Origin of the sequence: Winogradskya humida, assembly GCF_016862215.1 — a bacterium.
GTDB classification, from domain to species: domain Bacteria; phylum Actinomycetota; class Actinomycetes; order Mycobacteriales; family Micromonosporaceae; genus Actinoplanes; species Actinoplanes humidus.
Genome location: NZ_BOMN01000032.1, coordinates 1 through 57,671, shown reverse-complemented (window position 1 = coordinate 57,671; position 57,671 = coordinate 1). Strand labels below are relative to the sequence as shown.

48 protein-coding genes and 2 riboswitches (1 of these 50 running past the window's edge) are annotated in these 57,671 nt (G+C 68.4%); of the genes, 21 read left to right on the top strand and 27 right to left on the bottom strand.

Features of this window, described 5'->3' with window-relative positions; translation table 11 throughout:
• On the bottom strand, positions 1-494 hold the 5' portion of the coding sequence (locus Ahu01nite_RS14170; protein WP_203836959.1) for a DUF1996 domain-containing protein. It extends 448 nt beyond the left edge of the window; only the first 494 of its 942 coding nucleotides appear in the window; its start codon is at positions 492-494; the stop codon falls past the left edge of the window.
• Between the two features lie 53 nt (positions 495-547).
• Positions 548-2,098 carry a GGDEF domain-containing protein gene (locus Ahu01nite_RS14165; protein ID WP_239158836.1) on the bottom strand — a complete coding sequence of 517 codons (1,551 nt, stop codon included), beginning with the start codon at positions 2,096-2,098 and terminating at the stop codon, positions 548-550.
• A gap of 163 nt (positions 2,099-2,261) precedes the next feature.
• Between Ahu01nite_RS14165 and Ahu01nite_RS14160 the strand changes: the two genes are divergently transcribed.
• The 6 genes from Ahu01nite_RS14160 to Ahu01nite_RS14130 all read left to right on the top strand — a co-directional run bounded on the left by Ahu01nite_RS14160 (position 2,262) and on the right by Ahu01nite_RS14130 (position 9,714).
• The gene (locus tag Ahu01nite_RS14160) at positions 2,262-2,762 is read left to right on the top strand and encodes a hypothetical protein (RefSeq protein ID WP_203836958.1); all 501 of its coding nucleotides are present in this window, start codon (positions 2,262-2,264) and stop codon (positions 2,760-2,762) included.
• A gap of 71 nt (positions 2,763-2,833) precedes the next feature.
• Positions 2,834-3,304 carry a hypothetical protein gene (locus Ahu01nite_RS14155; protein ID WP_203836957.1) on the top strand — a complete coding sequence of 157 codons (471 nt, stop codon included), beginning with the start codon at positions 2,834-2,836 and terminating at the stop codon, positions 3,302-3,304.
• Positions 3,301-6,606, top strand: a complete 3,306-nt coding sequence (locus Ahu01nite_RS50355) for a LamG-like jellyroll fold domain-containing protein (protein ID WP_275411744.1) — start codon at positions 3,301-3,303, stop codon at positions 6,604-6,606. The genes Ahu01nite_RS14155 and Ahu01nite_RS50355 overlap by 4 nt, the downstream gene beginning before the upstream one ends.
• A 174-nt stretch (positions 6,607-6,780) precedes the next feature.
• Positions 6,781-7,731 carry an ABC-three component system protein gene (locus tag Ahu01nite_RS14135; RefSeq protein ID WP_203836956.1) on the top strand — a complete coding sequence of 317 codons (951 nt, stop codon included), beginning with the start codon at positions 6,781-6,783 and terminating at the stop codon, positions 7,729-7,731.
• Positions 7,728-7,997 (top strand): ABC-three component system middle component 6, encoded by a 270-nt coding sequence (locus Ahu01nite_RS51660; RefSeq protein WP_307794523.1) that lies wholly within the window; start codon positions 7,728-7,730, stop codon positions 7,995-7,997. The genes Ahu01nite_RS14135 and Ahu01nite_RS51660 overlap by 4 nt, the downstream gene beginning before the upstream one ends.
• On the top strand, positions 7,972-9,714 hold the full coding sequence (locus Ahu01nite_RS14130) for an ABC-three component system protein (RefSeq protein WP_203836955.1): 1,743 nt from the start codon (positions 7,972-7,974) through the stop codon (positions 9,712-9,714). Before Ahu01nite_RS51660 ends, Ahu01nite_RS14130 begins: the two co-directional genes overlap by 26 nt.
• A 237-nt stretch (positions 9,715-9,951) precedes the next feature.
• On the opposite strand, the gene Ahu01nite_RS14125 is transcribed toward Ahu01nite_RS14130, so the two are convergent.
• On the bottom strand, positions 9,952-10,527 hold the full coding sequence (locus tag Ahu01nite_RS14125; protein WP_203836954.1) for a hypothetical protein: 576 nt from the start codon (positions 10,525-10,527) through the stop codon (positions 9,952-9,954).
• 31 nt (positions 10,528-10,558) lie between these two features.
• A complete protein-coding gene (locus Ahu01nite_RS14120; RefSeq protein ID WP_203836953.1) occupies positions 10,559-10,897 on the bottom strand; it encodes a hypothetical protein in 339 nt (112 codons plus the stop codon).
• Between the two features lie 111 nt (positions 10,898-11,008).
• On the opposite strand from Ahu01nite_RS14120, the gene Ahu01nite_RS14115 reads away from it, so the two are divergent.
• Together Ahu01nite_RS14115 and Ahu01nite_RS14110 are read left to right on the top strand one after the other, a co-directional pair.
• Positions 11,009-12,448, top strand: a complete 1,440-nt coding sequence (locus Ahu01nite_RS14115) for a glycoside hydrolase family 76 protein (protein ID WP_203836952.1) — start codon at positions 11,009-11,011, stop codon at positions 12,446-12,448.
• 74 nt (positions 12,449-12,522) lie between these two features.
• Positions 12,523-15,195: a putative bifunctional diguanylate cyclase/phosphodiesterase gene (locus Ahu01nite_RS14110; protein ID WP_203836951.1), complete on the top strand. Its 2,673-nt coding sequence runs from the start codon at positions 12,523-12,525 to the stop codon at positions 15,193-15,195.
• On the opposite strand, the gene Ahu01nite_RS14105 is transcribed toward Ahu01nite_RS14110, so the two are convergent.
• Positions 15,161-15,778, bottom strand: coding sequence for a TetR/AcrR family transcriptional regulator (locus Ahu01nite_RS14105; RefSeq protein WP_239158835.1), 618 nt, complete (start codon positions 15,776-15,778; stop codon positions 15,161-15,163). The genes Ahu01nite_RS14110 and Ahu01nite_RS14105 overlap by 35 nt on opposite strands.
• 172 nt (positions 15,779-15,950) lie before the next feature.
• On the opposite strand from Ahu01nite_RS14105, the gene Ahu01nite_RS14100 reads away from it, so the two are divergent.
• Both Ahu01nite_RS14100 and Ahu01nite_RS14095 read left to right on the top strand, forming a co-directional pair.
• Entirely contained in the window at positions 15,951-16,853 is a 903-nt protein-coding gene (locus tag Ahu01nite_RS14100; RefSeq protein WP_203836950.1) for an ABC transporter permease, read from the top strand.
• Positions 16,846-17,610, top strand: coding sequence for an ABC transporter ATP-binding protein (locus Ahu01nite_RS14095; RefSeq protein ID WP_203836949.1), 765 nt, complete (start codon positions 16,846-16,848; stop codon positions 17,608-17,610). Before Ahu01nite_RS14100 ends, Ahu01nite_RS14095 begins: the two co-directional genes overlap by 8 nt.
• Before the next feature lie 55 nt (positions 17,611-17,665).
• Here the strand turns inward: Ahu01nite_RS14095 and Ahu01nite_RS14090 are convergent, their stop codons facing one another.
• On the bottom strand, positions 17,666-18,751 hold the full coding sequence (locus Ahu01nite_RS14090; protein ID WP_203836948.1) for a coiled-coil domain-containing protein: 1,086 nt from the start codon (positions 18,749-18,751) through the stop codon (positions 17,666-17,668).
• 3 nt (positions 18,752-18,754) lie between these two features.
• Positions 18,755-18,893, bottom strand: a riboswitch (cyclic di-AMP (ydaO/yuaA leader).
• 278 nt (positions 18,894-19,171) lie between these two features.
• Positions 19,172-19,310: riboswitch (cyclic di-AMP (ydaO/yuaA leader) on the top strand.
• Positions 19,311-19,315: 5 nt separating this feature from the next.
• On the opposite strand from Ahu01nite_RS14090, the gene Ahu01nite_RS14085 reads away from it, so the two are divergent.
• Positions 19,316-20,335, top strand: coding sequence for a coiled-coil domain-containing protein (locus Ahu01nite_RS14085; RefSeq protein WP_203836947.1), 1,020 nt, complete (start codon positions 19,316-19,318; stop codon positions 20,333-20,335).
• A 91-nt stretch (positions 20,336-20,426) separates the two neighbouring features.
• Positions 20,427-20,927 carry a GNAT family N-acetyltransferase gene (locus tag Ahu01nite_RS14080; protein ID WP_203836946.1) on the top strand — a complete coding sequence of 167 codons (501 nt, stop codon included), beginning with the start codon at positions 20,427-20,429 and terminating at the stop codon, positions 20,925-20,927.
• Between the two features lie 883 nt (positions 20,928-21,810).
• Here the strand turns inward: Ahu01nite_RS14080 and Ahu01nite_RS14075 are convergent.
• The 6 genes from Ahu01nite_RS14075 to Ahu01nite_RS14050 form a co-directional block, all read right to left on the bottom strand.
• Entirely contained in the window at positions 21,811-24,177 is a 2,367-nt protein-coding gene (locus Ahu01nite_RS14075; protein ID WP_203836945.1) for a glycoside hydrolase family 65 protein, read from the bottom strand.
• Positions 24,178-24,201: 24 nt separating this feature from the next.
• A complete protein-coding gene (locus Ahu01nite_RS14070; protein WP_203836944.1) occupies positions 24,202-24,942 on the bottom strand; it encodes an HAD family hydrolase in 741 nt (246 codons plus the stop codon).
• 120 nt (positions 24,943-25,062) lie between these two features.
• The gene (locus Ahu01nite_RS14065) at positions 25,063-25,428 is read right to left on the bottom strand and encodes an ATP-binding protein (RefSeq protein WP_239158834.1); all 366 of its coding nucleotides are present in this window, start codon (positions 25,426-25,428) and stop codon (positions 25,063-25,065) included.
• Between the two features lie 171 nt (positions 25,429-25,599).
• Positions 25,600-26,907: an ABC transporter ATP-binding protein gene (locus Ahu01nite_RS14060; RefSeq protein WP_203836942.1), complete on the bottom strand. Its 1,308-nt coding sequence runs from the start codon at positions 26,905-26,907 to the stop codon at positions 25,600-25,602.
• Between the two features lie 110 nt (positions 26,908-27,017).
• Entirely contained in the window at positions 27,018-29,192 is a 2,175-nt protein-coding gene (locus Ahu01nite_RS14055) for a bifunctional glycosyltransferase/CDP-glycerol:glycerophosphate glycerophosphotransferase (RefSeq protein WP_203836941.1), read from the bottom strand.
• A complete protein-coding gene (locus tag Ahu01nite_RS14050; RefSeq protein ID WP_203836940.1) occupies positions 29,189-31,135 on the bottom strand; it encodes a DUF5941 domain-containing protein in 1,947 nt (648 codons plus the stop codon). Before Ahu01nite_RS14050 ends, Ahu01nite_RS14055 begins: the two co-directional genes overlap by 4 nt.
• Positions 31,136-31,388: 253 nt before the next feature.
• Here Ahu01nite_RS14050 and Ahu01nite_RS14045 point away from each other — a divergent pair, with 253 nt between their 5' ends.
• Together Ahu01nite_RS14045 and Ahu01nite_RS14040 are read left to right on the top strand one after the other, a co-directional pair.
• Positions 31,389-31,571: a PspC domain-containing protein gene (locus Ahu01nite_RS14045; RefSeq protein WP_203836939.1), complete on the top strand. Its 183-nt coding sequence runs from the start codon at positions 31,389-31,391 to the stop codon at positions 31,569-31,571.
• A 128-nt stretch (positions 31,572-31,699) separates the two neighbouring features.
• On the top strand, positions 31,700-32,356 hold the full coding sequence (locus Ahu01nite_RS14040; protein WP_203836938.1) for a dihydrofolate reductase family protein: 657 nt from the start codon (positions 31,700-31,702) through the stop codon (positions 32,354-32,356).
• 5 nt (positions 32,357-32,361) lie between these two features.
• On the opposite strand, the gene Ahu01nite_RS14035 is transcribed toward Ahu01nite_RS14040, so the two are convergent.
• The 8 genes from Ahu01nite_RS14035 to pdxH all read right to left on the bottom strand — a co-directional run bounded on the left by Ahu01nite_RS14035 (position 32,362) and on the right by pdxH (position 41,708).
• The gene (locus Ahu01nite_RS14035; protein ID WP_438874781.1) at positions 32,362-34,740 is read right to left on the bottom strand and encodes an ATP-binding cassette domain-containing protein; all 2,379 of its coding nucleotides are present in this window, start codon (positions 34,738-34,740) and stop codon (positions 32,362-32,364) included.
• Positions 34,741-35,801: 1,061 nt separating this feature from the next.
• Positions 35,802-36,563: a DUF4230 domain-containing protein gene (locus Ahu01nite_RS14030; protein ID WP_203836937.1), complete on the bottom strand. Its 762-nt coding sequence runs from the start codon at positions 36,561-36,563 to the stop codon at positions 35,802-35,804.
• 61 nt (positions 36,564-36,624) lie between these two features.
• Positions 36,625-37,785, bottom strand: coding sequence for an acyl-CoA dehydrogenase family protein (locus Ahu01nite_RS14025; RefSeq protein WP_203836936.1), 1,161 nt, complete (start codon positions 37,783-37,785; stop codon positions 36,625-36,627).
• A gap of 18 nt (positions 37,786-37,803) precedes the next feature.
• Entirely contained in the window at positions 37,804-38,100 is a 297-nt protein-coding gene (locus Ahu01nite_RS14020) for a type II toxin-antitoxin system VapB family antitoxin (RefSeq protein WP_203836935.1), read from the bottom strand.
• Positions 38,101-38,230: 130 nt separating this feature from the next.
• Positions 38,231-38,836, bottom strand: a complete 606-nt coding sequence (locus Ahu01nite_RS14015) for a nitroreductase family protein (RefSeq protein WP_203836934.1) — start codon at positions 38,834-38,836, stop codon at positions 38,231-38,233.
• 4 nt (positions 38,837-38,840) lie between these two features.
• Positions 38,841-39,770 (bottom strand): aldose 1-epimerase family protein, encoded by a 930-nt coding sequence (locus tag Ahu01nite_RS14010; RefSeq protein WP_203836933.1) that lies wholly within the window; start codon positions 39,768-39,770, stop codon positions 38,841-38,843.
• A gap of 10 nt (positions 39,771-39,780) precedes the next feature.
• Complete coding sequence (locus Ahu01nite_RS14005) at positions 39,781-41,085, bottom strand: MFS transporter (RefSeq protein WP_203836932.1); 1,305 nt, start codon at positions 41,083-41,085, stop codon at positions 39,781-39,783.
• On the bottom strand, positions 41,082-41,708 hold the full coding sequence (gene pdxH / locus Ahu01nite_RS14000; protein ID WP_203836988.1) for a pyridoxamine 5'-phosphate oxidase: 627 nt from the start codon (positions 41,706-41,708) through the stop codon (positions 41,082-41,084). Before pdxH ends, Ahu01nite_RS14005 begins: the two co-directional genes overlap by 4 nt.
• 208 nt (positions 41,709-41,916) lie before the next feature.
• On the opposite strand from pdxH, the gene Ahu01nite_RS13995 reads away from it, so the two are divergent.
• The 4 genes from Ahu01nite_RS13995 (at position 41,917) to sepH (ending at position 46,898) form a co-directional block, all read left to right on the top strand.
• The gene (locus tag Ahu01nite_RS13995) at positions 41,917-43,041 is read left to right on the top strand and encodes a citrate synthase 2 (protein ID WP_203836931.1); all 1,125 of its coding nucleotides are present in this window, start codon (positions 41,917-41,919) and stop codon (positions 43,039-43,041) included.
• Between the two features lie 25 nt (positions 43,042-43,066).
• Positions 43,067-44,188: a phosphoserine transaminase gene (gene serC, locus Ahu01nite_RS13990; RefSeq protein WP_203836930.1), complete on the top strand. Its 1,122-nt coding sequence runs from the start codon at positions 43,067-43,069 to the stop codon at positions 44,186-44,188.
• A gap of 60 nt (positions 44,189-44,248) precedes the next feature.
• Entirely contained in the window at positions 44,249-45,517 is a 1,269-nt protein-coding gene (locus tag Ahu01nite_RS13985) for a pyridoxal phosphate-dependent aminotransferase (protein ID WP_203836929.1), read from the top strand.
• 295 nt (positions 45,518-45,812) lie between these two features.
• Entirely contained in the window at positions 45,813-46,898 is a 1,086-nt protein-coding gene (gene sepH, locus Ahu01nite_RS13980; protein ID WP_203836928.1) for a septation protein SepH, read from the top strand.
• On the opposite strand, the gene Ahu01nite_RS13975 is transcribed toward sepH, so the two are convergent.
• From Ahu01nite_RS13975 to Ahu01nite_RS13965, 3 genes are all read right to left on the bottom strand, one after another.
• Positions 46,895-47,470: a 2'-5' RNA ligase family protein gene (locus Ahu01nite_RS13975; RefSeq protein ID WP_203836927.1), complete on the bottom strand. Its 576-nt coding sequence runs from the start codon at positions 47,468-47,470 to the stop codon at positions 46,895-46,897. The two genes, sepH and Ahu01nite_RS13975, sit on opposite strands and share 4 nt — an antisense overlap.
• On the bottom strand, positions 47,471-47,989 hold the full coding sequence (locus Ahu01nite_RS13970; RefSeq protein WP_203836926.1) for a hypothetical protein: 519 nt from the start codon (positions 47,987-47,989) through the stop codon (positions 47,471-47,473).
• 82 nt (positions 47,990-48,071) lie between these two features.
• Complete coding sequence (locus Ahu01nite_RS13965; protein WP_203836925.1) at positions 48,072-49,259, bottom strand: CynX/NimT family MFS transporter; 1,188 nt, start codon at positions 49,257-49,259, stop codon at positions 48,072-48,074.
• Positions 49,260-49,281: 22 nt separating this feature from the next.
• Between Ahu01nite_RS13965 and Ahu01nite_RS13960 the strand changes: the two genes are divergently transcribed.
• Complete coding sequence (locus tag Ahu01nite_RS13960) at positions 49,282-49,950, top strand: FadR/GntR family transcriptional regulator (RefSeq protein WP_203836924.1); 669 nt, start codon at positions 49,282-49,284, stop codon at positions 49,948-49,950.
• Here the strand turns inward: Ahu01nite_RS13960 and Ahu01nite_RS13955 are convergent.
• The 3 genes from Ahu01nite_RS13955 to Ahu01nite_RS13945 form a co-directional block, all read right to left on the bottom strand.
• Complete coding sequence (locus Ahu01nite_RS13955; protein WP_239158833.1) at positions 49,933-51,339, bottom strand: MFS transporter; 1,407 nt, start codon at positions 51,337-51,339, stop codon at positions 49,933-49,935. The genes Ahu01nite_RS13960 and Ahu01nite_RS13955 overlap by 18 nt on opposite strands.
• Positions 51,340-51,404: 65 nt before the next feature.
• On the bottom strand, positions 51,405-51,848 hold the full coding sequence (locus Ahu01nite_RS13950) for a MarR family winged helix-turn-helix transcriptional regulator (protein ID WP_203836986.1): 444 nt from the start codon (positions 51,846-51,848) through the stop codon (positions 51,405-51,407).
• A gap of 102 nt (positions 51,849-51,950) precedes the next feature.
• Positions 51,951-53,426, bottom strand: a complete 1,476-nt coding sequence (locus Ahu01nite_RS13945; protein ID WP_203836923.1) for an NCS2 family permease — start codon at positions 53,424-53,426, stop codon at positions 51,951-51,953.
• 364 nt (positions 53,427-53,790) lie between these two features.
• On the opposite strand from Ahu01nite_RS13945, the gene Ahu01nite_RS13940 reads away from it, so the two are divergent.
• A complete protein-coding gene (locus tag Ahu01nite_RS13940; RefSeq protein WP_203836985.1) occupies positions 53,791-54,003 on the top strand; it encodes a DUF2530 domain-containing protein in 213 nt (70 codons plus the stop codon).
• A 397-nt stretch (positions 54,004-54,400) separates the two neighbouring features.
• Here the strand turns inward: Ahu01nite_RS13940 and Ahu01nite_RS13935 are convergent, their stop codons facing one another.
• On the bottom strand, positions 54,401-55,243 hold the full coding sequence (locus Ahu01nite_RS13935) for a DUF3027 domain-containing protein (RefSeq protein WP_203836984.1): 843 nt from the start codon (positions 55,241-55,243) through the stop codon (positions 54,401-54,403).
• A gap of 119 nt (positions 55,244-55,362) precedes the next feature.
• On the opposite strand from Ahu01nite_RS13935, the gene Ahu01nite_RS13930 reads away from it, so the two are divergent.
• Positions 55,363-57,399: an MFS transporter gene (locus Ahu01nite_RS13930; RefSeq protein ID WP_203836922.1), complete on the top strand. Its 2,037-nt coding sequence runs from the start codon at positions 55,363-55,365 to the stop codon at positions 57,397-57,399.
• Positions 57,400-57,671 lie beyond the last annotated feature (272 nt).

Sequence of the window (57,671 nt, the reverse complement as noted above, 5' to 3'; positions counted from 1 at the left end):
CGCGGCATCGGCAGCACCGGCCCCCGCGGGTTGGCGTAGTAGGTCAGCGTCACCGAAGCAGCGACCTGGATCGCGCCGCCGTGATCGCTCTCGCCCTCCCGGACCGTACGCAGCACCGGCCAGTAGTAGCTGGACTCGTCCCCGTTCGTGCAGGTCGTGGCCGCTCCGGCCAGACTGTCGACGGTCGACCCCACATCGACGGACCGGTTCCCGAGGTAGTCGTGCACGTGATGCGGCGACCCGGGCTTCCCCGGCGTGACGACAACGTTCGCCGTGCTGAGATGACCGATCTCGTTACGACCGCAGTCCCAGGTGAACGACGCCTCGACGGGCGCGGCAGCGACAGCGGCGCCGCTCGCCCCCGCGAAGTCGACGTAGTCGGCCCCGAGGCTCGGCGACGACACCCGGGCAGCACCGAAGACCACCCCGGCGAGCAGTAGCTCGATCGCCAGGGTCACCGCGACAGCCCGCCGCCGCCCCCACGCGTCCGCCATTCCCTCACAATACGCAAAGACGTCGATACGCTGTGTGCCGCGAAGGGCGCCGGTCAGACCGCTGTGGTGTTCCGGCCCGACCACTTGGCGGCGTAGAGCCGGCTGTCCGCCGCCTGGAAGAGCTGCTCCCCGGTCATGCCCGAGCTCCAGGTCGCGACGCCCACGCTGACCGTCATGTGCAGGTCGGTCAGGATGTCAGCGTCGGCGACCGCCATCCGGATCCGCTCGCCGACCTCCGAGCCCGCCTCGGCGCCCTCGCCAAGGAAGATCACGAACTCGTCGCCGGCGTATCGGACCGCCTCGTCACCCTGGCGGCAGTGCGCCCGCAGAATTGCCGCGACCTCGCGCAGGGCCAGGTCACCGACGCTGTGCGAGTGGATGTCGTTGACCGCCTTGAAGTGGTCCAGGTCGATCAGCAGCAGCGTGAGCGGCGCTTCCCTGGCGGGTGACACCGCCCCGATCAGCAGGTCGAAGCGGCGCCGGTTGCCGAGGCCGGTCAGCGGGTCGCGGAGGATCTCGCGTTCCGCGCGGGCCCGGGCCGCCTCGGTCTCCTCGCGCTGGCGGGCCTGGCGCAGCATCGCCAGTCGCTGCAGGCGCAACCGCCACAGCTCGCGCACCTGCCCCTCGACCGTTTCGAAGAGGTCGCGGCTGGCCTGGCCGCTGTCGAGGTCGAGAGCGGTCAGCGCCAGCTCGAACCGGATGATCGGGCGCTCGTCGGGGCGCGAACCCTCCTCTGTGAGGTCGCGGGCCGCGATGAACTCGCGGCGCGCCTCCTGCGGGAAGCCGTGCGCGCGGAGGCTGATGCCGAGCGCGAGGTGGGCCATCCGGGCGTACTGATGGCTGCCGCCGGTGCGCAACTCCATGATCACCGAACGGGCGAGCTTCTCCGCGACCGTGGTCTCGCCCAGCTTCGCCAGGGCCAGCGCGTGCATCGCGGTGATCGTCGGGTCCGGGTGGGTCTCCAGCCAGGCGCGGGTGATCTCGGCGCTGCGGCGCAACCGGGAACGGGCCTCCTCGGAGCGGCCCACGTGGGCGAGCCGCAGCCCCCAGTAGAGCAGCGTCACCGCGTGGACCAGGTCGAACGAGGAGGTGCTGTGCCGCAGCTGCTCGTACGCGTCGGCGGCCGCCTCGTACAGCTCGGCGGCGGTGGCGGCGGTCGCGAAGGAGCACAGCGCCGAGCGGTGCCGGTCGGTCTCGGCCGGCGCCGTACCCAGCAGCACCCCGGCCCGGGCCAGGTTGCGCATGCAGTCGACGTAGTGGCCGCCGAGCAGGTGGATCCGGGCCAGATCACATAGCGCCTTCGCCTCGCCGAGCACCGAGCCGGCGGCGCGCTGGGAGTGCAGCAGGGCCATCGCCAACGGGTAGGCCTCGTTCACGCGGCCCAGGGCGAGGAGGGCGTACATCTTGCCCTGGATGAGAAACCGGACGCTCTTCTCATCGCGGACGATACGCGCAATGACGAGATAGGCATCGGCCGCGGTGATCGCCTCGTGCGCCTGCCCGGTATCGGACAAACGGTGCACGTGACGAGCCAGAAGATGCAGTGGTCCGTACGCGGTGACCGGCACCGGTAACCGGTCGTCGCGCGAGATCCAGTCCGCCATCAACCAAGTATCGGGCGTTATCCGCTCAAGTAAATCCCGTGACCGATACGCCTGACTTTTTGCACGAGTTGCGATTTCCCAAAGGTGATCATGAGCGCGTCCGAAGGTGCAGGTGAACGACGGCGGGACGGCCGTTCATCTGGCAATCGGAATGGAGTGGTGCATGGCTACGAAGAGCAGTGTCCAGCAGCGTCGCAGGAGTCGTCGTCGTGCGGCACTCGTGCTGGTCCCCACGGTCGCCGGCGTGTTCGTCGCCGGCACCGCCTTCGCGTACTGGAGCACCTCAGGCTCCGGCACCGGAACCAGTTCCACCGGTACTAGTACCGCCGTCACAGTAACGCAGCTCACGCCGTATCCGGCCGCAATGGTGCCCGGAGGCGCGGATCAGGCCATCAATTTCACGGTGACCAACACGCTGACCACCAACCAGTACGTCGCCGGCGTCTTGATCGGGATCGGTCCGATCACCGTTGGCGGCTCCCCCGCCGTGGGGTGTACCGCGAGCGACTTCGCGATCACCCAGCCCAATGCCATCAACGCCGACCTCACCGGCGGCCCGCACGACTACAACCCGTCCGGCGCGAAGATCCACATGGTCAACGCGCTCACGAACCAGGACGGCTGCAAGAACGCGACGGTCAACCTGACCTTCACCGCGTCCTGATCCACCCGGCGGCGGTGCGCTCCCTGCGCACCGCCGCCGCTTCGGTTCGTCCAGCAAGGGGGTAACGCGCCGTGAAGCGGGCCGTGATCGCGGGGTTCTTCCTTGCCCTGTTCGTGTCCGGCGCCGCCTACGGACACTGGTCCAACACGGGCACCGGCTCCGGGACGGCGACGAGCGGCACTGCCACTGCCCTGACACTCACTCCGGGTACGCCCACCGCGCTGCTCTATCCCGGCAGCTCGGCCGACGTCGCGGTGACGATCGCGAACCCCAACACCTTCGCCGTACGCGTGATGCGCATCTACCTCGATCCCGCCCAGGGCACCAACGGGTATTCCGTCGACGTCCCGCACAATGCCTGCGGCGTCGGCGCGATCACGTACACGACGCAGACAAACAGCGGCAACGGCTGGACCGTCGCGGCGAACGGCTCGCTCTCCCTCTCCCTGACCGGCGCGTTGTCGATGGCGGCCAACGCGGCGAACACCTGCCAGGGCGCGACGTTCCGGGTCTATCTGGGGACGAGTGGCACTGGACCGTGAGACGCCGCTGGATCCTGCTGCTGTTGATCGCCGGTGCCCTGAGCATCGGTGGCGGGGTCGCATGGGCGTACTGGACGGCTCCGGCGACACCCGGCAGCACCGGCGGCAGTTCCGCGGCCTCGCTCCCGGCCGGCGTCACCCCGACCGTGCTCAAGAAGCAGGCCCAGGCGGTCACGGTCTCCTGGTCGGCGGTCACTCTCTCCAACGGCGTCGCGGTCAGCGGCTACGTCGTGAAGCGCTACGACACCGCGACGCTCACCACACAGACCGTGCTGTCCGGCTGCACGGGCACGATCACCGCGCTGACCTGCACCGAGAACACCATGCCCACCGGCTCGTGGCGCTACACGGTCTACCCGGTGTACGGCGCCAACTGGGCCGGTGCGGAGAGCCCCCTGAGCACCTCGGTCGCCACCGGCCCGGCCACGCTGACCCTCGCGCAGACCCTGTTCAACGGTCCATTCCCGGCCACTACGACGGGTACGGTCGCCGGGTTCGGGGCCAATGAGGCGTACACCTATCGGCTGGACTCGTCGACCACGATGACCGGCTTCCCGACCGTCGTGGACGTGACCGGCGGCGCCCCGATCAGCTCGCTGAGCATCCCGTCGGCGACCGACGGCCCGCACACGGTCAGCGTCATCGGCGCGAACGGCTCGCTGGCCAGCACCACGATCACCATCGACACCGTGCCGCCGGTGGTGTCGTCGCTGCAGTCACCGGTCGTCAACGGCAACGGCTGGAACACCTCGTCCCCGGTGACCGTCACCCTGTCCGCGATCGACGCGACCACGAGCGTCGCCGCGATCAGGTACACGACCGACGGCAGCGACCCGACGGTCTCGGGCACCGCGATCACCTACACCACCCCATTCACGGTCGCCGCGTCCGCGACCGTGCGCTACTTCGCGACCGACATCGCGGGAAACGCCTCCGCGGTCGGCTCGCGCGCGATCCAGATCGACCTGACCGCCCCGGCCAACGCACTCACGGTCACATCGGCCACGGGCGCCTTACTGAGCGGCACGACCCTCTACTACCGGGGTGTGGCCGTCGGCTCGTTCACGATCAGGAACGCTGTCTCCGACGCCGGTTCCGGCCCGGCGTCCAGCGGCACCGCAGCACTAGCCGGCACGAGCACCGGTTTCAGCCACACCGCCTCCACCGTCACCACGCCCAGCGGTGGCCCGTACGTGTCGAACGCCTTCACCTGGACCGGCGGCACGACCAGCGCGCCCACCGAGACCGTGACCGGCGCGGACGTCGCGGGCAACACCACACCGACGACGCTGAGCTTCGTCAACGACTCGACCGCACCCGCCGGCGGCTCGGCCGGCGGCCCCGCCTACTCGACCTCGACCACGGTCAACGTCGCGCTCAGCCGGGGAACGGACAGCGGGGTCGGGCTCGACACCGCGGCGGCCACCCTGCAACGGGCGACCGCCACGCTCACCAACAACAGCTGCGGGACCTACAACACACCGGTCACGATCACGACCACCAACGCGACCACGTACGCCGACACCGTCACCGACCAGGCCTGCTACCGCTACACCTACGTGGTGTCCGACCTGCTGGGCAACACGGTCACCTACCCCGCCGGCACTCCGCCCGACGTCAAGGTCGACACCACCGCCCCCAGCACGCCGACCTTCTCGTACGCCTCGGGCACCAACACGTACGCCGCCGGCTCCACGCTCTACTACCGCTCGTCGCAGACCTCCGGCTCGTTCACGGTCACGCCGTCCTCGACCGACGCGGCAACCGGGATCACCGGCTTCACCTACCCGACGTTCGGCGGCACCTGGAGCAGATCCGGCACCACCTACTCCTGGACCGGCGGCACCGCCACGGTCCCCGCGAGCACCACGGTCACCGCCACCAATAACGCCGGTCTGACCGCTTCCGCGGCCATGACCCTGACCAGCGACATCACCGCCCCGGCAGGTGGCACGGTCACCTACGCCAACGGGTACGCCCCCAGCAACTCCCCCTCGATCGCGTTCACGACAGGGACGGAAACCGGCTCGGGCATCAACGCGTCCACCGGTCTGCTCCAGCGCCGCTCGGCAGCCATGACGATCCCCGGCGGCACCTGCGGCACGTACGGCTCCTGGGCCACGATCTACACCGGCGCCACATCGCCGTTCCCCGACGGCCCGCTGGCCTCGAACTTCTGCTACCAGTACCAGTACACCGTCTCGGACAACGTCGGAAACACCAGCGCACCGTACGTCGGCGCCAACACCATCAAGATGCCGCTCTACTTCACCTGCGCCGCGGCGATCGCCGCGATCACCCCCGCCACGGACGGCTGGTGGAAACTCAACGACTCCACCACGACGGCGGTCGACAGCGGCACCAAGACCAACACGGGCACCTACAGCGGGACATACACCCAGAACGTCATCGGCGGCGTCTGCAACAACGCCACAGCCTTCGACGGCACGTCTGGCTACGTCTACACGACCAACCAGGTCGCCTACCCCGGCCCGGTCACCTACTCCGAAGAGATCTGGTTCAAGACCACCACAACCGACGGCGGCAAACTCATCGGGTACGGCGACCAGCGCACCAGCAAGTCGGGTAACTACGACCGCCACATCTTCATGACCAAGAACGGCAAACTCAACTTCGGCGTGACCAACGGCCTGCTCAACCTCGGCGTCACCACCATCACCTCCCCCAACACATACAACGACGGCGCCTGGCACCACGCGGCCGCCACCATGTCCGCCGCCGGCATGCGCTTCTACGTCGACGGCCTCCAGGTAGCCACCAACGCCTCCACCACCAGCCAATACCTCGCCGGCTACTGGCGAATCGGCGGCGACACCCTCTCCGGCTACTGGCCCCTCTTCGCCACCGGCAGCGACTTCTTCAACGGCACCCTCAGCAACGCCGCCGTCTGGAACACCTACGCCATGACCGCCACCGAAGTCTGGAACCACTTCACCGCAGGCGTAGCCGGCTCCACCGCAGGCACGGTCAACGCCTCCAGCATCGCCACCTCCATCCAGTCAGCCCCCAACACCACCCGCCGAACCCCGCCCTCTGTCACCACTTCCCCTTCCCCTTCCTCCTCGCCCTCGTCCACGCCCTCCCTCATCCCCTCACCCTCCTTCTCCGCACCCCTGACCTCCCCCACCCCCTCCCCGTCATCCGGCCCCACCCCCACCGCCCCCACAACCCCACCATCCCTCCCACCCCTCACCCCGATCCCGTCCTACCTCGCCCCCAGCGACCCCACCTTCCGCTCCTCCGCATGGCGCGGCTTCAACTTCTCGTCCAGTTTGAACTAGTCACAAGCACGCTAGTCGTGTAGACAGGTGGCGTGAGTAAATTTACTCGGCCGACAGATGCCGCCGGAGAACGCCGCAGTGGCCGCCCCGCTCTCACTAAGAGACCTTCCATTCACGCACCGTGACAACTACGTTCTTCATAAGGACGCACAGTCGCATGTGGATGGAGGCCAGGTGTCCCTCAGTTTCGAAGATCGCAGCTTTGTTCGGGTCATCCTGCGCAAGAAGCTTGACGAGCTCTTCGAAAATGCTTTTGAGCTGCTCTTTCAGCGAATCATGCGCGAGCGCTACGCCGACTTTGTCGACGTTCGCACACACGGAAGCCTCGGCGACATCGGTGCGGATGGCCTACGCCTGCACAACCGTAAGCTCTATGCCTGCTACGGGCCCCAGACGCCGGATCCGACAAAGATCAAGAGAAAATTCCTGGACGATCTTGAAAAGGCGATCACGAAGCGCGGCGAGCACTTCACCACTTTCGTCTTCGTCCACAATGATCGACGGGATGCGATCCACCCCGAGGTATCGGTCCTGCTGAATCAGGCCCGGATCGATCACGCCAACCTCGGGTTCGAACAACTGGGGCCGAATCATCTCTACCGAGAGCTGTGCCGGCTCGACCGGGACGCGATCGCCGACCTGCTGGAATGTGACTTTCCCACCATCGACCGGCTGTATCGGGTTGGCCCCAGCGATCTGGAACCCCTCCTCGCCCATCTGGTCACCAACCGCCGCTCCGGCGCCATCCCGGCATCGGCCAGAGAAGTGCCCCCGCACAAGCTGGACTACAACGAATTGGGCCCCGAGGATCGCGACGACCTCATTCAGGCGATGCGACATGCTCCGCTCGTTGAGGACTACTACCAGGCGCGCACGGACATCACCGAGCGCGACGAGGTTGCTGAGGGTTTCAACGCGTACTATCGCGATCTGCGCCAGGAGTACCAGGACCCTGCGGAGATGATCTGGAAGCTGCAGGAGTACGTCACCGGCAACGCTCGGCAGTCACGCGAGCAGGAAAGGGCCGTGATGGTGATCCTCGCCTACTTCTTCGAAACCTGCGATGTCTTCGAAGAACCCCCCACCAACTGGCGGGCGACCCGGAACGAGCGGGCTTCGGCATGATCACGCCGACCAAGGGCATCGTCCCCCAACGTGCGCTCGTCGTTGTCGGCGCCCAGATCCTGCAACTGCTCGACCGGCCGATGACTGTGAGCCAGGCTTGGACGAGACTGCGAGAATGGCGAGCGGCTCACGGGCACTACGCGCCACTACCTTTCTGGTGGTTTGTGCTGGCCCTGGACGTCCTGTATTCGCTGGGAGTTGTTGAACTCGACCGGGACCTACTGAGGAGGAGGCGGGCGGATGCTGCGCCGGCTGGGAGCGAATGACTCTCGTTTCCGCACGCTGGAGTTCCATCGTGGCCTGAACATCCTCGTCGCCGACAGGACTCCGGGATCTCGCGAGACCGACAGCCGTAACGGCGCGGGCAAGTCCAGCATGATCGAAATAATTCACTTCCTCCTGGGCGAACGAGCTGAGACGTCTTCTCTTCCGCGGCAGCGCGCACTGCAGGGCATCGAATTCCACCTGCAACTCGACTGGCCGCGTCTGGACGCCCCACTCACTGTTTACCGATCGGGCGAACGGCATTCGTGGGTGCGGCTCCAGCCCACGCTGCCCGGCACCGAGGGAGGCCAGCTCGAGCTCAACACAGGAGCTCTCCGGAACACGGAATGGCAGCGTCTGATAGAACGTGACTTGTTCGGCCTGCCCGCTGAGCACGAGGGCGTGAGCGGGCGAAACCTGCTGTCCTTCATGATCCGGCGTGTCAGTTCGGGCGGCTACCAGAACGCAGTGCGCAGCCACGGCCGGCAAGCCGACTCGGAAGCCGCCACGAACCTCGCCTACCTGTTCGGCCTCGACTACCACCTGGCAGACCGCTACCGATCGTTGCGCGCCCGAGAGAACGCACGCCAACAGATGCAGAAAGCTGCTCAGGATCCACTGCTGGGTCGCATCATCGGCAAAGTCGCCGATCTTCGAAGTGAGATCGCGCTCGCGGAACGCCGGGTCGCTGAACTGACAGATCAGGTCACTAGGTTTCGGGTGGTGCCGGAGTACGAGCGACAGCGTCAGCGCGCCGACCAGCTGGATCAGAGCATCCGCAGACTGATCACCCAGGACACCGCCGACCGCCGCAACCTCGAGGACGTCGAACGATCACTCCAAGAGGCTGTCGAGCCGGACACCAGCTATCTGGAGCCGGTCTACTCCCAACTCGGCGTGATCCTCACGGACCAGGTGCGGCGCAGCTTCGAGGATGTCGAGGCCTTCCATCACTCCGTCGTACGGAACCGGCGGCAGTATCTCGAGGAAGAGCGCGACGCCGTTCGCCGGCGATTGGCCGAAAGTGAAACCGAGCGAGCCCGGCTCGGGGAACAGTTGGCCGCGACGCTGCAAAGCCTCGAGGAAGGGGGCGCGCTCTCAGCGTTGGCAACTCTTCAACAGGTGCTCGGTGAACAGCGAGCCACCTTGCTGGCTCTGCGGCACAGGTATGAGGCGGCGCATGCGCTGGATGCCACCAAGCGTGAAATTTCACAAGCGCGCCTGACGCTGCAGGACGAAATGAATCGCGACATCGACGAGCGGCGCGGGTTCGTCGACGAAGCGACGATCCTGTTCGCCGAGTTCGCGAGGGAGCTCTACGGTCCCGAGCGAACGGCGTACCTGAGATTTGAGGCCGCACCCACAAATCTCAGGATCGAGCCGCACATCCAGAGCGACAACAGCGGCGGCATCAGCAGCATGGTCACCTTCTGCTTCGACCTGACCTTCGCAGTGCTGGCCCATCGCGCCGGCCGGGCTCCCGACTTCCTGCTCCACGACAGCCACCTGTTCGACGGAGTTGACGAACGGCAACTCACCGCCGGCCTCACGCTTGCCGCTCGGGTCACGGAGCGGGAAGGCATGCAGTACATCGTCTCCATGAACTCCGACGACCTGGACAAGGCCGCCCGCCGCGGCTTCTCCGCCGACCCCCACCTCCTGCCGGAACGCCTCACCGACCAATTCGAGGACGGCGGCCTCTTCGGCTTCCGCTTCTGACCTTGCTCTAGTCACGAGTAAGCTAGTCAAATGCGTGCTACCGACTTCCATGAGGAAGACGAGAACGTCGAGGACCTTCTCACGGCCTTCGACCAGGCATCAGGGGGCGAAACAACCGCTCAGCCAGCGATCGAGGGATATGTGCGCTGGCCCGATATTCGTGGCAAGTATGTCGCGGAGGCCGGAGGCCGAGAAGCCTTCGAAGCCGGCAAGCAAAAGCTGATGACCGCCTTCGACCTAGAGCGGGTAGACGACGCCGGATCTACCGCTGTAGGGGTGGCGGGTGCCGTCGGGTTCGTAGCCGGTGTTGGGGGCGTCGAGCCAGACGATGTAGGGGACGCCCTTTTTGAGGCCTGTGATGGTGGCGGTGGCCAGGCAGCCGGGTGGGGTCGGCACGTATTGCCAGGTGTAGGCGGGTTGGGCGCCTGAGATGAGGGGTTGTTTCACTGCCGTGATGCGGTAGTCGGAGTCGTACTGGCGGGGCCAGGTGACCGTGAGTTTTCCGGTGCCGGGGGTGACCTTCATCGGGATGAGGACCGGGTCGACGGTCCAGGAGACCGAGCAGGCGGGGTCGGCGGGCAGGAACGTGACCGGGGGCAGGACCGGGGAGCGGGAGCCTGTGGGGCGGGTGGGCTGGGGGCTCGGGGTGGCGCTGCCGGTGGCGATGACGAACCAGGGGTCGCCGGGGTTGGGGGTGGCGCTGGCTCCTGACGTGCCTGGGGATGTTTTGGAGCCGAGGCCGAGCGCGCTGCAGCCGCTGACCGCCAGGGGCACGGTCAGCAGCGGGAGCAGGAGCTTCGGGAACAGCCGCACGTTGTGAAAATCGGCGGTGACGGCGGATGTCTTAGGCGCGGTGGAGCTGGTGGCCGGCCATCTCCAGGCGATCGTCCGCCACCAGCACGGGGGTACGCAGCCCCGACTCGTCGCGCAGCACGAGGCCGCCGTCGTACGGGCTGTAGGTGCCCTTGGCTGCCCGGCGGCGGCCCTCGACGCGGCCCTCGTACGACCAGTCCTCGGCCAGGCAGAGGCGTACCGAGCCGTCAGCGTTCTGCCAGAAGCCCACAAAACCGACCGGCGGGCCGTCGGGGCGGGGCGGGTTCAGGGGGACCGGGATGTCGGCGCTGCCCCCGAAGGCGAGGGTCAGCAGCGAGGCCGTGCCGAAGATGGTGGTGTCGACGCGCATGATGCTCCGGGGGGCGTACGGGAAGGGGACCTTTCCTTTCGGCGCCCTTGACCTCGTCTTGAGGGAATTTTGTCATTGACGTTTAACGATTTGACGACTTTATTAACAGTTATGCGTCAGAAGAAGTGGATCGCCGCACTCGCGCTCGCCGCGACCGCCGCGCTGCAGCTGCAGACGGTCGAGGCGGCCCTCGCGGCCACAGTCTGCAACCGTTACTGCGACGGCCGGGGCCCTTCCCTCTCCCCCGGCGACCGAGCCCCCGTCAGCGTCGGTCTCTACGGGCGCACCTTCAAGGTGCACGTCAACGACACCGACGCGATGACCTGGGCGACCGTCGAGGGCGGGCAGGCCGGGGACGAGGTCTGGCTCGACCGGTCCTTCGACGGTGGCCGCACCTGGGGCGGCGACAGCAGACTCGGTGCCACCGCGGTCCCGGCCGGGTCGACCGGGTGGCGGACGGCGATGTTCAACGTCGACGACTGGAACAACCGGGGTGTCGGGGTGCTGCGGGCGTGCGGCAAGGCCGGTGACCGGCCCGAGCTCGTGTGCACCGCGTGGGCGCGCAGCAACTGGAACGCGTGGGACCGCAGGACGTCGGCGGCCACCGCGCTGATGATGCGTTACGACCGCACCACCGGCCTCTTCGACACCAACGGGTGGTGGACCGGGGCGAACGCGCTGACCGCGATCGTCGACAACAGCCGGATCAGCGGGATGCACAGCTACGACTATGCGATCGCGACCACGTACGACAAGCAGGTCAACGCCGCCCAGGGGCAGTTCCGCAACGAGTACCTCGACGACACCGGGTGGTGGGGGCTGGCGTGGGTCGCCGCGTACGACCGCACCGGGGACAGCCGCTATCTGAACACCGCGCGGGCGGACGCCGACCACATGTTCGCGTACTGGGACACCAGCAAGTGCGGGGGTGGCATCTACTGGAAGACCGATCGCACGGTCAAGAACGCGATCGCGAACAGCCTCTACATCCAGCTCAACGCCGCCCTCTCGCAGCGCATCGCCGGTGACACCGCCTATCGCGGGCGGGCGCAGGCGGGCTGGTCGTGGTTCCAGAGCGTCGGGATGGTCAACGGCTCGAACCTGGTGAACGACGGCATCAACCTCAGCACGTGCAAGAACAACGGGGACGTGACGTGGACCTACAACCAGGGCGTACTCATCAACGCTCTGGTGCAGCTCAATAAGCTGACCGGGGACGCGAACGCGCTGACCGTGGCGCGGCGGATCGGGGATGCGGCCACTTCGAGCTCGTACCTGAATCCCAATGGCATTCTGCGCGAGCCCAACGAGCCCGATCAGTGCAGTGGTGACGGCGTTTCCTTCAAGGGAGCTTTTGTACGCGGTCTCGGCGTCCTCAACGCGGCGGTGGGCCGGCCGTACGACGCCTACCTGAAACGTCAGGCGGATTCGGCGTACGCGAACGACCGGAACAGCTTCGACGCGTACGGCAGCCACTTCGCCGGCCCCTACGTGAGCACCAACCACAGTTGCCAGCACAGTGCGGTTGACCTGTTGAACGTTGCGCCTTAGGTCCAAAGCTCAGCCGGGCGCCCCCGGTACCGATCGTGCGGACAACGGGCTTGTCCGGCACGAGAGGGAACTACATGGACCGCACCACCGAGTGGGACCGGCGGCTGCTGGTGATCTCCGGATCGCTCGCGGCCGCCGCGACCGCCTGGTTCGCGCTGACGTTCGTGCTCGGCGCGGTCGGCCCGACGCTGATCGGGTGGCTGCTCGCCCCCGCCTGCACCGCGGTGGCGATCGTTGCTGCCCGGCGGACCGCGGGCGACGTTCTCGTTCCCGCGCCCGCCCGGCGGTTCTGGCGGCAGATGTCGGTCGCGTTCGGCGTACTGACCCTCTCCCTGGTCAGCCAGATCGCCGACTCGGTCAACCGCGACCTCAGCATGACCATGCGGGTCGGGATGGTCACCAGCCTGCTGCACGCCGTCGCCACCGTGCTGGTCGTCTGGCCCATGTTCCGGCTCCCCTGGGGTGCGCCCTCGCGCGGGCGTCTCATCGCCACCGTGCTCGACGTCGCCATCCTCGTCGCCGGCTCCGGCATCTTCTTCTGGCACTTCGCCGCGCAGTCCCTCTTCGAGAACGCGAACCGGGCATCGCTCGGCTCCGGGCTCGTACTGACCGCCTCCGGGGTGGTCGCGCTGACCGCGATCGCGAAGATGGCGGTCACCGCCGCAGCGTCGCTGGACGGGCGATCGTTGCGGATGCTGCGCGCGGCGTTCGCCGTCGGGCCGGCCGGCGTCGCGCTCTCCCCGGCGCTCGTCGGCAAGCCGTACCTCGACGCCAGCCTGCTGATCATGCCCGTCGGCTCGTTCCTGCTCCTGCTGGCCGCCCGCCTGCAGTCCGAGGCCGGTGCGAACCCTCGGGCCGCGACGCCGGGCAAGCGTCGGTGGAGCCCGCTCGCGTACGGGATGGCAGCGGCCACCAACGCCCTGTTGATCTCCATCCTCGTGCAGGGCGCCCCCGGAGTGCTGCCGGTGGCCGTCGCCGCCGTCGTGCTCACCGCGCTCGTGATCGCCCGTCAGGTCGCCTCGATGCGCGAGAACGAGCAGCTCGTCGATCGGCTCGACGCCCACATGCTGGAGCTGCGCCAGAAGGAGCAGCGGTTCCGGCTGCTCGTGCAGAACTCCAGCGACGTCGTCACGATCACCGAGGTCAGCGGTCTGATCACCTATATCAGCCCGGCCGTGCTGCGGGTGCTCGGCAGCGCGCCCGAGCCCATGATCGGCACCAACATCCTGGAGCGGGTGCACCCCGACGACCGGGCCGCAATCGGCCGGCAGGTGCGCAAGGTCGCTGCCGAACCAGGAACAACCTCTACCTATCAGGTACGGCTGGAGCACGCCGACGGCTCGTACCGCACCCTGGAGATAACGAGCGCGAACCTGCTGGACGAGCCGGGCGTACGCGGCATCGTCAGTAACTCCCGCGATGTCACCGAAACCGTCGAGGCGCACGAACGGCTCAGCTACGAGGCCTCCCACGACGTCCTGACCGGGCTCGCCAACCGGGCGCTCTTCGGTGACCGGGTCGAGGCCGCCGTCGGCCGGCTCCGTCCGCAGCAGCGGCTCAGCATCGTCCTGGTCGACCTGGACGACTTCAAGACCGTGAACGACACCCTGGGTCACGCGGTCGGCGACGACCTGCTCATCACGGTCTCCGAGCGGATGCGATCAGCTGTCCGCCCGACCGACACCGTGGCGCGCCTCGGCGGCGACGAGTTCGCGATCCTCTTCGAGGGGCTCGGCGGCCCGGACGTCGACCAGGTCCTCGAACGCATCGCGGACACGCTGGCCATGCCGGTCGAGATCGACGGCCACCTGCTGGCTGTGCGCGCGAGCTTCGGCGTGGTCGACTGCCGCTCCGGCGACGACCCGGGCAACCTGCTGCGCAAGGCCGACATCGCCATGTACGAGGCCAAGGAGCGCGGCGAGGGCGGCTACCAGCGGTACCGGCCCGGTTCGGAGGCCCGTGGCGCCGAGCGGCACCGCATCACCGCGGCGCTGACGGCGGCGCTGGAGCGTCAGGAATTCCTGCTGCACTACCAGCCCGTGGTGACGCTGCCCGAGGGCCGTCTCACCGGCGTGGAGGCGCTGGTGCGCTGGGTCCACCCGAAGCGTGGCCTGCTCGGGCCGGCGGAGTTCATCCCCGGCGCCGAACTGACCGGCATGATCGTCCCGCTGGGTGACTGGGTGGTGCACGAGGCGTGCCGGCAGGCGGCTGCCTGGATCCAGGAGCTCGGTGACCGGGCACCCGGCACGATGTCGGTCAACGTGTCCGCGCGGCAACTGCAGAACCCCGGCTTCGCGGAGCAGGTCGCGCGGGCGCTGCGGGAGAGCGGCCTCGACGCGGGCCGGTTGACGATCGAGATCACCGAGTCGACCGCGCTGGGCGGCGGGGCGACGCATGACGTGCTGCGGGCGTTGCGGGCGATGGGCGTACGGCTGGCGCTGGATGACTTCGGCACCGGGGCGTCCACGCTCAGCCTGCTGGCGAACTGTCCGGTCGACCAGATCAAGCTGGACCGCTCGTTCACGCCCGGTCCGGGGCCGGCCGCCATCGCCGGTGCGGTGCTGCAGCTGGCGCGCGCGATGGGCCTCGAGGCGGTCGCCGAGGGCGTGGAGACACCCGAGCAGGCAGAGCAGCTGGGCGATCTGGGCTACGAACGCGCCCAGGGCTTCCACTTCGCCCGCCCGATGACCGCCGAGCTGGTCACCGTCGCCATCACGGAGCCGGCGGACCTGCCGGTGCCGCTTTGAGGGCCGCGGTGACGGCGTTGGCCATCTTTTCGAGGTAGTCCTCATCGATCGGGGTACGCGTGACCGCCAGGTGCCAGTAGAGCGGGCCGATCATCAGGTCGACGGCGATTCCCGGGTCGGTGCCCTTGGGCAGCTCACCGCGCGCGACGGCCTGCCCGACGATCGTCTCGCCGACGGCCGTCTGGTGGGTGCGCAGCGCCCGGTGCAGCGTCTCGGCGATCTTGGGGTTCCTCGCGGCCTCGGCCATCAGGTCCGGGATGATCTGTGAGGCGATGCGGTGCTGCAGGGCCTTGCTCACGATGAACATCGTCAGCTGAAGATCCGTCGCAAAGCTACCGGTGTCGGGCATCGGCACGCTACGCTCCGCCACGCCGGAGACGATCTCGAGGACCATCTCCAGTTTGTTGCTCCACCGGCGATAGACGGCGGTCTTGCCGACGCCGGCCCGGCGCGCCACCGCCTCGATGGAGAGCCTGCCGTAGCCGACCTCGGCCAGCTCGTTCATCACAGCGTTCCGGATTGCCGCGGTGATGTCACCGCGGAGCACCGCCGCTCCGGCCGGTGCGCGTTTTGTGGCTGCCACACAGACAACTATACGCGACGACGCAACGGTTGCGTTTCGACGTCAGTTCGGATAAATTCGGGCCGACGTCGATACGCTGGCGTTTCATCGCGGCACACTGTTTAGTGTGTTGCCGCGAAAGTCATCCAGGTCCCTGCCCCCGGACGGACCGACCAGATCGGAGCGCCACCCCATGTCACAGACGGCGGTCGCCGATTCCGACACCGGCCTCCCCCTGAGAGAGCTGGCACGTCGGCACGGCCTCGGTGTAGCCGGCAGATTACCCACGCTGCCCGAATACACCGGCAAGCTCTGGGCGTACAGGCACTTCATCGCCTACTACGCCAATGCCAAGGTGACCTCCTCGCTGGGCAAGACCCGGCTGGGCTCCCTCTGGCAGGTGCTGACGCCGCTGATCAACGCGGCGGTGTACTACGTGATCTTCGGCAAGATCCTGGACACGTCGCGCGGCATCCCCAACTTCGTCGCGTACCTGTGCACAGGTGTCTTCATCTTCGGCTTCACCCAGTCGGTCGTGCAGTCCGGCATCCAGGCGATCAGCGGCAACCTTGGGCTGATCCGGGCGCTGCACTTCCCCCGGGCCGCCCTGCCGCTCGCGCTGACCATGGTCGAGGTCCGCAACATGTTCGCCTCGATCATCGTGCTGATGGCGATCGTGCTGGGCTTCGGCGAGCCGCTCACCCTCGAGTGGCTGCTCGTCGTGCCGATCTTCCTGCTCCAGTCGATCTTCAACGCCGGGCTCGCCATGGCCGCCGCCCGGCTGGGCTCCAAGGTCGCCGACTTCAAGCAGTTGGTCCCGTTCATCATGCGGTTCTGGTTGTACGGCTCCGCGGTGCTCTACCCGGTGACCAAGTTCCAGTCGGCGCTGCAGGACCACCCGATCGCGCTGAAGATCGTCGAAGCCAACCCGCTGCTGGTCTTCATCGACCTCATGCGGCACGCGCTGCTGGAAGAGGTCCCGCTGGCTTCCACACCGTGGTTGCTCTGGGCAGAGGCGATCGGCTGGACCCTGTTCGTCGGGATCGGCGGTTACATCTACTTCTGGCGCGGAGAGAAGGGCTACGGCCGTGGCTGACGAACGCGAACCCACCGTCATCGTGGACGACGCCCACATCACCTACCGGGTGCAGCAGTCCGGGTCCGCCTCCAGCCCGCTGGCCGGGTTCAAACGGATCGTCACCGGCGCCAAGCCCACCATCCTGCGTGAGGTGCATGCGATCAAGGGGGTCAGCTTTGTCGCGTACAAGGGCGAAGCGATCGGCCTGATCGGCACCAACGGCTCCGGCAAGTCGACCCTGCTGCGAGCGATCGCGGGGCTCCTGCCGGTGGAGAAGGGCGCGATCTTCGCCTCCGGGCAGCCCTCGCTGCTGGGCGTCAACGCCGCCCTGATGAACGATCTGCCCGGCGAGCGCAACGTCGTGCTCGGCTGTCTCGCCATGGGCATGTCGCCGGCCGAGGTGAAGCCCATGGTCAAGGAGATCATCGACTTCTCCGGCATCAACGAGCGCGGCGACTTCAGCTCCCTGCCGATGCGGACCTACTCCTCCGGCATGGCGGCCCGGCTGCGCTTCGCGATCTCCGCGGCGAAGAAGCACGACGTGCTGCTGATCGACGAGGCGCTGGCCACCGGTGACGCGAAGTTCCGCAAGCGCAGTGAGCAGCGGGTGCGCGACCTGCGCGCCGAGGCCGGCACGGTCTTCCTGGTCAGCCACAGCGAGCAGTCGATCCGGGACACCTGCGAACGCTCGGTCTGGCTCGAGTCGGGCCTGATCCGCGCGGACGGCCCCACCGACGAAGTGATGAAGGAGTACGAAGCCTTCGTCAAGAAGTGACACATAACGCGAAAAAGGGCGGCCGTTCTCACGGCCGCCCTTTTTGTGTCGCTTGTTAGCGCATCGATAGATGTACGTGGTTCGTGTGGTCGCTCGACGGATCGCCGTTGCCGCCGCTGTACGCCTTCCAGCCGCTGCTCGGCAGCCAGATGCGCCTGAACCAGATCACGTAGAGCACGCCCAGCCGGCTCGAGTTGTTGATGAAGTAGTTGGCCAGGTTGGTGCCGTAGGTCTTGCTGCTACCCGTGGCGACACCGCCGAAGCCGTTCTTGTCGGCCGCGAAGTCACAGGCCCGGCCCTTGGGGTGCTCGCCGCTGTTCTGGGTGCGGAAGCAGGCCACGAAGTGGGTGAAGCCGTCCTTCTGCGCTTCCTTCATGGCGTTCAGGGTGCGCGGCGTGATGCAGCCGCTGGTGGTCGGGTCGTTGACGCTGCACGACTCCGACGGCAGCGAGCCGTCCGAGTTGCGGGGCGCCGCACCGGAGACCGCGCTGCTGCTGCTACTGCTGCCGCCCCCGGTTTCGTCGTCGCTGCTGCTCGACGAGCCGGCGGCGGCGCTGGCGGCGTTCGCGGCCTTGAGGGCGTTCTCGGCCTGCGTCTTGCGCTTGGCCATCACGCCGACCTGGGCTTCCTGCTTACGGATCTCGCCGTCGATGGCCAGCTTCGCCTGCTCCTGCTGGGTCTTCGAGTCCTTGAGATCGCGCACGGCCCGGTCCTGCTTGACCCCGATCGTGGACAGCGTCTGCGCGCGGTCGATCATGCTGCCGGTCGAGTCGGCGGTGAGGATGGCGCTCATCGGCCCGAGCCGCCCGGACTGGTACGACTGCCGGACGATCTCGTCCAGCGCCGCCTGCTTCGGGGCGAGCTGGGTCTCCAGCTCCTTCAGCTTCGTGGCGAGCTGCTGCTGACGCTTCTTGGAGCTCTCGAGCGTCTCCTTGGCCTCCACGAAGCCCTTCGACGCGGCCTCGAGCTGCTCGACCAGGGTCTTGGAACCGCCCTCGCCGTCATCACCGGAGTCACCCGGGGCAGCTAGGGGCGATGGCGCGGCGGATGCCGCGGTCGGGCCGGTCAGTGCCAGGCCCGTGGTGGCGACGAGGAGCGCCAGAACTATCGCTAATCGCCGTCGGACAGGGTCGAGCCGCACGAGTCTTCCTTCCGTCGACCGCCGACCGGGTTAGCTGACGGGTTCGGGATGGAAGGATCCCTACCGCTGAATACTCAGCGGATTCACCCCATTACGGATTGGGTCCCCGGCTCGCCTCTCGGCGATTGAGCGGCGGCTCCGTGATGGAACCGTGACGAACACTACCCATCAATTTCCACTATTGACAGCCGTCGCACTCTGAGCATTCGATCCACCACATTCAGTGAAAACACTACGGAGAGAATGCAACGACTCACATTGGTACGCCGTTACGGGCCACCGCTCGCGTCACGCCAACGAGTGGTGACGTAAAGTCGTTGCACGGTAACAGCTTTGCGGTCCTCGCGAGGACTGAGGACTCGTCTGAGTTCAGGTAAACTTTCCGCCGGTCAGGCCAAGAGGTGTCGCCCCAAAGGCACCGGCGGACCACCGCTCAATCGCCACCAGGCGAACCGGGGAACCACTCAGTAATGGGGTGAATCCGCTGAGTCATCAGCGGTAGGGATCGCTTCCGTCCCGAACCCGTCAGCTAACTCGGTAGGCGGCAACGTGGAAGGAAACTGGATGACGGCAAGACCCCGCCGGTGGCTCGTCCTCGCCCTGGCCTCGATCTTCGCGGTGGCCACGGTCGCCGTGCCCGGCGCTCCCGCGAGTGCCGCCCCGGGCGGCAGCGACAGCTCCACCGCCGACGACGGCGACGACAATCCCCAGCTGAACGACCTGCTCGACAGCACCGGCCGGCGCTACCTCGACGCGAAGGCCGCGGTCGCGAAATCGACCAAGACCCAGCTCGACCTCTCGCTGAAGGTGAAGTCCGCGGAGGCCAAGCGCGACGCCCTCCTGCCCGAGGTGGGTGCGGTGGCCGCCCAGCAGTACCGCACCGGCGGTGTCAGCACGATGGGCTTCCTGCTCAACTCGGACTCCGCCAACGCGTTCCTCGACAAGGCGGTCTCGCTCTCCGAGATCAACGCGCTGCACGACCACAAGTTGCGTGAGCTCGACGCGGCCATCGAGGAGGTGGCCACCAACAAGGCCCGCCTCGACCAGGAGGTCGCCGCGCAGAAGCAGAACCTCGCCTCGATGCAGAAGCAGAAGGAATCGGCCGAGAAGGCCCTCAACCTCGTCGGCGGCGACACCGTCACCGGCGGCTTCGTCACCGCCAAGAGCAAGACCGCGTCTGCCACACCGCGCAACTCGGACGGTTCCCTGCCCGCCGAATCGTGCAGTGTGAACGACCCGACGACGGACGGCTGCATCACGCCGCGCACGTACCACATGTACAAGGAAGTGAAGAAGGCCGGATTCAACCGCTTTGTCGGTTGTCACCGCAACGGCGGCCCGTTCGAGCACCCCAAGGGCCGCGCCTGCGACTGGTCCCTGCAGAAGAGCGGCTTCGCCCCCTGGCACAACCAGGACACCCGCGAGTACGGCAACGAAGTGATGGCCTTCCTCGTCCGTAACGCCGACAAGCTCGGCATCCTCTACGTCATCTGGAACCGCATGATCTGGTTCCCGGCGACGGGCTGGAAGAACTACCACGGACCCAGCAACCACACGGACCACGTACACGTTTCCATGTTGTAGCCGAGCCCTCCGCGCCCCACTGGCCCCCACTCTTCCCGCCGGAGGAGTGGGGGCTTCTTCGCATCCAGGGGCGCCCGCAGGAAGGACCAACATGCTGATCCGGGAACCCACGCTCGCCGACGTCGACCGCATCGCCGACGTCCACACCCGAGCCCGAGCCTCCTACTACCAGACCGGCGGCCTCCTGGCCGACAGCACCGCCGACCCCGCCGGCGCCGACCACCGCCGCGAAGCCTGGACCCGCGCAGTCGAATCCCCCGACCGCACCATCTACTGCGCGGTGATCGACGACCAGGTCGTAGGCGCGGTCGCCATGGGCCCCGCCCTCGCCCCCGACGGCACCGCAGCCGCCCAACTCTTCCAAATCCACGTCGACCCACCCAGCTGGGGCCGAGGCATCGGCACCCGCCTCCACGCCACCTTCCTCACCTACCTCCACCGCACAAACCACCCCGCCGGCCTCCTCGAAGTCTGGCAACGCAACACCCGAGCCCTCCTCTTCTACGCCCACCACGGCTGGTCCCCCACCGGCACCAACCGCCCCGGCCCCCACCAATCCACCTACCTACACATGCACCTCCAAGCCCCCTAACCCCCACCCCGCCCCCAGCCCCAGCCCCAGCCCCAGCCCCAGCCCCAAGGCAACCAGGCCGCCCGGAGCACGGAGCCCGGAGCCCGGAACCGGATGCCGGATGCCGGATGCCGGATGCCGGATGGGTGCCGGATGCCGGATGCCGCTGGGTGCCGGATGCCGGGTGCCGGATGCCGGGTGCCGCCGGGTGCCGCATGTGGAACGCAGACACGAACTCGGGCGCGAGGACGGGGCACAGGTCAGAGGACAGGACATAGGTCCGAGGACGGGCGCGGGCACAGGCACACGCGCGGGCACAGGCACACGCGCGGGCACAGGCACAGGTGCGAGGACAGGCGCCAGCGCGAGCGCAAGGACGGGCCGCAAGCACGAGGATGGACGCAGGCGCGGGATCAGAGAGCCGCGGTCCTCAGCCTGGGGCGGAATCCCGATCGCCACAGGCAAAGCCCGCCACGACCAACGGCGCCCCGCCCAAAGCGCTGACCCAACGCACCGCCCTGACCCAACGCACCGCCCTGACCCAACGCACCGCCCTGACCGGCGCCCCCCTGAACGGCGCCCCCTGAACGGCGCACTCAAAACAACGGCGTATACGCCTGAAGCTGCAAGCCAAGCCCCGCAAAGGCCAAACCCGCACAGTCCACAGGCAGGGTTCGGGGACGGGATTGCCTCACGCAGGGATCAAGACTGACCGCCCGGCGTGAGGCAATCCCGTCCCCGAACCCCCACCGAAGAACAGCGCCAATGCGAAGCGAGGCGTCCCCCCGCACGCACAAAGAAGGGCCCGAGGATCCGTTCACGGAGCGCCAGCTCCTGGATCCTCGGGCCCGGCCTCGACGGGAGTTGCGGTCAGCACCACCCACCGAGATACGACATATTGGTCTTAAAGGGTTGCGGCCCTGCGAACCGGTGCGCGACCGGCCGGCTGGGTGGGGGCGGGGCCGGTCGGGAGGGCGGCCGGGATCGGGAGGACGACCGGCTTGACCTGGGTGACCGTGACTTCTTTGCCGTGGTGGAGGATGTCGAGGCGGGCTGAGCCGCCGCCGTTGCGCAGGGAGTAGGTGACCTCGTCGCGGGCGACCTCCACCCGCAGGCGCAGGCCTCGCCAGAGCAGCGAGAATTCCAGGCCGTCGATGCGGCTGGGCAGGCGCGGGGCGAACGAGAGCTGGCCGTTGTAGTCGCGCATGCCGCCGAGGCCTGCCACCAGGGCGATCCAGGAGCCTGCCAGAGATGCCACGTGGACGCCGTCGCGGGCGTTCTGGTGGAGGTCGTGGAGGTCCATCAGGGCTGCTTCGCCGAGGTAGTCGTGGGCCAGCTCGGTGAAGCCGACCTCGGCTGCCATGACGGCCTGGATGCACGCGGAGAGCGAGGAGTCGCGGACCGTGCGGGCGTCGTAGTAGGCGAAGTTGCGGGCCTTTTCCTCGGGGGTGAAGGCGTCGCCGCGGATGTACATCGCCATGACCAGGTCGGCCTGCTTGACGACCTGCTTGCGGTAGAGGTCGAAGTACGGGTAGTTCAGCAGCAGGGGGTACGCCTCGGGCGGGGTGTTCTCGAAGTCCCATTCCTGCAGGCGGGTGAAGCCTTCCGACTGCTGGTGGACGCCGAGCTCACGGTCGTAGGGGATGTGGACCGCGGCCGCCGCGTCGCGCCAGGAGGCGAGCTCTTCGTCGTCGACGCCGAGTTTGCGGGCCAGGTCGGGGTGGCGCTTGGCGGCGTCCGCTGCGGCGTGCAGGTTCTGCTGGGCCATGAGGTTGGTGTAGATGTTGTCGTCGACCACGGCGGTGTATTCGTCGGGGCCGGTGACGCCGTCGATGTGGAAGCGGCCGTGGCGGTCGTGGTGGCCGAGGGAGCGCCAGAGGCGGGCCGTTTCGACGAGGAGCTCGAGGCCGACCTCGCGTTCGAAGTCGTAGTCGCCGGTTGCCGAGACGTAGCGGCGGACCGCGTCGGCGATGTCGGCGCCGATGTGGAAGCCCGCGGTGCCGGCCGGCCAGTAGGCCGAGCATTCCTGGCCGCGGATGGTGCGCCACGGGAACGCCGCGCCCTGGATGCCGAGCGTCTGGGCGCGCTCCTTGGCCAGGTCGAGGGTGGAGTGACGCCAGCGCAGGACGTCCGCCGCAGCGGCCGGCTGGGTGTACGTGAGGGCCGGGAGCACGAAGGTCTCGGCGTCCCAGAACGTGTGGCCGTCGTAGCCGGGACCGGAGAGGCCCTTGGAACCGATCGGGCGCTGCTCGGCGCGGGCACCGGCCTGCAGGGTGTGGAACAGTCCGAAGCGGACCGCCTGCTGGACCTCGGGGTCACCCTCCACCTTGACGTCCGAGTGGTCCCAGAACTCGTCGAGGTATTCACGCTGGGCCTCGAGGAGGCCCTCCCAGCCGTCCAGGCGGGCGCTCGCGAGCGCCGCGCCGACCTGGTCGCGCACGGCGGGCAGAGAGCGGTTGCTCGACCAGCCGTAAGCGGCCAGCTTGACGACGCGCAGCTTCTGGCCCGGCTCGAGTTTGCAGGCGACGGTGGTGCGCAGCCAGTCGGGGTGGCCCTCGGTGGTGACCGCGTGCTTGCCGGGCGCCTCGACGAGGTGCTCCATCGCCGCGGCCATGCGCAGGTCGCTGGCCTTGGTGCGGTGCACGAGCAGGCCGCCGGTGCGCTGCTCGAGCATCTCCTCGGCCTGCAGCGGGTGGTCGAGGACGGCGGCGACGCGCGGGTCCTTGCTGCTGACCGGGAGCTGCTCGTTGGCGACGAGCTCGGACTGCAGGATCAACCGGGCGGTGTCGTTGAGCGGCTCGACCTCGTAGAGGAAGGCCACGACGGAGCGCTGGGTGAAGGACACCATCCGCACCGTGCGGACCCGGATCCCCTGGCCGGAGGGCGAGACCCACTCCACGATCCGCTCGAGGGTGCCCGCGCGCAGGTCCAGGGTGCGCTCGTGGGAGCGCAGCTCGCCGTAGCGGACGTCGAACGGCTCGTCATCGACGAGCAGGCGCATCAGCTTGGCGTTGGTGACGTTGACCATCGTCTGGCCCGACTCGGGGAAGCCATAACCGGCCTCCGCGTACGGCAGCGGCCGCAGCTCGTAGAACGAGTTGAGGTACGTGCCCGGCAGGCCGTGCGGCTCGCCCTCGTCCAGGTTTCCGCGGATGCCGATGTGGCCGTTGGAAAGGGCGAAGACCGACTCGGACTGGGCCAGGAGATCAAGGTCCAGCCGGGTTTCCCGGATGTGCCACGGGTCGACGGGGTAAGCCCGTTCACGGATCACGGTGGTGCCTCTCGAAGTGAAAGGTTATCGGGTGAGAAGTTCGGAAAGGTCCTGGACCACGATGTCGGCGCCGTGCTCGCGCAGGGCGTCGGCCTGACCGACGCGGTCCACGCCGATGACGATGCCGAATTTGCCGGCCCTGCCCGCTTCGACGCCCGCCAGGGCATCCTCGAAAACGGCACAGTTCTCCGGCTCGACGCCGAGCAGCTTCGCACCATAGAGGAACGTGTCCGGCGCGGGTTTGCCGGGCAGCTTCTCAGCGCGGGCGACGACTCCGTCCACCCGCTCCTCGAGCAGATCGGTGATGTTCGCCGCGTCCAGGACGTCCTTGCAGTTGGCGCTCGCCGAGACCACCGCGCGACGCAGCCCGGCCTTCTGCACGGCGTGCAGGTAGTCGACCGATCCTGGGTAGACCTGGACCGCCCCTTCCGCGATCTTCTGCAGGACGAGGATGTTCTTGCGGTTGCCGACCCCGTTGACGGTTTCCTCGTCGGGACCGTCGTCGGGGGTTCCCTCGGGCAGGGTGATGCCCCGCGAGGCGAGGAAGGTGCGGACACCGTCGGCGCGCTGACGCCCGTCGACATATTGGTGGTAGTCGGCGCCGGAGTCGAACGGCACGTACGGCTGCCCGTGGTCAGCGGACCATCGCTGAAGGAAGGCGTCGAAGGTCTGTTTCCACGCCGCGTTGTGGACCAGGGCGGTCTGGGTGAGCACGCCGTCGAGATCGAAGAGGCATGCCGTCACGTGAGGAGGTAGTCCGAGCACCGGCCTAATGTAGTCGCCTATCGGCGCTGACACCCTGGAAAGCCCCCGACGACGTTTCCACGGCGTTTCATCCGGGGTTCAGATGTCTTTCAGCAGGTCGTTGAGCAGCTCAGATGCGGGTTACTGGCCGGGCAGGTCAATTTTGAGTCCGATAGTCGTCCCGATCGGACCGGTCGCCATGGTGACCTCGTCGCACAGCTGGTACGCCAGCCAGATGCCCCGGCCGCCCACACCGAACGCCTCGGGCACCTCGGGCGGGTGCTGCAGATGCTCCGGAATGCCCGGCCCGGAGTCGGTCACCGTGCACCAGACCGCGCTGCCGCTGACCCCGAGAACCAGCCGGCCGTTCCCGCCGGCGTGCAGGACCACGTTGGTGATCACTTCGTTGATCGCGAGGACGAAGCCGTCGAGCCGGTCGCCGAGGCGGCGGTCGAGGCGTTCGAGGACCTCGTGGCGGAGCACGGTGATGTCGTCGCGGCCGAACACGCGATCAAGATCCGTTTGACGGTGCGAGGCACCCGCGTCCGGTGACTCCCTGACCGGAGCCGGACGCAGCCTCTGCTGGTCAACAGTTTCCTCCACCGCCGAGCAGCTTACGCTGTGTGCCGCCGTCGTGGCAGTCATCGGAGCCGCAAAAGTCAGCACCAGCCGCAAAAGTCAGCGCCAGCCGATGTCGATACGGTCGCCGCGCTCATCGAAGAAATGCAGGGCGTCGAGGCGGACGCCGATCGCGAGGGGGTGCCCGGCCGAGATCGCCGGGTAGGGCGCCAGGCGTACGGCCAGTTCAGCGGGCCTGCGCGCATGCCGGCCCGGGTCGTTGAGAATCGAGGCCTTGGGCTCCTCGCGCACGATCACCGGCTTCTCCGTACGCCCCGTGAGCCGCTGCAACGTCTCCCCGAACTTCCGGAACGCCCCGCCCCCGCCGACCGGCTCGGTGACACCCTTGCCCAGCTCGTCCACGGAGATGGCGGTGGCACCGACGTCCAGGAACGCCAGCGACTCGTGCCCGTGGTGCTCGAGGTAGCGGACCCGGCCCTGCAGCACGCCCTGCACCGCGTCGCCCGGGGTGTCGGGGGAGACCGGGGTCAGCGCCTCCGCCCGCATGCCCACGACGATCCGCTCCCCGTGGTAGTGCGACAGGGCCCGGGCTCGGATGTCGTTCCAGGGCAGGTACAGCGCCTGCTCGCCGAGGTTCAGGGCGATGTAGCGGTCGAGGTGCGCGTAGACCGACGCTTCGAGCAGGTTCATCCGCGGCGAGCCGAGGAACGCCGCGACGTAGAGGGTGGCCGGGCGGCCGTAGACCTCGGTGGGCGTACCGATGTCCTGCAGCACGCCCTTGCGCATGATCGCGACCCGGTCGGCCATCGTCAGCGCCTCGGCCTGGTCATGGGTGACATACATGGTGGTCACGCCGAGTTCGCGGGTCAGGCTGCTGATTTCGGTACGCAGCTCAGCGCGCAACCCGCTGTCAAGGTTGGACAGCGGCTCGTCCATGAGGAACAGCCCGGGGCGCCGTACGATGGCGCGCCCCATGGCGACCCGCTGGCGCTGCCCGCCGGAGAGTTGGCCGGGTTTGCGGCCGAGCACGTCGCCGATGCCGAGCGCGCTGGCGACGTCGCCGATCCGTTCGCTGCGCGCGTCCGGCTCGACCCCCGACAGTTTCAGCGGGAAACCGATGTTGCCGCCGACCGTCATGTGCGGGTACAGCGCGAAGTCCTGGAAGATCATCGCGATCTGACGGTCGCGCGGCGGGAGGTCCAGGACGGGTTCGCCGTTGAGCAGGATCGCCCCGGCCGAGGGGTCCTCCAGCCCGGCGATCATGCGCAGGACGGTGGACTTGCCACAGCCGGAGGGACCCAGCAGGACCAGGAACTCGCCGTCTTGCACGTCGAGGCTGACCCGGTCGACCGCCACGGTGCCGTCCGGCCAGACCTTGGTGACGTCTTTGAGCGCGACGGTGGACACCGTCAACCTCCTGCATGTGAGCTGCGACGATGGCTTAGCGTGACCACACGCATCAATGTCTGCCATCGGGTGAACGGCCATTCGCAGCCAGTCACCAAATCGTCACAGTTCTATGAGGAAGATTCGCCCAGCAATACCCTGCGTACGACCCGCTCAGAGGCCTTGCCGTCGTCGAGGTAGCAGAACCGCTCCCGGAAACGGGTCCGGGCGGCGGCCGACCGGTCGCTCGCGTACGCCCCCGATTCGAAGACCTCGATCAGCTCGGCGAAGCTCGTGGCGACCGCGCCCGGCGGCAGCTCCATGAGGTCGAAATAGACCCCGCGAAGCTCCTGGTACGCGTTCCAGTCCGGCGCGAAGATCACCAGCGGCCGGTCCAGCACCGCGAAGTCGAACATCGCCGACGAGTAGTCGGTCATCATCACGTCGGCGGCGAGATAGAGATCTTCAACGATGGGGTACGCCGAGACGTCGACGATCCGCCCCCGGGCCGCCTGCGCGGCGTGATCCGCGGCCACGTAGAAGTAGTGCGCCCGGACCAGCAGCACGGTGTCCGGGCCGAGCCGGTCGGCGAACGCCTCGACGTCGAGCACCTGGGTGCCCATCGGCAGCCACTCGCGGTGCGTCGGGGTGTAGAGCACGACCCGCTCGTGCGGCTGGATGCCGAGCTTCTCCCGGACCGCCGCGGAGTCGGCCGCCGACGCCGACGCCAGCCGGTCGTTGCGCGGATAGCCGGACTCGATCGTCTCGTAGCGGCACGGGTACGCCCGCTCCCACGCGATCGTGGTGTGCGCGTTCGCCGTGATGCTGAAGTCCCAGCGGTCGGCCCGGCGCATCTGGGCGTGGAAATTCTGGTCCTTGGCGGCCGCCGGGTGATCGGCCTGGTCCATCCCCATCGCCTTCAACGGGGTGCCGTGATGGGTCATCACATGCGTGGTGCCGTCCCGCTTGACCACCCAGTTCGGCCAGTTCACGTTGTTGACCAGATAACGGGCCCGGGCGAGCGCCCTGAAGTACGGCAGCGAGCCGGCGACCACGTAGTCGGTGCCCGGCGGCACGGACTTCGTCCGCCCCTTGCTGACGACCCAGACGTTGCGGATGCCGGGTGCCAGCTCCTGCGCCTTGCGGGAGATCGCGGCGGGATTGCAGGTCACCCCGCGATACCAGTACGCGGCATAGAGCGCGAGATTCTCGTCGACCGCGCCGCGGAGCTGGAGCTTGTAGTAACCCCGGTACAGACTCTGCCGTACCTTCTTGGCCAGCCCTTTCGCCTTCGCCACCGGCACCCGGCGCGCCCGGTTCGCCGCCTTGGCCACCCGGACGGCCTGGTCGAGCGCCCGGAGCTTCGTGAATGAGCCCTCCCCGATGAACCGGTGCCGCAGCCCGTCAGCCCGGCCCTTCATCGGGTACGCGCCGGCGGGCCGGTAGCGCCGGTAGTCCTCGCTGATCCGCATGAAGAACGCCTGGCGGGAGGCCTTCTTCACCCGCTGGCTGTTGTCCAGGACGATCAGGTAGTGCCACATCATCCGGGCGAACAGCAGGGGCCGGATCTGTGCGGCCCGGTCGCTGTAGCGGTCGACCAGGGACATCGCGTGGGCCCAGTGGTCGAAGATCTCGAAGTGCCGGTCGCCGAGCGTCCGCGTGATCGCGCCGGTCCGCCGCTGGCGGTAGTGCACGCAGACCCGGGGCAGGGCGCTGATCCGCTGGGCCACCGACATGATCGGGAAGGTGAACGAGACGTCCTCGTACCAGCCCTGTTCGAAGCGGAAGCCGAGCTTCAGGAGCAGGTCGCGACGGATGACCTTGTTCCAGGCGACGTGCAGGACGTTGAGCACCTTCGGGAACTGCTCGACGGTGAAAGTCTCGGGCGCCTCGGCGAGGATCTTGGTCGCGCCCGACTGGGTCACCCGCGAGTCCCAGTGCACCCGGTCGAAGCCGACGATCAGCACGTCGGGCGTGGTACCGGCGATCCGGTCGGCGATCGTGGTCAGCGCGCCCTGGGCGAGCCAGTCGTCGCTGTCGACGAACCAGACGTACTCGCCGGTCGCGTGGTCCAGGCCGATGTTGCGGGCCCGGCCGAGGCCGACGTTCTCCTCGAGCGACACCACGCGGACCCGGGAGTCACGGGCGGCGTATTCGGCGAGGATCGCACCGCTGTTGTCCGGCGAGCAGTCGTCGACCGCCACGATCTCGAAGTCGGTGAACGCCTGCCCGAGAATCGAGTCCAGGCACTGGCGCAGGTATCCCTGCACCTTGTAGACGGGCAGCACGACACTGAGCAGAGTCATCGACTTCCTCCGGTTCGCCAATCCTTGACTGCCCCTGTCAGAAACTGCGCGCCTACGCCGACGGCGAGCAACAGCTCACCGGCCGTGGCGACGCCTGCCAGCGCGAAGAACACCAGCAGCACGACCCGGCCGTCCCAGCCGAGCAGCGCGCGCCGCGCACGTGCGTCCGGAGCGCCCTTCTCCATCCGGGCGGTCAGGTCGTAATGATGCAGCGCGAGCACGAAGAGCAGCGCGAACACCACCACGGGCGGCACGTCGCAGATCATCGCGACGGCCACCGCCATCAGATACTCGGCGGCACGCAAACCGGCAGGGACCAGCCAGTCGAGCGGCCCGCCGTGCGAGGACCGTGCCGCAGCACCGGCCCCGAGCACGAGCAACGCCGCCACCAGGAGCCAGATCCCGGCCTCGCCCGCCCGGACCCATTCGAATTCCAGGTACGCCGGCCGCCACGGGGTCCCGCGCGGCACCCAGCCAGCCGCGACCGCACCTATCAGCGCGAGCGGGGCGACCGCCGCGATACCGGCCCAGAGCAGGGGCTGCTTCAACCCCGCGGCACTCACGGTGCCACGGACCAGTCGGCCGTCATCACGATGCCGCGACGTGTCGACCGTGTCCAGCACACCGACGCGCATCGAGATCGAGCGCAACGACCTCAGCCCCAGTGTGTACGCGAAAGCGAGCGCCCCCCATGCGACGGTGACCGCCAGCGCCACGCGCCCGTTGAAGACCGCAGCGAGCAGCGCGATCAGGGCCCAGCGCTCGCCGATGGGGAACACGACGATCCGCTTCAGCCAGTACGCGATCGAGCCTGTGTCACCCTGCACCTTGTTGGACGCGCGGCTCAACCGGGCGCCGACCCCGCCACCCGCGTCCGCGTTGCCCGCGGTGCCGACGGACTGCCGGGCCGCGGCCTCGTCGTGCAGGGCGCCGTACCAGGTGTCGGTCATGTGCCGGACGGTCTGCAGCACGATCGCCGTGATCGCCAACGGCCATGCGAACGACAGGCCCATCCGCTCGGCACCGGCGGCGAGCCCGGCGTAGACCGCGTATTCCTTCGCCCGGTCGGCCATCGTGTCGAGCCAGCCGCCGAACGCCCCGAACTGCCGGGTGTAACGGGCCAGCTGGCCGTCCACGCAGTCGAGGACGAAGCCCAGGTAGAGCAGGACCGCACCGATGATCAGCGCCGGGCGGGACGCCTGCCAGAACCCGAGGGCCGCCACCACGGAGAGGAGTACGGAGAGAGCGGTGACCTGGCTGGGCGACAGCTTGGCGCGCGCGCAGAGCTTCGTTACCAACGGCGACCAGCTGCTTACGGCGTACGTGGTGAAGAAGTCGTCTTTTTCCTTGACCGCCAGGCGCAGCAGGGCCTTGTCCTCGTCCACGCTTGCGACAGCGGCTTCGGCAGCGGCCAGTTCCGCGTCGGTGTGGACGCGGTCGGCGTGCAGAAGGCGCACCCGGGTCGCGATCGGGACGAGCCCGGCTTGCAGCAACGCCGCGAAGAGGGCGTCGACGTTTTGTTCTTTCAGGGTGCCCGCCGCTGCCGTGACGAGACCAAGATCACTCGTCGCGACGCAGAGTGCGCCGAGGAACCTCGTGGGCCCGTCGGAGGCCGGGACGAGGCGCCCCCGATCCTCTCTCAGGTCACCTCCGTCGCCACTCTCCGTGGCCGCCACCAGCGCGGTGCTGCGGCTGGCAGGCTCGGTGGCCAGCGTCCACAGCAGACTCGGATGCGCGACGAGATTGTCGGCGCAGATCAGCAACGGCTCGTCGGCGAGCTTGACGATCTCGCGAATTTGCCCGGATATATCCGGGCCATTGACTTCAAAAATCTGGCTGACGCCAGCTCTCGACAGGGCGGAACGCACATCTTCGGCAAGGCTGCGAGCAGCCTCCGGCCTGAGATCGTTTCCGGTGCTCCCGCACAACACGGCGAGCGTCACCGCGGCATCCCTCCCACCTCGACCGCCTACGGTCGCAGAGAGTAGGCGGCGAAATTTGCCCCGATGTTAACAGTGAATCCCGTGAGGGTACGGGGTTCCCCTACGGGGATGTGAGCGCCCTTATCCCTCTCGCGACCGAGGGCGGACGGGGTGACGGTCCATACCGTGGAAAGCGGTCGAGGCACCCGGCCCCGGCCACCACTTGCCCCGCCAGTGCTGACGCGCTGAGCGCGGCATCGAAGGAGTGAACGAGATGACCCGCCGCCTTGCGAGACCCCGCGACGACCGTTGGATCGCCGGCGTGTGCTCCGGCCTGGCCCGCCGTTTCGGCATGTCCTCCGGAATGATGCGCCTGATCTTCATCCTGTCCTGCTTGCTGCCCGGCACCCAGCTCATCGTTTACATCGTGCTCTGGGCTCTGCTCCCGAACGAGTGATTCCCGGTGCCGGCGCCCCTTCCGGGCGCCGGTGCCGCACTTCTCGGGCGCGCCGCCGCGGGCCAAAGGTGCTGCGGCTTCTGGAGACCTCCGTAAGGTGCTTGCAGATCGCATACCTGGGAGGGTCCATGTCGCGCGTCCGCGTCCATAACTTCTCCGTTTCTCTCGACGGCTTCGGCACCGGAGAGGGGCAGGAGCTCGAGACACCGTTCGGGCACGCCGGGACCAGCCTGCTCGAGTGGGCCTTCGAGACCCGCACCTTCCGTGACATGGGCATACACGGAGAGACCGCGGGGTCGCACGGCGTCGACGAGGCGTTCGCCAGCAACTGGGCACGCGGCATCGGCGTGGAGATCATGGGGCGCAACAAGTTCGGCCCCCAGCGCGGCCCCTGGAGCGATGAGGAGTGGAAGGGCTGGTGGGGCGACGACCCGGTCTTCCACACCCCGGTCGTCGTACTGACCCATCACCCCCGCCCGACGCTCGAAATGGAAGGCGGAACGACCTTCCATTTCGTTGACGCCGATCCCGCATTCGCTCTCGAGCAGGCCCGCGCTCTCGCCGGCGACCTCGACGTGCGCATCGGCGGCGGCGTGAGCACCGTCCGGCAGTTCCTCCAGGCCGACCTGATCGACCAGATGCACATCGTCCTCGTGCCGATCCTCCTGGGCCGCGGCGAACGGCTGTGGGACGGCCTCGAAGGACTGCAGGAGCGATTCGCCATCGAAGCCACCCCCTCTCCGAGCGGCGTCACCCACCTGACATTCCAGCGACGGGCCCGCTAGCCCATCTACTTCCCCACGTACGCCGCCAGGTGCTCGGCCGTCAACGTCTTGCGGCCGGCCACCAGGTCGGCGGGCGTGCCCTCGAAAACGATCCGTCCCCCGTCGTGACCAGCGCCGGGACCGAGATCGATGATCCAGTCGGCATGCGCCATCACGGCCTGGTGATGCTCGATGACGATGACCGACCTGCCCGAGTCGACGAGCCGGTCGAGCAGACCCAGCAGGTTCTCCACGTCGGCGAGGTGCAGCCCCGTCGTCGGCTCGTCGAGAACGTAGACGTTGCCCTTGTCGGCCATCTGCGTCGCCAGTTTGAGCCGCTGCCGCTCGCCGCCGGAGAGCGTGGTCAGCGGCTGGCCGAGCCGGATGTAGCCGATCCCGACATCGGCGAGCCGCTTGAGAATGGCGTGCGCGGCCGGCGTATGCGCGTCGCCACCGCCGAAGAACTCCTCGGCCTCGATCACCGACATCGCGAGCACCTCGCTGATGTCCCGTCCGCCGAAGTGGTACTCCAGCACCGACGCGTCGAACCGCTTCCCCTCGCAGACCTCGCAGACGGTGGCGACCCCCGCCATCATCGCCAGATCGGTGTAGATGACGCCGTTACCGTTGCAGTTGGGGCAGGCACCCTCGGAGTTGGCACTGAACAGCGCCGGCTTCACCCCGTTGGCCTTGGCGAAGGCCTTACGGATCGGCTCCAGCAGCCCTGTGTACGTCGCTGGGTTGCTGCGCCGCGACCCCCGGATCGGCGTCTGATCAACCGACACCACGCCGTCCAGCCCGGTCACCGACCCCCGGACCAGTGAGCTCTTGCCCGACCCGGCCACCCCGGTCAGCACCGTGAGCACACCGAGCGGAATGTCGACGTCGACGTTCCGCAGATTGTGAGCATCGGCACCCCGCACCTCCAGCACACCGTCCGGCGTGCGGACCTTCTCCTTCAGCGACGCCCGGTCATCGAGGTGCCGCCCGGTGAGAGTGCCGCTCTTCCGCAGCCCCGCGACGGTGCCCTCGAAACAGACGGTCCCGCCACCCGACCCGGCACCCGGACCGAGATCGACAACATGGTCGGCGATCGCAATCGTCTCCGGCTTGTGCTCGACGACCAGCACGGTGTTGCCCTTGTCGCGCAGCCGCAGCAGCAGATCGTTCATCCGCTGGATGTCATGCGGGTGCAGCCCGATCGTCGGCTCGTCGAACACATACGTGACGTCGGTCAGCGACGACCCGAGATGCCGGATCATCTTGGTCCGCTGCGCCTCACCACCCGAGAGCGTCCCCGCCGGCCGGTCCAGACTGAGATACCCGAGCCCGATCTCCACAAAAGAATCGAGGGTCTCCCCCAGCGACTTGAGCAACGGCGCAACCGAGGGCTCCTTCAACCCCCGCACCCACCCCGCCAGATCACTGATCTGCATCGCACAGGCCTCAGCGATGCTGATCCCCTTGACCTTCGACGACCGAGCCTCCGCACTGAGCCGCGTGCCGGCGCACTCGGGACAGACCGTGAACACCACAGCCCGCTCCACAAACGCGCGCACATGCGGCTGCAACGCGTCGACATCCTTGGAGAGAATCGACTTCTGGATCTTCGGGATCAGCCCCTCGTACGTCAGGTTGATGTTGTCGACCTTGATCTTGGTCGGCTCCTTGTACAGCAGATCCTGCAACTCCCGCTTGGTGTACTTCCGAATAGGCTTGTCCGGATCGAAGAACCCCGACCCGATGAAGATCCGCCCCATCCAGCCGTCCATGCTGTACCCGGGAATCGAGAACGGCCCCTCGCTCAACGACTTGCTGTCGTCATAAAGCTGAGCCAGATCTATATCGGTAACCGACCCCCGCCCCTCACACCGCGGGCACATCCCCCCGGTAATACTGAAACTGCGCCGCTCCTTAACCTTCTGCCCAGCCCGCTCAATGGTCACCGCCCCGGCCCCACTGATCGAAGCCACATTGAACGAAAAAGCCTGCGGCGACCCAACATGAGGCTTCCCCAGCCGACTGAACAAAATCCGCAACATCGCCCCGGTATCGGTAGCCGTCCCCACCGTCGACCGAGGATCACTCCCCATCCGCTGCTGATCAACGATGATCGCCGTCGTCAGCCCCTCCAGCACATCCACATCAGGCCGAGCCAACGTCGGCATGAACCCCTGCACAAAAGCGCTGTACGTCTCATTGATCATCCGCTGCGAATCCGCGGCGATAGTCGCAAAAACCAGCGAGCTCTTCCCCGAACCCGACACCCCCGTAAAAACGGTCAGGCGCCGCTTCGGAAGCTCAACACTGATGTCTTTCAAGTTGTTCTCTCGCGCCCCGTGCACGCGAATAAGGTCGTGACTGTCAGCGGCGTGCGGTTTGGTCCTCGCGGCCATGTTTTTCATATCCCCATCGTCGTCAGACGGACCGCGTGTGGTGCTGGTCCTGTCATCGTCGCGTTTGCCTACGGTATCTGTGGGGGTCTGGGTTTTGCTTCTTGAATCCTGATCCTTCCTGGTGGGTCTCTTGCGCTGGACGGTTGAGGGCCGGGGTGGCCGAGCCAGGCTTCAGGGGCGTTTTTATGCCTGGCTCGGCCACCCCGGCCCCCACCCTTGCCTCAGAGAGCGTGCGGCTGCTCACCGCTCCGTGCGCGGCTCGCCGCGATCGGCGCGGGTTCTGTCGTGCCGGTCGTCCTGATCGCCGCCGCGCCTTCGCCTCTCGGTCTCCGGTCTGGCTGCCGCGCCCCTGATCACGCCCACCGGCCCCGTCCCGCAGGCCGACCAATTTGCCTGGTCACGCGACGCACCGCGCCGGTCACGCCCCCAACCCCACACCACCCAAAGCCCCACTACCCGCCCAGCCCCACGCCACCCCGCCGCGAACGCCCAGCGCCACACCCACACACCCAGCCTGGGGCACACGCCGCTGGGCCCTGGGCAAGCGCCACGCGGCACGGCGGCGCTGGGGGCTCGGCGCTGGGGGCTCGGCGCTCGGCGCTCGGCGCTCGGGGGCTCGGCGGCTCGGCGCTCGGGGGCTCGGCGGCTCGGCGCTCGGCGCTCGGCGCTCGGCGCTCGGCGCTCGGCGCTCGGCGCTCGGCGCTCGGCGCGCATTGTTGACTAACGGAGCAGCGATGGCTCGGAAGCCAGGCATCCGGACGCCGCCGAACGGGCAAAGAACCAGCCACTGAGCGCCCCCGGCGAGGTGCGTCGCAAGCCCACCACCGCGCCTGGCCCGCGGAACCAGACCGCCGACCAGAACCACAAGCGCGGCAGCCAGACCAGATACCTAAAGGTGATGGCGAAGACCGAGCCGGCACGGAGCGGTGAGCAACCACATCCGGAGCCGCACACTCTCTGACGCAAGGGTGGGGGCCGGGATGGTCAAGACAGGCATAAAAACGCCCTTAAAGCCTGTCTTGACCATCCCGGCCCCCACCCGTCAACAGCGAGAAACCCGCAAAGAACAATCAGGGCTTATCAAACGAAACAGTCACAGTCGTATACCCAAGCCGAACGAAAAGGCTCTGCAGCATCTTCTCGGTATTAGCCTGAGCCCGCTGATCCAACCCGCTGGAGTTGGCAGCCTCAGTGATCCGCTGCTGAGCGAGCTGGTAAACCCGCTGCTGCTGGTTGGTGTCGCTCTTGAACGCGTCCCCGATCCGGTTGAGCAACCCCCGCTCCTCGGCGACGACGTAGCTCTTCTGCATGTCGAGTGCGGCCTGCCCCTGCTGCGGCGCGGGGAGCGTGATGGTGATCTTCTTGTTGGCCTCGTCAACGGTGAGGGCCTTGTCGGAGAGCTGGCCGAAGTCGACGTATTCCTCGACGGTGCCGGAGCCGACGAAGAGGGTGCGCTGGTTGACCAGGAAGTCGGGGACGTTGTCCTTGTTTTCCTGGAGGTCGACGATGACCTGGAAGGTGCCGTCGGCGGCGACGTAGCGGCTCAGGTCGCGCATCGACTGAAGGAGGACCGGCTGGCTGCGGTCGGTGGTCTTGTCGGCGAACGGGTTGTCGAAGCTGGGGAGCACGTTGACCGCGCGCAGGCCCAGGCAGGACGCGACGATCAGCGCGAAGACCACGCCGGTGAAGATGAGGACGCGTGCGAAGCCGCCGATGCGGCGGGGCGCTTCCTGCTCCTCCAGCGTGGGCGCGGGGGCGGGCGGTGCCGCACCCTCCTCAAGGGCCAACGGATACTCCCTGGTCGGCTCGTCGATATCGGGCGATTGCGCCATCGGAGACACCCCCTTCACCTCAGGTCTTCTATACCCACGTTAGAGAGGGGGTACGACATTTTCAGCCGGCGAACGCGTTCAGGCCGGTCAATTTCTGGCCGATCACGAGTTGGTGCACCTCGGAGGTTCCCTCGTACGTGAGGACACTTTCGAGGTTGTTGGCGTGCCGGAGCACGGGATACTCCCCGCTGATGCCGTTCGCCCCGAGGATGGTGCGGCACTGGCGGGCGATCTTCAAGGCTTCGCGGACGTTGTTGAGCTTTCCCGCGCTCACCTGCACCGGGCTCAGGCCAGGGAGCCGGCCGAGGTGCAACGCCAGCAGGTAGCCCTTCTGCAGCTCCAGCGTCATGTCTGCCAGTTTCGCCTGGGTCAGTTGGAAGCCCGCGATCGGCCGGCCGAATTGTGAACGGCTGCCGGCGTACTCGAGGGCGGTCTCGAGGCAGTCACGGGCCGCGCCCAGTGCGCCCCAGATAATGCCAAAACGGGCTTCGGTGAGGCAGGACAGCGGGGCTTTCAGGCCGCGGGCGAGGGGTAGCTGCGCGGAGGCCGGGAGCCGGACGTCGTCCAGTGTGATCTCCCCGGTCGAGGAGGCGCGCAGGGAGAGTTTCTTCTTGACCTCGCGGACGCTGAAGCCGGGGGTCGAGGTCGGCACGGCGAAGCCTTCGACGCCGGCGTCCGAGCGGGCCCAGATCACGGCGACGTCCGCGACCGGCGCGTTGGTGATCCACATTTTGCCGCCGTTGAGGATCCAGTCATCGCCGTCGCGGCGCGCTCGGGTGGCCATGTTGGCGGGGTCGGAGCCGTGGTCGGGCTCGGTCAGGCCGAAGCAGCCGATCAGCTCGCCGGCGGCCATGCCGGGCAGCCACTGCTGCTTCTGCTCCTCGCTGCCGAATTTCCAGATGGCGTACATCGCCAGCGAGCCCTGCACGGAGACCAGCGAACGTACGCCGGAGTCGGCTGCTTCCAGCTCGAGGCAGGCGAGGCCGTATTGCACCGATGACGCGCCCGCGCAGCCGTAGCCGGTCAGGTGCATGCCCAGGAGGCCGAGCTTGCCGAACTCCAGGGCCAGCTCCCGCACCGGGACCGTGCCGCTCTCGTACCAGTCGGCGATGTGGGGGCGCACCCGATCGTCGACGACGCGGCGGGTGACGGCGCGAACGTCGCGTTCCTCGTCGCTGAGCAGGTTGTCGAGCTCGAGCAGATCCAGCGGGGAAGCGGCCATGCCCTAAAACTAGCGGTGTTAGTTGTTGATGACGAGTACCCGGGCGTGGATCTGGTTCCGCTGCTGCAGGGCCGCCCGCAGCGCGCGGTGCAGACCGTCCTCGAGATAGAGGGCTCCGTGCCACTCCACGACGTGTGGGAACAGGTCCCCGTAGAACGTCGAATCCTCGGCGAGCAGCTTGTCCAACGCCAGCTCGCGCTTGGTGGTGATGAGGTCGGCCAGGCGGATCGGCCGCGGTGGGATCTCCGCCCAGGACTTCAGCGTCGTGTGATGATCGGGGTACGGCGCTCCGTCCCGCACCGCTTTGAAGATCACGACGGCACGCTCCCCTCCGGTCACTCGACTGGTCACTCGATAGTTGAACTACCCACGGACAAGTGGATACGCCCTGTCAGCCTAGCGAGCCACCGGCACAACGGCCGGGCCCCACCTCGTCAACGTGAGATCAGGCGTTCCACCGGCCATGATGCACCACTTCGTCCACCGGCCGATGCCCCCGCCGCAGTGACGGAGACCTCTTGTCCTCCGCTTTGTAACCCACCGTGAGCGCTCCGACCGGCATAAACTCCTCCGGTACGCCGAAAGCCGCCCGGAACGACGCGATCTTCTTGGGCGGAATGCCGAAAAAGAGTGAGCCAAGTCCCTCGTTCACCGCCGTGAGATGAATCAGCAGGGCGGCGAACCCGGTGTCGATGTCCCAGTAGGGCACGGGCCAGTGGCTCTCGGCGCGGTCCTCCCAGCCCTTGTCCGGCTGGGCGTAGCGGTCGAGGTAGACCGACTTGTTGGAGAGCGCGACGATGATCAGGGGCGCCGAGCTCATCCGCTGCAGCCAGGAGTCGGCCTCGGTGTCGCTGTCCGTCGTCGAGGACCAGTAGAGCGCGCGGTCCTCGGGGTTCTGCAGCACCAGGAAACCCCAGCCCTGCGAGAAACCGGCCGAGGGCGCCCGCAGCGCGTGCTTCACCAGCTTGTCGACGATCTCCGGCGGCACCGGGCGGTCCGCGTCGTACGTGCGGACCATCCGGCGCCGGCGGAGAACCTCGTCGAATTCCACGGGCTCAGCCCTGCGAGGGGCGCACGCCCCAGGAGGCACGCCAGGTGGTGCCGGGGGCGAGCACGATCAGGTCGCGACCCGAGCGGTACGCATCCGGCGGGCACGTCATCGGCTCGATCGCCACCGACCGGCGGAACCGCTCCCCGTGCAGCGTGTCGCCGGTGAAGACCTGCCACCAGCGGAAGCTCTCGTCGCCCCAGACCGTCACGGACCTGCTGCCGTCGGGCGCGGCGATGGTGACCGAGGAGCCACCGTCCTCATCGGCGATCAGGTCGCCCCACGTGGTGTCGAGCACGGCCGAGGCGATCCGGCGGGGCTCGGTGTAGTCGAACTCGGTGCCCGTGACCTTGACCGCGCCGATCGGCAGCAGCCGCCCGTCGGCCAGGATCTTGCTGCGCCCGGGCACCCGCAGCAGGATGTCGTCGACGGCGACGCCGGGAAGCTGCAGGTACGGATGGACGGAGAAGCCCCACGGCGCGTCCGCGTCACCGGTGTTGGTGACCTCCTGGTCCGAGCGCAGACCGTCGGCGGAGACGCTCCAACGCGTACGCAGGGTGAGCCCCCACGGGTATCCGACCTGGGCGGGAAGGTCGTACTCCAGCGTCACCGAGTCGGTGGTCTGCTCGGCGAGCTTCCAGCGGGACCAGTTGACCAGCCCGTGGATCGCGTTGTGCCGGGCCGGCTCGGTCAGCGGGAGCTGGTATTCCTTGCCCCCGAACGAGTAGTGCCCGTCGCGGATCCGGTTGGGCCAGGGGGCGAGCAGCGCGCCGGCCGACGCCGGGGTGATCACGTCCGGCCCGAAGCCGTCGAGCACCTCGCGGTCGCCGACGGAATAGCCCCTGAGCACCCCGCCGACCTCGGCGACGGTGGCCTTGTGGCCTTCCGCCTCAATCGTCCACTGGGTCCCGGATTTGGCGGCCACAACGTTCGTCATGGGCGAAAGATTAGTCCTTGGTCTCCTCGGCCGAGGGCGGACGGTATCGAAGGAGGGCGGGGAAGGCCGCGGCAAGTGCGAGCGCGAGTCCGGCGGCGACGAAACCGCCGCCCGCCCAGGACGCCGTCGGCCCGGTCAGGTCGGCGGTGGCGCCGGCGCGGAGATCACCCAGGCGGGGGCCGCCGGCCACCACCACGGTGAAGACGCCCTGGAGCCTGCCGCGCAGCCGGTCAGGTGCGTAGACCTGCAGGATCGACTGCCGGTAGACCGCGCTGACCAGGTCTGCCGCGCCACCGACCGCCAGCAGGAGCACCGCGAGCCACAGGGAGTGCGCGAGCCCCGCGAAGCCGATCGCGACACCCCAGCCCGCCACCGCGATCACGAGCGCGACGCCTTGGCGTTTCACCCGGCTGATCCAGCCGGATGTGAGTCCGCCCACAACCGAACCGAGCGCGATCGCGGCGAACAGCCAGCCGACCGCGGCGCCGCCGCCGAACCGTTCTTCGGCGATCTCCGGGAAGAGCGCCCGGGGCATGGCGAACACCATCGCAACGATGTCGACGCCGAAGGAGAGGAGCAGCACCGGCTGGGTGACCAGGAAGCGCAGGCCGATCAGGATGCCGCGCACCCCGGCCGTGGGCTTGGGAGCGCCCTCCTCCAGCTCGATCGGCGGGATGGGCGGGAGCCGGTAGGTGGCCCAGAAGGAGACCGTGAACAGGACGGCGTCGACGGCGTACGCGATGGTCACGCCGTTGTCGGTCGAGAATGCGCCGAAGATGAGGCCGGCGGCCAGCGGTCCGAGCACGCCGCCGGCGGTCGTGGTCGTGTAGTTGAGGGTGTTCGCCGAGGGCACCAGCGATGCGGGGACGATCCGCGGGATGATCGCCTGCCGGGTCGGCGAGCTGACCGCGAAACCGGCCGACTGCACCGCCGTGAGCACCAGCAGCAGCACCGGGCTGTGCACGCTGAGCAGCCCCTGGACCAGCAGGCCCAGCGTCGAGATCCAGGCCAGCATGGAGCTGGCGAGCAGCAGTTTCCGCCGGTCGATCACGTCCGCGGCCGCGCCACCCCACAGACCGAAGATCAGCAGGGGTACGAGGCCGGCGATGCCCAGCAGCCCGACCCACGCGGACGAACCGGTGATCGCGTACATCTCGACCGGGACGGCGACCGACGTGAACTGGAAACCGAAGAACGAAATGCCACTTCCGAGCCACATCCGCCGGTACGCGACCTCGCGCAGCGGGCGGACGTCGATCACCCATCGCTTACTTTCGGTGACCTTCTCCGCGGCTTCGACGGGCTCCTGGCTCACGGGGCCAGCCTCTCGATGACCCAGGAACCCTCGACGCGGCGGTAACGCAGCCGGTCGTGCAGGCGGTTGGAGCGTCCCTGCCAGAACTCGACGGTCTCGGGCACCACGCGGAAGCCACCCCAGTGCGGGGGCGCGGGGATGTCGCCCTCGGTGCCGAACCGCTCGACCACCTCGGCCAGGCCCGCGTCCACAGCGGCCCGATCGGGCAGCACCTGGCTCTGCGGGCTCGCCCACGCGCCGAGCTGCGACCCGCGGGGGCGACTCGCGAAATACTCCTCGGTCTCGGCCCGGCTCACCTTCTCGACCCGGCCCGCGACGAGCACCTGCCGCTGGATCGGGAACCAGGGAAAGACCAGGGCGGCCTGCGGATTTGCGGAGAGCTCCGAGCCCTTGCGCGAGGTGTAGTTGGTGAAAAAGACAAAGCCACTCATATCGTACGCCTTGAGCAGCACTGTCCGTGAACTCGGCCGGCCGTCGGCGTCGGCGGTCGAGACCACCATCGCGTTGGGCTCGGGCAGCGCGAAGTCCTCCGCGTCGGCGAACCAGCGGGCGAACTGGTCCGGCCACTCGGCGGCCAGGTCCGTTTCGAGCAGGGAGCCCCGCTCGCGGTAGTCGCGCCGCATGCCGGCGAGCGACTGTGGGTCAGAGGTCACAGAACCTTCTCTTTCTCCGGATCAGCACCACGAACCTAGATCTGCTTCGCGCGGGCGTCCCCTCGGCGAGGATAGGTGTCGCAGACAGCACATTTCCGCGGGTCGACCGTCAGGGTCGGCGAGCGGCAAGATGAGACGCACGCGGCTTACGTGGAGCCGAAGGTCCCAGGAGGCACAAGTGTCCGATTCCAACCGGGACCCGGCTTTCAAGCCGGGTCTCGAAGGCGTGATCGCTTTCGAAACCGAGATCGCTGAGCCGGACAAGGCCGGCGGCGCGCTGCGCTACCGGGGTGTCGACATCGAGGACCTCATCGGTCAGGTCTCCTTCGGCAACGTCTGGGCACTGCTGGTCGACGGCCGGTTCGGCCCGGGTCTCCCGCCGGCCGAGCCGTTCCCGGTGCCCGTGCACTCCGGCGACATCCGCGTCGACGTGCAGTCCGCGGTCGCCATGCTGGCGCCCTACTGGGGGCTCTCCCAGATGCTCGACATCAACGACGAGCAGGTGCGCAGCGACCTGGCCCGGGTGTCGGTGACCGCGCTGTCGTTCGTCGCGCAGGCCGCCCGGGGGCTGGGGCTGCCCGCCGTGCCGCAGAAGGACATCGACAAGGCACAGACGGTCGTCGAGCGGTTCATGAAGCGCTGGCGCGGCGAGCCCGACCCGCGGCACGTCAAAGCGGTCGACGCCTACTTCATCTCGGCCGCCGAGCACGGCCTGAACGCCTCCACCTTCACTGCGCGGATCGTCGCCTCCACCGGCGCCGACGCGGCCGCGTGCATCTCCTCCGGCATCGGCGCGCTGTCCGGCCCGCTGCACGGCGGCGCGCCCTCCCGCGTGCTGCACATGATCGAGGCCGTCGAGCGCAGCGGCGACGCCGAGGGCTATGTGAAGGGCGTCCTCGACCGCGGCGAGCGGCTGATGGGCTTCGGCCACCGCGTCTACCGCGCCGAGGACCCGCGCGCCCGCGTCCTGCGCCGCACGGCCAAGGAGCTGGGCGCCCCCCGCTTCGAGGTGGCCGAGGCCCTGGAGCGCGCGGCCCTCGCCGAGCTGCAGGCCCGCAAGCCCGACCGGGTTCTCGCGACCAACGTGGAGTTCTGGTCCGCGGTGATCCTCGACTTCGCCGAGGTCCCGGCGCACATGTTCACCTCGATGTTCACCTGCGCCCGGGTGGCCGGCTGGAGCGCCCACATCCTCGAGCAGAAGAAACTCGGTCGCATCGTGCGGCCCAGTGCGCGTTATCTGGGACCCGACTCCCGCAAGCCGCAGGACGTCGAAGGCTGGGACGCCGTCCCCCATAATCTCTGAGACACCCGCTCCGGAAGGACCCCCTGTGACTGAGCCGATCCGCATCCCCGACGACCTCAAGCCCGTCGACGGTCGGTTCGGTTCCGGGCCGAGCAAGGTCCGCCCCGAGGGGGTCGAGGCGCTGGCCCGCGTCGCGACGACCTTCCTGGGCACCTCGCACCGGCAGAAGACGGTCAAGGACGAGGTCGCCCGGCTGCGCCGGGGCATCGGCGAGTTCTTCGGGCTGCCCGACGGCTACGAGGTGATCATCAGCAACGGCGGGACCAGCGCGTTCTGGGAGACCGCCACGTTCGGGCTGATCCGGGAGAAGGCCCAGTTCGCGGAGTTCGGCGAGTTCGGGGCGAAGTTCGTCAAGGCCGTCACCGACGCCCCCTTCCTGGCCGACCCGACCGTGCACAAGGCCCCCGGCGGCGGTGCGGCCTATCTGCGTGCCGAGGCAGGCGTCGACACCTATGCAAGCGTGCAGAACGAGACGTCAACCGGCGTCGCCGTGCCCGTCAAGAGGGTCGCGGGCGCCGACCCCGGCGCGCTGCTGCTGACCGATGCGACCTCCGGCGGCGGCAGCCTCGACGTCGACCTCACCGAGACGGACGTCTACTACCTCGCGCCGCAGAAGGCGTTCGGGTCCGACGGCGGGCTGTGGATCGCCCTGATGTCGCCGGCCGCGATCGACCGCGCCTACAAGATCAAGGAATCCGGCCGCTACATCCCGCAGTTCCTCGATCTGGTGACCGCGATCGAGCAGTCCCGCCTCGAGCAGACCTACAACACCCCGGCGCTGGCCACGGTCTTCCTCGCGGCCGAGCAGGTCGACTGGATGAACGCGCAGGGTGGCCTCGCCTGGGCGGCCAAGCGCAGCGCCGAGAGCGCCGCGGCGATCTACGGCTGGGCGGACCGGTCCACGGTGGCGACCCCGTTCATCACCGAACCGGCACTGCGCTCCAACGCGGTCGCCACGATCGACTTCGCCGACGGCGTGGACGCCGCGGCGATCGCCAAGGTGCTGCGAGCCAACGGCATCGTGGACACCGAGCCCTACCGCAAGCTGGGCCGCAACCAGCTCCGGGTGGCCCTTTACCCGACAGTCGACCCGGCGGACGTCGAGGCGCTCACTCGATGCATCGATTTCATCGTCGATCGACTCTGAACCATGCAGCCGCGCCTCCCGTACTGACAGGCGGCAATGTCGCCGATGGCGGGAGGCGCGATGGCACGGACTGGAATCGACACCTCGATCCTGCACAAGGGTGCACACAGTGCGTCCTATTTTGATCTTGCTCGAAACGCGGGCGAGGGTGTGGAGATCGTCGACTTCTGCATCCCGTGCAACCCGTACTTCCCCACGCCGGAGATGTTCGACGAGCTCTCCCGCGACCTGAAGAACATCCTGAAGTACTACCCGAGCGACTCGGCCAGCATCACCGCCAAGCTGGCGTCCGTGCTCGGCCTGCACCCGCAGACGGTGACGATGGCGAACGGCTCCACCGAGCTGATCACCTGGATCGACCACCTGCTGATCAAGGAGAGCGTGGCGATCCCGATCCCCACGTTCGGCCGGTGGACCGACCAGCCGCTGGAGACCGGCAAGCGGGTCGACATGTTCCCGCTGCAGGAGCGCGACGGATTCCGGCTCAACCTGGAGGAGTACGTCCGCTTCATCCGTGACCGCGGCACCCGCGTCGCGGTGGTGTGCAACGTCAACAACCCGGATGGCAACTACCTCGCGCGGCGTGACGTGGTGCGGTTCATGGACGCGCTCAGCGACCTCGACCTGGTGGTCATCGACGAGTCCTTCATCGACTTCTCCGACGCCGAGCAGTACCCGTCGGTCGGGCCGGACGCCGTCATCCGCCCCAACGCCGTCGTCCTGAAGAGTCTGGGCAAGAACTTCGGCCTGCACGGCATCCGCTTCGGATACCTCATGGCCAACCCGGCGATCGCCGGCAAGATCGGCAAGGCCCTGCCGAAGTGGAACCTCAACTCGCTCGCCGAGAAGGTCGTCTACATGATCCAGGACCATGAGGCGGAGTACGAGGACAGCCTGCGCCTGCTCAGCCGCGACCGGCGCACGATGGCCGCGGAGCTCGCCCGGGTCCCGGGACTCACCGTGTTCCCGTCGCAGGGCAACTTCATCCTGGTCAAGCTTCCGACAGAGTGGTCCGGGACCGGGCTGCGCGACTATCTGGTGGCCAACCACGGCGTCTACACCCGTGAGTGCGGCAACAAGCTCGGCATGACCAGCCAGTTCATGCGGCTCGTGGTGCGGCCGGCCCGGGACGTCGACCGGCTGCTCGACGGGATGATGGACTACGGGCGGCAGTTCCGGGTGCGCGCGGCCTACCAGGAGATCGCGTACGAGGAGGACAACCGCGGTGTCTGGAGCCCGGCCGTCGAGGAGCAGCCCGACAACCTGATCCAGTACCCGTCGACACACCGCTCGCCCGAGTATGCCGGCCGGCGGGTCGTGAACGGCTGAGCCAAGCTGGTGTTGCAGGACAACCCGGAACCTTCTTCCGGAGCTTGTTCATCGACGCGCCGGGCTGGGTATACGTGCGCCACGCCGGTTGCGGTTGCCCGCTCTGGTCCGCGTACGTATAAATGGTCCTGGTTGTTCAGTTCTTGAAGATCATCTTTGCAGGTCAATGCTTTTGACGGCGTGGCTTACCACCATTGGGTGACCGAGGCGCGTACCGTGTTCCGAAACGCGCCCGGGTGGCTGACTCTCGGGAGCACGGACCCACGAGCGTTCAGGAACGGGACGGAGGCAACGCATGCGGCCGGTACGCTTCGTCGCCCTCTCCGAGGACGGTCAGGCTCTGGTGCTCGCCGATGAGGTCGGCCGGCTCCTGGCTCTCCCCATCGACGACCGGATCAGCGGCGCCCTGCACCACGAGGCGGGCAGCGCGACGACCGTCGCCGGCACCGCCGTGGCAGTCGCCAACGCCGAGGTCATGGCCTCGCTGTCGCCTCGGGACATCCAGGCGCGCATCCGTTCCGGCGAGTCCGCCGAGGACGTCGCCCGCGTCGCCGGTGTCCCCGTCGACCGCGTCCTGCGCTACGCGGGCCCGGTGCTGCAGGAGCGGGCCATGCTGGCCCAGCACGCGCGCCGCACCAGGCTGAAGACGTCCGACTCCGGCGCACCGCTCGCCGAGGTGGTCGACGGCCGGCTCGCCCAGCACGGCATCGACACCGAGAAGATCTCCTGGGACGCGTTCCGGCGCGAGGACGGCACCTGGCGCATCATCGCCACCTGGCCGTCCGGCAAAGCCACCGCCCAGGCCGTCTGGAACCTCGACAAGGGCCGCCAGGTCGTCTCCCCGCACGACGACATGGCGCAATATCTCTGCGCCGAGCGTCCCACCCCGATCCTCGGCCAGGAGCCGGCCCCCGAGCGCGGCGCCCACGAGCGCGGCGGCCACGGCCTCCCCGGCCCGTCCCGCATCGCCGAGCCTGCCCGTGGCGGTCGCGGCCTGCCGGCTTCCGACGCTCCCCGGACCGTTCGCGACCCGATCCGCGCCGGCCGGGATGCTCTGCTCGCCTCGCTCGACCGGCCGCTCGGCAACGACCGTCCGGGTCGCGGGCTGGAGCCTGCCGCTCAGGAGACCACACGACGTCCCGTTGCCGGGGGCGCTGCCGCGCTGCTCGGTGGCGGGTCCGGTTCCGCGTTCGACGACGATGCCGACCTGCCCAAGGAGGTCCCGGCGGTGCCGAGCCTCGCCGTGCTGCGACCCCGCCGCACGGTCGGCGCCCAGAACGAGGCCGAGACCGACGAGACGTCGGCCAAGCCGCGTAAGCGCCTGCCGAGCTGGGATGACGTGCTGTTCGGTGGCGGGCCTGCGGCTCGCGAGAGCTCCTAGAAGGTCGCCAGCGTTCGGTAGGTGCGGTTCTCGCTCTGGATCAGATGGATCTTGTCCAGGCGCCAGGGCGGGCCTTCGTAGTTTTCGAGTGCGCGGGCCACGGCTTCGTCGTAGGTGTAGCTGACCGTGAGGTGGGCCCGGAGCGGCTCGGGGTGCAGGCTCAGCGCCCTCCGGATGTCTGCGCTTAAGTCGGATAAATCGCCCCGCACTCCTGCCCAGAGGACGCGGCCGTGGAAGTCACCGCCGCCGCTCAGCCGCAGCTCTAGACCGGCATGGTGGCCGGCATGGTGGCCGGCATGGTGGCCGGCATGGAAGCCACTATCAGGGCCGGCTTCAGGACCGCGGTCGGGGCCGGTTTCAGGGGCGCGGCCGGGGCCGCACGGAGTGGGGACCGCGCCGAGAGCGGTGATCATGCCGGTCAGCCGCTCCGGTGGCACCTCACCGAGAAATGCCAGAGTGATGTGCCATTTCTCGACAAGGGTGAGCCTGGCCGCAGCCCCCGGGATCGCGAGATGTCGCCGCAGATGCTGGCGCACGTCGTCGGGCGGGTAGATCCCTGCAAAGAGCCGCACCTAGCGAAGCTTAAGCCCGGCCGCCTTGAGCTCTTCCTCCACACGCAGCCGTTCCAGGTCGCGGTCCATCCCGTCGAGCACGGCCAGTTGATGGCTCACCCCGAGCGCCTCGCTGGCCATCTGCAGGTTGTTGTCATATGCCAGTTGCACGGCGGCCTGCCAGCGAACCGACTCGGCGCACAACCCGCTCATCCGCGCGCGGGAGAGCCTGCGCAGCTCGGCGGCGACGTATTCGATGCAGGGGTCCGGCCAGGGTGGACGCACCCATACGCTGCAGTCAGCGGCGAGATGGCGATAGGCGTCACGGTCTGGCCGCACACGGTCTGGCCGCACACGGTCTGGCCGCACACGGTCTGGCCGCACACGATCTGGCCGCACACGATCTGGCCGCACACGGTCTGGGCGCACACGGTTGTCCGCCGCGCGGCGATCAGGGTGCGACATGACGGAACGGACGCCGGGAACGACGATCACCGGCAGCAGCACCGCCAGAAGCACAACGATGTGCATGATTGCCACCGACTGAAACTAAGCCAACGGCAAACGGAACGGACAGAGCCGTTCGGATGACTTGAGCTGCCAGTATTCCGACAGATCCAGGTCAGCCGATCCGGCGGTCACGCCCTGCGAACCATCCGGCGACCATCTGCGGGATTGTCAGCAAGGTCATGAGTGCCAGCGGGAGGTGCCAGGTGCCGCTGTGTTCGTAGAGGGCGCCGACGACGAACGGGCCCGGGATCGACAACAGATATCCGGTGCTCTGGGCGAAGGCGGAGAGCCGGACCACCATCGCGGGTGTCCGGCCGCGCATCGCGATCATGGTCAGTGCGAGCGGGAAGGAGAGGTTGGCGACGCCGAGCAGGACCGCCCAGAGCCACGGCGCGGCGGTGGGGGCGGCCCACAGCCCGCCATAGCCGGCGACGCCGAAGAGTCCGATGCCGACGGCGATCCAACTCTGGCTGGTCAGCCGGCCGACGACCGCGGAGAGCGCGAACGAGAGCGGTACTCCCAGCACCGAGGTGACCGCGAAGAGCAGGCCAGCGGTGCTCGCGGACAGGCCGGCGTCTCGGAAGATCTGCGGGAGCCAGCCCATGATCACGTACGCGGCGGTGGACTGCAGACCGAAGTACACGGCGAGCGCCCAGGCGACGGGGTGGCTCCGGAGGCGTACGGGGACCGCCTCGGCCTGGGCGGGTCCCCTGTCGCGGTCGCGGGCCAGCAGGATCCATGGGGGTACGGCGACGGCGGCCACGAACGCCCACACGACCAGCCCGTAGCGCCAGTCTCCGCCGAACAATCCGCTGGTCAGCGGCACCGTCACGGCCGCCGCGGTGGAGGCGCCGAAGTTGAGTGCCACCGAGTAGAGGCCGGTCATCAGGGGCACCCGGTCGGGGAACCGCTGCTTGACGACGACCGGCAGGAGCACGTTGGCCAGGGCGATTCCGGCCAGAGCCAGGGCGGTGAAGGCGAGGAAGAGCGGGGCGCCGCCGGTGAACGGGCGTACGGCCAGCCCCAGCGTGAGAGCGGACGCCCCGAGCGCGATAGCGCCGCCGGTGCCCCAGCGCCGGGCCAGCAGCGGCGCCGAGGAGCCGATCAGGGCGAAGCAGAGCGCCGGCACTGAGGTCAGCAGGCCGGCGAGCGCCGCGCTCATACCCAGGCTCAGCCGCACCTCCTCCAGGACCGGGCCGAGGCTGGTGACCGCGGGGCGCAGGCTGATCGCCATGAGAACCAGACCCGTGACGGCCAGGACACGGGAGGGGGTTCTGGTTCGGGTCTTGGCCATCGTCATGAGCCCATCATAGAATCATGGGATGAATATGGGCCCCGTCCCCCGGGCGGAAACTCTCTCCGGACGGGTGATCGCCCGCCTCCGCCAGCAGATCACGTCGGGTGCGTGGCCGGTGGGCTCGCGCATCCCGACCGAGCCGGAGCTGGTCGCCGAGCTGGGCGTGGCCCGCAACACGGTGCGCGAGGCGGTGCGGGCGCTGGCCCACAACGGGCTGCTCGACATCCGTCAGGGCTCCGGCACCTATGTCGTAGCGACCAGTGAGCTGGCCGGGGTCATGCAGCGCCGTTTCGCGGACGCCGACCCCGACCACGTTCGCGAGTTGCGCAGCACGCTCGAGGCGGCTGCGGCGGGGTTCGCGGCCCGGCGGCGTACCGATGACGACCTGGAACGCCTTGACGACCTGTATGCGCAGCGCGAGCGGGCCTGGTCCGACGCCGACCGCGACGGGTTCGTCGACGCCGACGCCGCGTTTCACCGGGCGGTGGTCGCCGCCTCGCACAACGAGGTCCTGATCGAGCTCTACGCCGACCTCGGCCAGGTCATCCGGGAATCGCTGAGCGGGCACTTCGGCGCCGCCCTGCGCCCCGAGGAGTACATGGACCACAGCGGCCTGGTCGACGCGATCCGGGCGGCGGATCCGGCCTCGGCAACCGCCGAGGCCGCAGCCCACATCTCAGGCCGCGGCCTTTGACGACCCCGAGGTAGCCACGAGCGGCTGACCAGCAGACTCATCGCCCGGCGAGACCGAAGCGCCCAACGAGACCGAAGCGCCCGGCGAGACCACGGCGTCAGGCGACACCGAGGCGTCAGGCGACACCGGCGCGGTGCGGATGAGGGTCAGGCCCGGCCGAGCCCCGCCGTGCACGCTCAGCTTGTCGCCGCTGACCCGCAGCTGCCACACCAGCGCCGCCACCCCGGCGACCAGGCAGAACAGCCCCGCGACCCAGATGCTCGACGGCACCCCGTACCGCTCGCCCCACCAGCCGGCCAGCGACGCGCCGATCGGCGTCGTACCCAGGAAGACCAGCACGTAGAGCGCCATCACCCGGCCCCGGAACTCGCCGTGCACGCCCATCTGGACCCGGTGGTTGGCGGCCTGCGCCAGGTATATCGAGAAGAAGCCCGTGGGCACGAGGAGGATCATCGCCACGATGAAGTTCGGCGCGAAGCCGACCGCCACCTCGAAGACGCTGAAGGCGAGCGCCGCGCCCAGGACGACGTACGCCCCGGGCCTGGCCCTGCGCCGGCTGCCCGCAAGCGCCCCACCGAGCGCACCCACCGCGAGCGCCGTGGTCAGCAGCCCGAACGTCGACGGACCGGCGTTGAAGTTGATCTTCGCCAGCGAGGCGAGGGTGACCGGGAAGTTGAAGCCGATCATGCCGACTGCCGCCATGAGCACGATGGGCAGCAGCAGGTCGTGACGCCGCCACACGTACCGCAGGCCGTCAATGATCTTTGTGTCGCCCTTCTTGACCGCCTTGCCGGAGCGGTAGAGCGCCGCGACGTTCATCGACGTGTACGTGAAGATCGGCGCGATCGCGAGCACCGTACTGATCAGGAAGACCGGCCCGGTCCCGAAGATCGCGAGGGCCAGACCGGCCAGAGCCGGGCCACCGATGCGGGCGGTGTTGAAGGTCGCGGCCGACAACGCCAGCGCGTTGGGCAGCAGCGGCATCTCGACCAGCTCCGAGACGAACGCCTGGCGCACCGGGGTCTCGACGGCGTTGGCGATGCCGAACAGGCTGGCGAAGAGGAAGACGTGCCAGAGCTCCACGACGCCGCTGGCGACCAGGATCGCGAAGACGATCGCGGTGACGGCGAAGACCGAGTTGGCGATGACCAGCAGCACCCGCTTGTCGTACCGGTCGGCGAGCTTGCCGCTGAACAGCGTGAGCAGCAGCACCGGCAGGAACTGCAGCGCGGTGACGACGCCGAGCGCACCCGGAGAGTTGCCGGAGAGGTCGAGAACGAGCCAGTCCTGGGCGGTGAACATCATCCACACGCCGACCAGCTTCACGAGCTGGCCGATCGAGAACAGCCGGTAGTTACGGACCCGCAAGGAACTGAAAACTTCCCGCACTCGGGTGCGCCTCCTCCATCGGTCGTACGCGTACTTACGTCGCGTGACGGAACGACGGGAGGCTTTCAGGCCTTGGCCACCTGCTGGAGGATCTCGGCGGCCCGTTCCAGGGCGTCGCGTTCCTCCGTGCTGAGCTCCTCCAACTGCTGGGCGAGCCACTCGTTGCGCGCCTTCTCGAACTGCACGTACACAGCCCGGCCCCGCTCGGTCGCCGCCAGGATGACCTGACGCCGATCGGTCGGGTGGGGTGTCCGCGCGACGAGCCCGCGCTCCTCGAGCTTGCCGACGATCTTCGTCATCGTCGGCGGCTGAACCCGCTCCACGTCCGCCAGCTCCCGAGGGGTCAGCGCCCCGGCCAGCTGAAGGCTGGTCAGCGCCGAGAGCTGGCTGAACGTCAGATCGCCCACGGGGCGCTCCTGGCGCACCCGCCGGTTGAGCCGGGTGATCGCTTCGCGCAGCGAAATGGCCAATTGCTCGGCTGTCGCCCGCTCTGCCACCGACCGCTCCATCACAGTTATTTAGCCTAGCTAATGAGCTTGGCTAACGACATGGTCCACGCGTATGACCGTGGTCACCGGGCACGGTAACGCACCCGGTGACCACGGTTCCTGTCAGAGCAGGGTCTCCAGCGGCCCACGCAGGAAGTACAGAACGAAGAGCGCGGCCACGCCGTAGAGCAGCGGGTGCACCTGGCGAGCCTTGCCGACGGCGAGCTTGATGACGACGTACGCGATGATCGCGGCACCGATGCCGTTGGAGATCGAGTACGTGAACGGCATCAGCGTGATCGCGAGGAACGCCGGGATCGCGATCTCGTAGTCGGTCCAGTCGATCTGCCGCACCGACAGCATCATCAGGAATCCGACCACGACCAGCGCGGTCGACGCCGCCTCGAACGGCACCACCGTGACCAGCGGCGCGAGGAACATCGCCACGAGGAAGAGCCCACCGGTGACCAGGTTGGCTACGCCCGTACGAGCACCCTCGGCCACACCGGACGCGCTCTCGATGAACGACGTGTTGCTGGACACACTGGCGGCACCACCGGCCGCGGCGGCAACCGAGTCGACCAGCAGGATCTCCCGGGTCCGCGGTGGCATCCCGTCATCGCCGACCAGGCCACCCTCCTGCCCGACGGCCACCATCGTGCCCATCGTGTCGAAGAAGTCGGTGATCAGCAGCGTGAAGACGAACATCAGCACGACCAGCACGCCGGCCCGCGACCACGAGTCCAGCACGTTGAACTTGCCGAGCAGCGACAGGTCCGGCAGATCCACGATCTTGTCCGGCAGGGTCGGCACGTTCAGCGACCACCCCTCCGGGTTCGGCTTACCGTCGACGAACGACGGCCCGATGTGCCCGATCGCCTCCACGATGATCGCCAGCACGGTGCTGGCCAGGATCCCGATCAGGATCGCGCCCTTCACCTTGCGGACGAAGAGCACCAGCGTGATCAGCAGCCCGACGCAGAAGACCAGCAGCGGCCAGCTCGTGAGCTTCCCACCGATCCCCAGCTCGACCGGCACGGTGGTCCCCGACGCATCCGGGATGCGCCGCACAAAACCCGCGTCGACCAGACCGATGATCATCAGGAAGAGGCCGATGCCGACCCCGATCGCCGTCTTCAGCTGCGTCGGCACGGCCTTGAAAACCGCAGTCCGCAACCCGGTCAGAACCAGGATCGCGATCAGCACGCCTTCGATGAACACCAGACCCATGGCGTCGGCCCAGGTCATTTCCGGAGCGATCTCGTACGCGACCAGCGCGTTCACTCCCAGCCCGGCCGCAAGCGCCAGCGGGAACCGCGCCACGACGCCCATCAGGATCGTCATCACACCGGCCACCAGCGCCGTACCCGCAGCCAACGCCGTGATCGGCAGTTTCGCCCCGGTCGCATCCACACCGGCCGCGAGAATCAACGGGTTGAGCACCACGATGTAGGCCATCGTGAAGAACGTGGCAAACCCACCCCGAACCTCACGCCCGACCGTCGAGCCCCGCACGGTTATCTCAAAGAACCGATCAAAACCATTCTTAGGTGTACGCCCAGACGAGTCGACACTCGCATCGGCGGAAGCAGTGGACATGTACGCCTCCACGCAGGATCAAACTACTGTTACCACGCGCATCGAAGCAGGTTGCCGGTCCCGTTGAAAGATCAGCGGTGTTACAACCGTCACGCGTCCCCACGCACGATCTCCCGGGACGTACGCTCAACCCGTGGCTGACCTGTCCCCCGCACCCTCACCCTCGGCCTCCCCTGCCCCGGGCGAGCCTGCCGCGGCCCAGCCCGCCGCTCTGAGTTCCGGTCCCGGCTCGGTTTCGGCTTCGTCCCCGGCTTCGGCTTCGTCCCCGGCTTCGGCTTCGGCTTCGGCTTCGGAGGGAACGCGGCTGCACGGCCTCGACGCGGTCACGGGCACAAAACCCCGCCCGGAACCCCTCGATCCCCCGATGGTCCCGTTCGCCCTCGCCGGCATCGCCATCTTCATCCTGGCCGGCGCCATCCTGCTCATCGCCGGCGCCCGCGACTCCTGGCTCTGGACCTGCCTGGCCGGCGTCATCTGCGGCATCCCAGGCCTACTCACCATGCTCCGCCACGACGCCAACCGCCGTCGCCGCCGAGCCCTGTCCCACCCCGAATTCACCATCAACGACCCAGCCTGAGCCCGCCCCGAGCCGGCCTGGCGCCGCACTCAGCCAGGCGCCCCGGGTCTGCGTGACGTCGCACCTCGGTTTCGTCTGGCGCCCATGCTCAGCCCGCGCGCCGTCACCCCTGAGCCGGAAGCCACGGGTTCGCCTGGCGACGCGATCAGCCGGGCGACCCGGTTTGCGTAACATTGCGCTCAACCGAACGCCCCAGGGCTTGCTCAGCGTCCACGCTCAACCCGCGTGCCGTAACCCTCAACCGGAAGCCACGGGTTTTCTGATGCCCGCGCTCACAACCGGACACGCCCCGGGTGTGCGTGACCGTCACACCCAGCCGAGCACCCGGGGTTGGCGTCGCGTCGCCCTCAGCTGGACGCCCGGGGATGCCGGGCGTCGCGGCCCTGGGTTGTGGCGGTCAGCTGTGGCCGTAGTCCTCGGCGGGCTCGCCGGCCTCGACCGAGCCGTGGGCGCGGCTGACCGCGACCGCTTCGACCTCGCTGTCGTCGTAGACGGTCGGGAGCTCCTCGACCGGCTGCTCGGCCGAGCCCATCAGGGCCTCGGAGTGGGCGCCGCAACCGTGGTCGGCGCTGACGGCCTTGGCGTCGTCGGGGGCGTAGAGGTTGCCGCAGACGCCGAACATCGTGCGCATCGATCCGGCGAGCGGGAGGTAGAAGCCGCAGGTGCCGCAGCGGGCGTTGCGGGGCGCGGCGGTGGAGATCGGGGCTTCCGGGCCGGCCTCGCCGTCGTACCAGCGCTGAGCGGTCTCGATGCGGCCCTCGCGGGACATCACCCGGGGGCGGCCGAGGCCGAGCTCCCAGGAGACGTCTTCGACCGCGGGGTCGTCGCTGAGCACGTAACCCTGGGCGAGCCGGTCGTCGTCGGGGTCAGTCGGCATGAGGTCGCCGACGCCGAGGTCGCCGGGCTGGACGCGCTCGTTCCACGGCACCCAGCCGGGGGCGAGCAGCGCACCCGGGCCGGGCAGCAGCACGGTCTCGCAGACGGTGACGTGGCGGGAACGCGGCACCCGGGTCACCGTGACAGCCCATCGCCAGCCCTTGTAACCGGCGAGGTGGCTGTCGAAGAAATGGGTCACGACCCGATCGCCCTCAGCGATGGCTTCGATGTGGTCACCGACGTCGGCGGGATCCACCTCGGTGATGGCACCGCGGGCCACCCCCACCGCGTCTGCGCAGACCTGATCGAGGCGGGCGGCACGAGTTACGGCGGTCTTGGTCGTCACTTCTCTATTGTCCCCCAACCGAGAAGTTCCCACGCAACGACTCCCCCAGATACGTACCACCAGGTCACTGCGGCCCCATCCGAAAGTTCGCCGACACCGCCCTCCCGGAGGTGGCAGGGATGAGAAAGGATGGAGCGATGCCGCTGCTTCCCACGATCGGACGCACCGTCGGCACCGGTATCAAGGCGCTCCGGATACTGGTGCGAGGCGGCCTGCGCAGCAGCGCCTGGGCAACCCGCACGGTCGGCGACGCCCGGGCCCGGGGCGCGGCCAACGAGACCGGCATGATCCGGCTCTTCGACCTGCACGCCCTCTCCTGTGCGGGCGACACCCTGATCACCATCGGCCTCGCCGGCACGATCTTCTTCAACGTCCCGCTGGGCGAAGCCCGCGGCAAGGTCGCGCTCTACCTGCTGATCACGATGATCCCGTTCGCCCTTCTCGCACCCGTGGCGGGCCCGCTGCTGGACCACTTCCGCCACGGCCGCCGCTATGCCCTCGCGGTGACGATGCTGGGGCGCGCGTTCCTGGCGTACGTGATCTCCGACAACCTTCTCGGCTGGGGCCTCTACCCCGCGGCTTTCGGGGTGCTGGCGCTCTCCCGTTCGTACGGCGTAGCCCGCTCCGCGGCAGTCCCCCGGCTCCTCCCGGAAGGCGTAGGCCTCTCCCAGGTGGGCGCCCGGGCAAGCGTCTACGGCACTTTCGCGGGAGCGGTGGTCGCCCCGATCGGCCTGCTCGCGTTCAAGTTCGGTCCCCAGTGGCCGCTACGAGTCTCGTCGATCATCTTCCTGGTCGGCGTCGTGGTAGCCCTGCGCCTGCCACCCCGAGCGGATTCCGACCCCCCGGAAGCGGTCCCCCGCCCGTTCCGCACGATGCTGCGCCTGCGCCGCGGGACGGACCGCCCTCTGTCCGGCAGCCTGGTCATCAACACCCTGATCGGCAGCGCCAGCTTCCGCTGCCTGTACGGGTTCATGCTGCTCTACTTCGCCTTCGCCGTGAAGGCAGGCGGCCTGAGCACCAACCTCTTCGGCACCGACATCGGCAGCCAGGGCGCGGTGGCCCTCGTCGGCGGCTCCCTCGCAGTAGGAACATTCCTGGCCACCGCCGTCGGCACCCGCCTGCGCATCCGCCGCCCGATCGCCCTGCAATCGAGCGGCCTGACCCTCACCGCCGGCGTAGCGGTCCTGGCCGCGGTCTTCTTCACCCTGCCGATGGTGGCCCTGCTGTCCCTGGTGACAGCCGTCTTCAGCGGCATCTCAAAACTCGCGGTCGACGCAAGCATCCAGGAACGAGTCCCGGAACGCCTCCGAGCCAGCGCCTTCGCCCACTCGGAAACAGTCCTGATGATCGCCTGGGTCCTCGGCGGGGCAATCGGCATCATCCCCCTGGACGGCCACCTGGGCATCATCGTGGCAGCAGCCCTAGCCGTGACAGCCGCAGCCCGAGGAACATTCACCGCGAGAGCCCTCCGCAAGGAACGCCTCCACGGCCGCCCCGACCAGCCCACCGAAGACTCCCCCATCCCCACCTCCCCCGCCCCTGCAGGCGCCGCAACCCACGCCCCGCCAACCCCCCCGACGCCCGCCCCCTGGCCATCCGCACCCTCGCAGTCCCCCCAGGCCACCCCGCCTCCCAGCCGCGGTGACGAACCAGCCGCCAGCCGCCCCACATCCGAGCAGCCCGCCGCCAACCGCCCGGCGTCCGGGCAGCCTGCCGCCAGCCGCCCCGCACCCGGGCAGCCCGCTGCCAACCGCCCCACATCCGAGCAGCCCGCCGCCAACCGCCCGGCGTCCGCGCAGCCCGCCGCCAACCGCCCCGTTGCCGAGGCGACTCCTCCGCCGGCGCCACCGACCCGCAAGCGCGGCCTGTTCTCCCGCTCCAAGACGAAGTCCCCGGGCAGCGAGACGACGGCACCAACCGGCCGTGGACCCGAAGCGTCAACCGCCGGCCGGGGCAGCGAGCCGTCGCCCCCTGCCCGCGAAAACGGTCAGGCCCGCCCCGGCCACGGCAGCACCCCGGTCACCGATGAGCCACCCCGCTCCTCGAACCAGACGACACCGAAAAACGATGCGGCGCCGAAGAACAATGCACCGGCCCCGCCGGGCTTCCATCTCTACCGCCCGTCATCCGCGACGCCCGGCGACGCCACCAACCCCGACGAGAGCAGCCGGTGACATCCGAGCAAGCTCCATCAACACCCCGCCCACCGTGCACCCCGCCCAAGCACCACACCCCCAACCGCCCGTTCCCCAACCGCCCCTTCCCCAACCGCACAGACCACCGCCGCCCAGCCCAACACCAGCGAGGCCACCCATGACCGCCACCCGACTCCTCATAGTCACGGCAGTCGAACCCGAGGCCGCCGCCCTCCGCGCAGGCATCACCCAGCCACCAACCACCGCCACCAGCAGCGCCCCTCGGCCAGCCCACGCCAAGGCGCCGTCGG

Coding starts and splice junctions, on each gene's coding strand:
- Ahu01nite_RS14165 (WP_239158836.1), bottom strand. CDS start 2,098: ATGGCGGACTGGATCTCGCGCGACGACCGGTTACCGGTGCCGGTCACC.
- Ahu01nite_RS14160 (WP_203836958.1), top strand. CDS start 2,262: ATGGCTACGAAGAGCAGTGTCCAGCAGCGTCGCAGGAGTCGTCGTCGT.
- Ahu01nite_RS51660 (WP_307794523.1), top strand. CDS start 7,728: ATGATCACGCCGACCAAGGGCATCGTCCCCCAACGTGCGCTCGTCGTT.
- Ahu01nite_RS14130 (WP_203836955.1), top strand. CDS start 7,972: ATGCTGCGCCGGCTGGGAGCGAATGACTCTCGTTTCCGCACGCTGGAG.
- Ahu01nite_RS14120 (WP_203836953.1), bottom strand. CDS start 10,897: ATGCGCGTCGACACCACCATCTTCGGCACGGCCTCGCTGCTGACCCTC.
- Ahu01nite_RS14115 (WP_203836952.1), top strand. CDS start 11,009: ATGCGTCAGAAGAAGTGGATCGCCGCACTCGCGCTCGCCGCGACCGCC.
- Ahu01nite_RS14110 (WP_203836951.1), top strand. CDS start 12,523: ATGGACCGCACCACCGAGTGGGACCGGCGGCTGCTGGTGATCTCCGGA.
- Ahu01nite_RS14100 (WP_203836950.1), top strand. CDS start 15,951: ATGTCACAGACGGCGGTCGCCGATTCCGACACCGGCCTCCCCCTGAGA.
- Ahu01nite_RS14085 (WP_203836947.1), top strand. CDS start 19,316: ATGACGGCAAGACCCCGCCGGTGGCTCGTCCTCGCCCTGGCCTCGATC.
- Ahu01nite_RS14080 (WP_203836946.1), top strand. CDS start 20,427: ATGCTGATCCGGGAACCCACGCTCGCCGACGTCGACCGCATCGCCGAC.
- Ahu01nite_RS14055 (WP_203836941.1), bottom strand. CDS start 29,192: ATGACTCTGCTCAGTGTCGTGCTGCCCGTCTACAAGGTGCAGGGATAC.
- Ahu01nite_RS14045 (WP_203836939.1), top strand. CDS start 31,389: ATGACCCGCCGCCTTGCGAGACCCCGCGACGACCGTTGGATCGCCGGC.
- Ahu01nite_RS14040 (WP_203836938.1), top strand. CDS start 31,700: ATGTCGCGCGTCCGCGTCCATAACTTCTCCGTTTCTCTCGACGGCTTC.
- Ahu01nite_RS14035 (WP_438874781.1), bottom strand. CDS start 34,740: ATGAAAAACATGGCCGCGAGGACCAAACCGCACGCCGCTGACAGTCAC.
- Ahu01nite_RS14030 (WP_203836937.1), bottom strand. CDS start 36,563: ATGGCGCAATCGCCCGATATCGACGAGCCGACCAGGGAGTATCCGTTG.
- Ahu01nite_RS14025 (WP_203836936.1), bottom strand. CDS start 37,785: ATGGCCGCTTCCCCGCTGGATCTGCTCGAGCTCGACAACCTGCTCAGC.
- Ahu01nite_RS14010 (WP_203836933.1), bottom strand. CDS start 39,770: ATGACGAACGTTGTGGCCGCCAAATCCGGGACCCAGTGGACGATTGAG.
- pdxH (WP_203836988.1), bottom strand. CDS start 41,708: ATGCGGCGCGACTACCGCGAGCGGGGCTCCCTGCTCGAAACGGACCTG.
- Ahu01nite_RS13985 (WP_203836929.1), top strand. CDS start 44,249: ATGGCACGGACTGGAATCGACACCTCGATCCTGCACAAGGGTGCACAC.
- sepH (WP_203836928.1), top strand. CDS start 45,813: ATGCGGCCGGTACGCTTCGTCGCCCTCTCCGAGGACGGTCAGGCTCTG.
- Ahu01nite_RS13965 (WP_203836925.1), bottom strand. CDS start 49,259: ATGACGATGGCCAAGACCCGAACCAGAACCCCCTCCCGTGTCCTGGCC.
- Ahu01nite_RS13960 (WP_203836924.1), top strand. CDS start 49,282: ATGAATATGGGCCCCGTCCCCCGGGCGGAAACTCTCTCCGGACGGGTG.
- Ahu01nite_RS13950 (WP_203836986.1), bottom strand. CDS start 51,848: ATGGAGCGGTCGGTGGCAGAGCGGGCGACAGCCGAGCAATTGGCCATT.
- Ahu01nite_RS13945 (WP_203836923.1), bottom strand. CDS start 53,426: ATGTCCACTGCTTCCGCCGATGCGAGTGTCGACTCGTCTGGGCGTACA.
- Ahu01nite_RS13940 (WP_203836985.1), top strand. CDS start 53,791: ATGGTCCCGTTCGCCCTCGCCGGCATCGCCATCTTCATCCTGGCCGGC.
- Ahu01nite_RS13930 (WP_203836922.1), top strand. CDS start 55,363: ATGCCGCTGCTTCCCACGATCGGACGCACCGTCGGCACCGGTATCAAG.